This is a genomic window from Pantanalinema rosaneae CENA516, from assembly GCF_050753385.1.
GTDB classification, from domain to species: domain Bacteria; phylum Cyanobacteriota; class Cyanobacteriia; order Leptolyngbyales; family Leptolyngbyaceae; genus Pantanalinema; species Pantanalinema rosaneae.
Genome location: NZ_JBLZFZ010000031.1, coordinates 1 through 57,671, shown reverse-complemented (window position 1 = coordinate 57,671; position 57,671 = coordinate 1). Strand labels below are relative to the sequence as shown.

At 50.9% G+C, this 57,671-nt stretch carries 37 protein-coding genes (1 of these 37 running past the window's edge); 20 read left to right on the top strand and 17 right to left on the bottom strand.

Annotation, left to right across the window (positions count from 1 at the left end; translation table 11 throughout):
- The 3 genes from rpoB to rpsT form a co-directional block, all read right to left on the bottom strand.
- On the bottom strand, positions 1-2,827 hold the 5' portion of the coding sequence (rpoB, locus tag ACN4EK_RS18150) for a DNA-directed RNA polymerase subunit beta (protein ID WP_431659505.1). Its footprint begins 473 nt before the window's first position; the window shows 2,827 of its 3,300 coding nt (coding positions 1-2,827); its start codon is at positions 2,825-2,827; its stop codon lies off the left edge, out of view.
- Between the two features lie 421 nt (positions 2,828-3,248).
- A complete protein-coding gene (locus ACN4EK_RS18145; RefSeq protein ID WP_431659504.1) occupies positions 3,249-4,052 on the bottom strand; it encodes a TatD family hydrolase in 804 nt (267 codons plus the stop codon).
- Positions 4,053-4,172: 120 nt separating this feature from the next.
- Positions 4,173-4,478 carry a 30S ribosomal protein S20 gene (rpsT, locus tag ACN4EK_RS18140; RefSeq protein WP_431659503.1) on the bottom strand — a complete coding sequence of 102 codons (306 nt, stop codon included), beginning with the start codon at positions 4,476-4,478 and terminating at the stop codon, positions 4,173-4,175.
- A 222-nt stretch (positions 4,479-4,700) separates the two neighbouring features.
- Here rpsT and hisD point away from each other — a divergent pair, with 222 nt between their 5' ends.
- Entirely contained in the window at positions 4,701-6,017 is a 1,317-nt protein-coding gene (hisD, locus tag ACN4EK_RS18135; protein WP_431659501.1) for a histidinol dehydrogenase, read from the top strand.
- Here the strand turns inward: hisD and ACN4EK_RS18130 are convergent.
- On the bottom strand, positions 5,970-6,362 hold the full coding sequence (locus tag ACN4EK_RS18130; protein WP_431659500.1) for a hypothetical protein: 393 nt from the start codon (positions 6,360-6,362) through the stop codon (positions 5,970-5,972). The two genes, hisD and ACN4EK_RS18130, sit on opposite strands and share 48 nt — an antisense overlap.
- 420 nt (positions 6,363-6,782) lie before the next feature.
- Between ACN4EK_RS18130 and glgX the strand changes: the two genes are divergently transcribed.
- Both glgX and ACN4EK_RS18120 read left to right on the top strand, forming a co-directional pair.
- The gene (glgX, locus tag ACN4EK_RS18125; RefSeq protein ID WP_431659498.1) at positions 6,783-8,888 is read left to right on the top strand and encodes a glycogen debranching protein GlgX; all 2,106 of its coding nucleotides are present in this window, start codon (positions 6,783-6,785) and stop codon (positions 8,886-8,888) included.
- Positions 8,889-8,908: 20 nt separating this feature from the next.
- Positions 8,909-10,414 (top strand): glycosyl hydrolase family 57, encoded by a 1,506-nt coding sequence (locus tag ACN4EK_RS18120; RefSeq protein ID WP_431659496.1) that lies wholly within the window; start codon positions 8,909-8,911, stop codon positions 10,412-10,414.
- 37 nt (positions 10,415-10,451) lie between these two features.
- Here the strand turns inward: ACN4EK_RS18120 and ACN4EK_RS18115 are convergent, their stop codons facing one another.
- Entirely contained in the window at positions 10,452-10,781 is a 330-nt protein-coding gene (locus tag ACN4EK_RS18115) for a hypothetical protein (RefSeq protein ID WP_431659495.1), read from the bottom strand.
- A 679-nt stretch (positions 10,782-11,460) separates the two neighbouring features.
- On the opposite strand from ACN4EK_RS18115, the gene ACN4EK_RS18110 reads away from it, so the two are divergent.
- The 5 genes from ACN4EK_RS18110 to ACN4EK_RS18090 all read left to right on the top strand — a co-directional run bounded on the left by ACN4EK_RS18110 (position 11,461) and on the right by ACN4EK_RS18090 (position 25,176).
- Entirely contained in the window at positions 11,461-18,123 is a 6,663-nt protein-coding gene (locus ACN4EK_RS18110) for a HAMP domain-containing protein (protein ID WP_431659493.1), read from the top strand.
- An 85-nt stretch (positions 18,124-18,208) separates the two neighbouring features.
- Positions 18,209-19,945, top strand: a complete 1,737-nt coding sequence (locus ACN4EK_RS18105; protein WP_431659491.1) for a sensor histidine kinase — start codon at positions 18,209-18,211, stop codon at positions 19,943-19,945.
- 158 nt (positions 19,946-20,103) lie between these two features.
- Entirely contained in the window at positions 20,104-22,461 is a 2,358-nt protein-coding gene (locus ACN4EK_RS18100) for a PP2C family protein-serine/threonine phosphatase (RefSeq protein ID WP_431659490.1), read from the top strand.
- A gap of 114 nt (positions 22,462-22,575) precedes the next feature.
- Positions 22,576-24,270 (top strand): CHAT domain-containing protein, encoded by a 1,695-nt coding sequence (locus ACN4EK_RS18095; RefSeq protein ID WP_431659489.1) that lies wholly within the window; start codon positions 22,576-22,578, stop codon positions 24,268-24,270.
- A 225-nt stretch (positions 24,271-24,495) separates the two neighbouring features.
- Positions 24,496-25,176 (top strand): hypothetical protein, encoded by a 681-nt coding sequence (locus ACN4EK_RS18090; protein WP_431659488.1) that lies wholly within the window; start codon positions 24,496-24,498, stop codon positions 25,174-25,176.
- Positions 25,177-25,246: 70 nt separating this feature from the next.
- Here the strand turns inward: ACN4EK_RS18090 and ACN4EK_RS18085 are convergent, their stop codons facing one another.
- The 4 genes from ACN4EK_RS18085 to ACN4EK_RS18070 form a co-directional block, all read right to left on the bottom strand.
- The gene (locus ACN4EK_RS18085) at positions 25,247-26,644 is read right to left on the bottom strand and encodes a PrsW family glutamic-type intramembrane protease (RefSeq protein ID WP_431659487.1); all 1,398 of its coding nucleotides are present in this window, start codon (positions 26,642-26,644) and stop codon (positions 25,247-25,249) included.
- A gap of 118 nt (positions 26,645-26,762) precedes the next feature.
- Entirely contained in the window at positions 26,763-26,960 is a 198-nt protein-coding gene (locus ACN4EK_RS18080; protein WP_431659486.1) for a hypothetical protein, read from the bottom strand.
- A gap of 18 nt (positions 26,961-26,978) precedes the next feature.
- Positions 26,979-27,542, bottom strand: a complete 564-nt coding sequence (gene def / locus ACN4EK_RS18075; protein ID WP_431659485.1) for a peptide deformylase — start codon at positions 27,540-27,542, stop codon at positions 26,979-26,981.
- Between the two features lie 116 nt (positions 27,543-27,658).
- The gene (locus tag ACN4EK_RS18070) at positions 27,659-28,462 is read right to left on the bottom strand and encodes a hypothetical protein (RefSeq protein ID WP_431659484.1); all 804 of its coding nucleotides are present in this window, start codon (positions 28,460-28,462) and stop codon (positions 27,659-27,661) included.
- A gap of 507 nt (positions 28,463-28,969) precedes the next feature.
- Between ACN4EK_RS18070 and ACN4EK_RS18065 the strand changes: the two genes are divergently transcribed.
- Positions 28,970-29,320 carry an MliC family protein gene (locus tag ACN4EK_RS18065; protein ID WP_431659483.1) on the top strand — a complete coding sequence of 117 codons (351 nt, stop codon included), beginning with the start codon at positions 28,970-28,972 and terminating at the stop codon, positions 29,318-29,320.
- Positions 29,321-29,366: 46 nt separating this feature from the next.
- Here the strand turns inward: ACN4EK_RS18065 and ACN4EK_RS18060 are convergent, their stop codons facing one another.
- On the bottom strand, positions 29,367-30,578 hold the full coding sequence (locus ACN4EK_RS18060; RefSeq protein WP_431659481.1) for a glycosyltransferase: 1,212 nt from the start codon (positions 30,576-30,578) through the stop codon (positions 29,367-29,369).
- A 104-nt stretch (positions 30,579-30,682) separates the two neighbouring features.
- Here ACN4EK_RS18060 and shc point away from each other — a divergent pair, with 104 nt between their 5' ends.
- Both shc and ACN4EK_RS18050 read left to right on the top strand, forming a co-directional pair.
- The gene (gene shc, locus ACN4EK_RS18055) at positions 30,683-32,632 is read left to right on the top strand and encodes a squalene--hopene cyclase (RefSeq protein ID WP_431659480.1); all 1,950 of its coding nucleotides are present in this window, start codon (positions 30,683-30,685) and stop codon (positions 32,630-32,632) included.
- Between the two features lie 44 nt (positions 32,633-32,676).
- Positions 32,677-33,240, top strand: coding sequence for a Uma2 family endonuclease (locus tag ACN4EK_RS18050; protein WP_431659478.1), 564 nt, complete (start codon positions 32,677-32,679; stop codon positions 33,238-33,240).
- Positions 33,241-33,477: 237 nt separating this feature from the next.
- On the opposite strand, the gene bioD is transcribed toward ACN4EK_RS18050, so the two are convergent.
- The 3 genes from bioD to ACN4EK_RS18035 all read right to left on the bottom strand — a co-directional run bounded on the left by bioD (position 33,478) and on the right by ACN4EK_RS18035 (position 36,885).
- Positions 33,478-34,167 carry a dethiobiotin synthase gene (bioD, locus tag ACN4EK_RS18045; protein WP_431659477.1) on the bottom strand — a complete coding sequence of 230 codons (690 nt, stop codon included), beginning with the start codon at positions 34,165-34,167 and terminating at the stop codon, positions 33,478-33,480.
- Between the two features lie 229 nt (positions 34,168-34,396).
- On the bottom strand, positions 34,397-36,355 hold the full coding sequence (locus ACN4EK_RS18040; protein WP_431659476.1) for a protein kinase domain-containing protein: 1,959 nt from the start codon (positions 36,353-36,355) through the stop codon (positions 34,397-34,399).
- A gap of 71 nt (positions 36,356-36,426) precedes the next feature.
- Complete coding sequence (locus tag ACN4EK_RS18035; protein ID WP_431659475.1) at positions 36,427-36,885, bottom strand: GatB/YqeY domain-containing protein; 459 nt, start codon at positions 36,883-36,885, stop codon at positions 36,427-36,429.
- A 160-nt stretch (positions 36,886-37,045) separates the two neighbouring features.
- On the opposite strand from ACN4EK_RS18035, the gene ACN4EK_RS18030 reads away from it, so the two are divergent.
- Positions 37,046-38,038, top strand: coding sequence for a ribose-phosphate pyrophosphokinase (locus tag ACN4EK_RS18030; protein WP_431659474.1), 993 nt, complete (start codon positions 37,046-37,048; stop codon positions 38,036-38,038).
- A gap of 115 nt (positions 38,039-38,153) precedes the next feature.
- Here the strand turns inward: ACN4EK_RS18030 and ACN4EK_RS18025 are convergent, their stop codons facing one another.
- The 3 genes from ACN4EK_RS18025 to ACN4EK_RS18015 form a co-directional block, all read right to left on the bottom strand.
- Positions 38,154-38,591 (bottom strand): NUDIX hydrolase, encoded by a 438-nt coding sequence (locus ACN4EK_RS18025; protein ID WP_431659473.1) that lies wholly within the window; start codon positions 38,589-38,591, stop codon positions 38,154-38,156.
- Between the two features lie 71 nt (positions 38,592-38,662).
- Entirely contained in the window at positions 38,663-39,124 is a 462-nt protein-coding gene (locus tag ACN4EK_RS18020; RefSeq protein ID WP_431659472.1) for a DUF3531 family protein, read from the bottom strand.
- 88 nt (positions 39,125-39,212) lie between these two features.
- The gene (locus ACN4EK_RS18015; protein WP_431659471.1) at positions 39,213-40,160 is read right to left on the bottom strand and encodes a Sll0314/Alr1548 family TPR repeat-containing protein; all 948 of its coding nucleotides are present in this window, start codon (positions 40,158-40,160) and stop codon (positions 39,213-39,215) included.
- Positions 40,161-40,388: 228 nt separating this feature from the next.
- Here ACN4EK_RS18015 and ACN4EK_RS18010 point away from each other — a divergent pair, with 228 nt between their 5' ends.
- Positions 40,389-41,066 carry an ABC transporter ATP-binding protein gene (locus tag ACN4EK_RS18010; protein WP_431659470.1) on the top strand — a complete coding sequence of 226 codons (678 nt, stop codon included), beginning with the start codon at positions 40,389-40,391 and terminating at the stop codon, positions 41,064-41,066.
- On the opposite strand, the gene ACN4EK_RS18005 is transcribed toward ACN4EK_RS18010, so the two are convergent.
- A complete protein-coding gene (locus ACN4EK_RS18005; protein ID WP_431659469.1) occupies positions 41,033-42,313 on the bottom strand; it encodes a Zn-dependent hydrolase in 1,281 nt (426 codons plus the stop codon). The genes ACN4EK_RS18010 and ACN4EK_RS18005 overlap by 34 nt on opposite strands.
- A gap of 136 nt (positions 42,314-42,449) precedes the next feature.
- On the opposite strand from ACN4EK_RS18005, the gene ACN4EK_RS18000 reads away from it, so the two are divergent.
- From ACN4EK_RS18000 to ACN4EK_RS17970, 7 genes are all read left to right on the top strand, one after another.
- Positions 42,450-42,854, top strand: coding sequence for an allophanate hydrolase-related protein (locus ACN4EK_RS18000; protein ID WP_431659467.1), 405 nt, complete (start codon positions 42,450-42,452; stop codon positions 42,852-42,854).
- A 317-nt stretch (positions 42,855-43,171) separates the two neighbouring features.
- A complete protein-coding gene (locus ACN4EK_RS17995) occupies positions 43,172-46,819 on the top strand; it encodes a PAS domain S-box protein (RefSeq protein ID WP_431659466.1) in 3,648 nt (1,215 codons plus the stop codon).
- A gap of 23 nt (positions 46,820-46,842) precedes the next feature.
- Entirely contained in the window at positions 46,843-51,954 is a 5,112-nt protein-coding gene (locus ACN4EK_RS17990; RefSeq protein WP_431659465.1) for a PAS domain S-box protein, read from the top strand.
- Between the two features lie 121 nt (positions 51,955-52,075).
- A complete protein-coding gene (locus ACN4EK_RS17985; protein ID WP_431659464.1) occupies positions 52,076-53,764 on the top strand; it encodes a sensor histidine kinase in 1,689 nt (562 codons plus the stop codon).
- Between the two features lie 78 nt (positions 53,765-53,842).
- A complete protein-coding gene (locus tag ACN4EK_RS17980) occupies positions 53,843-56,221 on the top strand; it encodes a response regulator (protein WP_431659462.1) in 2,379 nt (792 codons plus the stop codon).
- A 232-nt stretch (positions 56,222-56,453) separates the two neighbouring features.
- Entirely contained in the window at positions 56,454-56,837 is a 384-nt protein-coding gene (locus tag ACN4EK_RS17975; RefSeq protein ID WP_431659461.1) for a response regulator, read from the top strand.
- Between the two features lie 250 nt (positions 56,838-57,087).
- Entirely contained in the window at positions 57,088-57,456 is a 369-nt protein-coding gene (locus ACN4EK_RS17970) for a hypothetical protein (RefSeq protein WP_431659460.1), read from the top strand.
- The last annotated feature ends 215 nt before the right edge of the window (positions 57,457-57,671 follow it).

Genomic DNA, 57,671 nt, shown 5'->3' with positions numbered 1-57,671 from the left:
TGCCGATCGTCACTGGGCGATCGAAGGGTTCTCCAGTTCGTCCGTCAAATACCTGAATCTTGCCCGGATCGGTATGGTCAAACAGCCAGTCTTTCTCGTTTTCTTCCCGCGACTCTAGCAGCTTGCCATGTACCGTTTCCCGCGATTTTTCTTCCCCATGCATTTCATCAAAGGGAATCACTTTGAACCGGACATTCAGGTTTTCCGCTGCCCAACCTAGCAGGCATTCATAAACTTGACCCACATTCATCCGGGAAGGCACACCCAATGGATTCAAGACAATGTCAACCGGAGTGCCGTCGGGCAGATAGGGCATGTCTTCCACGGGCAGAATCCGGGAAATAATCCCCTTATTGCCGTGACGACCCGCCATCTTGTCGCCCACCTGGATCTTGCGTTTTTGAGCCACGTAGACCCGCACGACCATGTTGGCACCAGGAGGGAGTTCATCACCCTGCTCCCGAGTGAACACCCGCACGTCTACCACCCGACCTTTTTCGCCGTTAGGGACACGCAGGGAGTTATCCCGCACATCTCTGGCTTTTTCACCAAAGATGGCTCGCAACAGTTTTTCTTCCGGGGGTTGGTCAGATTCCCCTTTCGGCGTGACTTTACCTACCAGGATGTCGCCCTGTTCCACCCAGGCTCCAATTCGGATAATCCCGGTTTCATCCAGTTGCCGCAGGGCATCTTCCCCCACGTTAGGAATTTCCCGCGTGATCTCTTCGGGCCCGAGCTTGGTTTGACGGGCTTCGATCTCGTACTTCTCAATGTGAATGGACGTATAGACATCGTCAAACACCAATCGCTCACTAATCAGGATGGCATCCTCGTAGTTGTAGCCTTCCCAGGGCATGTAAGCGACCAGGATATTCTGTCCCAGAGCTAATTCGCCCTGTTCAGTGGCTGAACCATCTGCCATCACCTGTCCGGCGCGTACCCGTTCTCCTAGCACCACGATCGGGCGTTGGTTCAAACAGGTGTCCTGGTTAGACCGTTGATACTTCTGTAACTGGTATTCATGTTCCTTGCCGTTCGGATCCTTCACCCGGATGCGATCGGCAGAGACATAGGTGACTTCCCCATCGGTGCGGGTGACAATCACCATCCCAGAGTCACGGGCGGCTTGAGCCTCTAGACCTGTACCAACCAGGGGACGCTCTGGACGCAGTAACGGCACCGCCTGCCGTTGCATGTTTGATCCCATCAGTGCCCGGTTGGCATCATCATGCTCCAGGAACGGAATTAATGAGGTCGCTACAGAAATAATCTGGACTGGGGAAACCGCAACATAGTCTACTTCCGTTGGCGTGGTGGTAGTGAAGTCCTGACGATAGCGTACAGGCACTTGTTCACCCTGAATGTAACCGTTTTCATCCATCGGGATATCACCCGGAGCCACCCGCAGATCATCCTCTTCATCAGCCGTCATATAGAGGGGAGCCTGTTCTTTCAGCACCCGCCCATTTTCGACCCGATAAAACGGAGTTTCGATAAATCCATAGGCATTCACCCGGGCATGGGTAGCCAGGGAACCGATCAGACCCGCGTTGGGACCTTCAGGCGTTTCGATCGGGCAAATCCGTCCATAGTGGGAGGGGTGAATATCCCGCACCGCAAAGCCAGCCCGTTCCCGCGTTAGACCACCCGGACCCAGGGCACTTAACCGCCGTTTGTGGGTCAGTTCCGCCAGTGGATTGGTTTGATCCATGAACTGGGAGAGCTGGGAGGAACCGAAGAATTCCTTAATAGCGGCAACCAGGGGTTTGGGGTTCACCAGCGAAGCCGGAGTCAGGGCATCGGCATCCGAGACGGTCATCCGTTCCCGAATAATCCGTTCCAGACGGTTCAGACCGACCCGCACCTGGTTTTGCAACAGTTCACCCACCGATCGCACCCGGCGATTTCCTAAGTGGTCAATGTCATCGATCGAGCCGATGTCAAATTCCAGGTTAATCAGATAGTCGATCGCCGCCAGAATGTCTTGTGGGGTGAGAACACGCACACTATCAGGCACATTCAACCGCAATTTCCGGTTCAGTTTATAGCGTCCGACTTTACCCAAGTCATAGCGTTTGGGATCAAAGAAGCGCGAATCCAGGAGTTGTTGACCCCCAGAGACGGTAGGAGGTTCACCGGGACGCAACTTCCGGTACAGTTCCATTAGGGCTTCTTCTTCACCATACTGCCCTTCTTTCTCGATCGTTTTCTGGAAGTACTCCGGATGACGCAACGCATCAAAGATTTCCCCGTCCGTCAGACCCAGCGCTTTCAGCAAGACCTGAGCCGAGAGTTTGCGGGTTTTATCAATCCGTACCCAGACCAAGTCATTCTTGTCAGTTTCAAACTTTAACCAGGCACCTCGGTTCGGAATCAGACTGGCATTATAAGTCCGTCGTCCGTTTTTGTCGGTTTCTGACTTGTAGTAAACCCCAGGACTGCGGACGATCTGATTCACGATCACCCGTTCCGCCCCATTAATAATGAACGTACCGCGATCGGTCATCAACGGCAGATCGCCAATAAACACCTCTTGTTCCTTAATTTCCCCGGTTTCTTTATTGATCAATCGGGTCGGAACATACATCTGAACTGCATAGGTACTATCACGCCGCTTCGCTTCGTCCACGTCATATTTCGGGCGTTTTAGCTTGTAGTCTTTACCAATAAAGTGAAGTTCTAGCTTGCCCGTATAGTCAGTGATTGGCGAAAAGCTATCCAGTTCCTCGATCAGACCTTCTTCGAGAAACCAGCGGAAGCTTGCCCGCTGAATCTCAACCAGGTCTGGTAAAGTGAAAGCGGGTGTGGAATAGATTTGCTCAGTCATGCGTCTCCTTCGGAAGGGTTACGCCCAGCGCAAGCAGGGGATTGTACAAAATTTATGGGCACAAGTCAACACAAGGCTGCGTAGATTCTAGGTTGAATCTAGGCAGCCCAACTAACGATTTACCAGAATAAACACTTCAACGACGTAGGACACTCTCCCGTTACTAGAAATCAACCTTGGAGCTACTTAAGCCAACTGACGGCTTATCGTTTGATCTATTAGAACCCAGCCAGACCTATCATCCCGGCTAGTCTACGGCGTGTAACAAAAAATCACCTTCGTAGAGTGAGAGCCCAACTATAGTTGATCGTGAAACTGGACATTCCGGTTACTTTTAAAGTTTGCTCTATCCATTATGACCTAAGGATGCGCTTATGGTGGCTTAATTGCTAGCAAAGATCTAAGAATCAGTCAAGCGTACTTAGGCAGCGACCTCCTGAGGAATGGCTAAACTAAACAGCCGACAGGCATTTTCAGTGGTTTGAGCCGCTAAATCTGCGATCGCAACTTGCCGCAACTTTGCCACCTGTTCTGCGACATAACGCACGTAGGACGGCTCATTCCGCTTCTCACCCCGTTTAGGAACGGGAGATAAAAAGGGACAATCCGTTTCAATCAGTAGGCGATCGCTGGGAACAATCCGGGCAGACTCTTGAACTGAAACAGCACTCTTAAAAGTAACAATGCCACTAAAGCTAATATAGAACCCTAAATCGAGAAACCACTGAGTTTCCTCGGGGGTACCGCTCCAGCAATGCATCACCCCTTTTACAGCCCCATGTTGTTGCCAGAAGTCGCGTAGCAAGACCGCCATTGGTGCCGCTGCCTCCCGACAGTGAATAATCACAGGTCGATTGAGCTGACGAGCGATCGTCAGTTGGGCAGTGAAGGCGGCGATTTGCTGGGATTGATTCGTCGCTTTAAAGAAGTCCAAGCCCGTTTCGCCAATAGCGACGACCCGTGGATCAGACTGAGCTAGAGCCAAAATTTCCGACGCAGAAGTGGATGTCCATCGATTATGAACATCCAGGGGATGCAGTCCAACCGCAAAGGACAATTCTGGGAATCGATCTGCAAGCGATCGAATACCCTGAAATTCAGCAGGCTCAACACAAGAGTGAACTAGCCGGACGACTCCAGCTTCACGCCAACGCTGAGCAACTGCCTCCAGATCAGGTTGAAAGGCATCAAAGTTGATATGAACGTGGGTGTCTATCAACTGCATGAGAATTGATTACTTCAGGTTAGGAGTTTAGAGAACTGAGGAGGGAATTTGGCAGAAAGCCGTCGATAAGAATCGTGCATCTGCTTCATCCATCCCGAATTACTGGACTACTAACCGTCGCTACGAGGCTACTGCTTGAGGAGCGTCGTGTTGTTTCAATGCTCTTGCTAGCCGAGACTTTTTGCGAGCGCCATTATTGGGATGTAATACACCCTTCTTGACAGCTTTGTCGATCTTGCTATATGCACTTGCCATTGCACTCTGAACAGCTTGCATTTGCTCAGAGGTGGGATTGGCGGCATAGGAACTAACGGCTGCGAAATACCGCTTCATCAGCGTTCTCACAGCGGACTTGTAACTCTTATTACGAAGACGGTTGCGCTCAGCGATTTTGACACGCTTGATGGCAGACTTGATGTTAGCCACAGGAAATCTCGAAACTCTACCTATTGAACTCTATCGGACAAATGCACTAAATGCTAGATAAATTACTATAGCACCTATTTTCCCGAACAACGCGATCCCGCTTGAATCCAGGTTAAGCTAGAGTAAACCGAGAACGGGCGCATCTGAATATTAGCTATTGTCAGAACCCCCCTGAGAATTGTTCTCGACTGAGCAACTCCGTAAGATTGGCATTCCGACTCCATGCTGCGAATTATCACTCAGCGGGCTGAGGCACGAACTGAACTGCGACGCATTTGCGATCGCACCCATGACGATCAAGTGATTCATAAAGAAGCGACCGTGCGGGAAGTGCTTCAGGCAGTCAAGCGTCAAGGGGATCATGCTCTCCTGCATTACACATCTGAATTTGATCATCTTGACCTGAAGGCAGAAGAGTTGCGAGTTAGCGGCTCTGAAATGGATGCGGCCTATCAGCAGGTTCCGAAGGAACTCCTGAATGCGATCCAACTTGCCTGCCGCCAGATCGAAGCCTTCCATCGCCAGCGCATTCCCAAAAGTTGGGTACAGTTTGGGGATGATGAGGTGGTTTTAGGCAAACGCTACACTCCGGTCGATCGCGCCGGTATCTATGTTCCTGGTGGGCAAGCGGCTTACCCGAGTACCGTCCTGATGAATGCCATTCCCGCAAAGGTGGCAGGGGTACCTCGCATTGTCATGATGACTCCACCCAGTGCGGATAAGGGGGTGACTCCTGCCGTACTCGTGGCGGCACAGGAAGCTGGCATTGAAGAGATTTACCGGATTGGTGGGGCACAGGCGATCGGGGCATTAGCCTATGGAACCGAAACGGTACCTAAGGTTGATGTGATCACGGGTCCTGGCAATATCTATGTGACGCTGGCGAAGAAACTTGTCTACGGCACCGTGGGGATTGATTCCTTAGCGGGACCATCCGAAGTGCTGATTATTGCCGATAAGTCTGCCAACCCCACCTATGTCGCTGCCGATATGCTGGCGCAGGCAGAACACGATCAGATGGCAGCCTCGATTTTGCTGACCGATGATTCAGTGCTGGCGCGTAAGGTAGTGGATGAGGTGGAACGGCAATTGGTCGATCATCCCCGCCGGATCCTGACCGAGAAGGCGATCGCTCACTATGGTCTGGTCGTGGTTGTGGAATCTCTGGATGAGGCGGCGGAACTCTCGAATGAGTTTGCCCCAGAACACTTAGAGCTAGAGATTACTGAACCCTGGGATCTGCTCGATAAAATTCGCCATGCGGGAGCGATCTTCCTGGGTTCCTCAACTCCGGAAGCCGTCGGTGATTATCTGGCAGGTCCGAATCACACGTTACCGACTTCGGGAGCCGCTCGGTATGCGTCGGCGTTGGGGGTGGAAACCTTCTTGAAACACTCCAGCTTGATCCAATACTCCCATACAGCCCTGCAAAAGGTGGCTTCGGCGATCGAAACGCTGGCGACCGCCGAAGGCTTACCGTCCCATGCGGCATCAGTTCGCTTCCGAGTGCGGGGTAGTCAGGAATTGCCGGAGACGTAACAGGCTGAAGGTCTGTCCTAAATTGAGTGGCAGGAGGGAAACTCCTTCCAGGCGAGACTGAATCCAGCCCTCGCCCCAATGCCACTCATGAAAGCCATCGATTCCCTGACTTAACAGAAACCGCAGGCAGGTCGAGTCTACTCGATCGACCTGATGCTGGACGGCGATCGGGCCAAGCCAACTGGTAAAGGTTGTTCCTACGTGTAGTTCTTCCGGTAAGCCATCGGACAGTTTTTGGGGTAGCCATTGGCGGAGTTGGTGAGGGCGTAGCAGGCTGTCGCGTAGTGCCTGTTCCGTGGCATTGATCTCAATCCGGAGGCTGCTTTGCTGAAATGTACCAAGCATACGGTCAAAAATTTCCGAGAGTGCTATTCCAGTGTAGAAGCGCGATGATACTTGAGTGGGAAAGTAGTCGTAAAGTTTGGTACTGGTTGTTTGCTGGTAAGAATTTAACTTTCAAAAATAATCTGGTAGGTTTTGCTCCAACGATCGCTGGAGTCTTGTTAAGGATTGTAGATTTATTAAGGTGTAGTTTTGCGTAGGGGCGTGGCATTCGGTAAAAAGTCCTTGCCGTTGCCCCAGAAATCTCTGCCGAATGCCGCGCCCGTACTGAAAGATGCAGATTTATTTAATTCCTATTTCTAAGAGCGATCGCCTAATCCTATCTCGACCGGAAAAAGCATCATCGACTTGGATGGAAGTGTTATAAGGAACTGAGTCGCTGAACAGTAGAGTTCAGAGTTACAGTGCGCGAGGTGGGACAGGATGCATGAAGAGATTTTGCCCGGTTTCAGTTTTCCGATCGGGGCAACGGTGCGATCGGGAGGGGTAAATTTTTGCATTTATGCCAAATATGCGACGGCAATGGAGTTGTTGCTGTTTGATGAACCCACGGCTCCCAAACCCGCGCGAGTGATTCAACTCGATCCAAAAGTTCACCGGACGTTTTACTACTGGCATGTGTTTGTGGGTGGGATTGGTTCCGGGCAGGTGTATGCCTATCGGGCGCATGGGCCGTTTATTCCCGAAGAAGGGATGCGGTTTGATGGCAGCAAGGTACTCCTGGATCCCTATACCCGCGCGGTGGTGAATTGGGAGAACTACGATCGGGAAGCTGCCATCTATCCCGGCGATAACTGTGCCCATGCCCTACGGGGAGTGGTGTTTGCCTCCAGTATTTATAACTGGGAGGCTGATGTGCCCCGCCATTTACAAAGCACGACCTATGACTGGGAGAGTGATTTACCGATTCGGAACCCGTATGCCAAAACGGTAATTTATGAAATGCATGTGGGTGGGTTTACCCGCGATCCGAGTTCGGGGGTCGCTGCCGACAAACGCGGCACGTATGCCGGATTGGTGGAAAAAATTCCCTATTTGAAAGAATTGGGTGTAACTGCCGTTGAATTATTACCAGTACATCAGTTCGATGAACAGGATGTCAAACCGGGACTAACAAACTATTGGGGCTATAGCACGATCGCATTCTTTGCGCCCCATGCTCAGTATAGTTCCCGCCGTGATCCCCTTGGGCCAGTGATCGAATTTCGGGATATGGTCAAGGCTCTCCATAAAGCGGGCATTGAAGTGATCCTGGATGTGGTGTTTAACCATACGGCGGAAGGCGATCACACCGGCCCCACTCTGTCGTTTAAAGGGTTAGCGAACCGCGCCTATTACATTCTGGAACCGGATCAGATTCACTACAGTAACTATAGTGGCTGTGGCAATACCCTCAAAGCCAATCATCATGTGGTGGGACGGATGATTCTGGATTCGCTGCGCTATTGGGTTGCCGAAATGCACGTCGATGGGTTTCGGTTTGATCTGGCATCGGTGCTGTCCCGTAGCCAAACCGGACATCCTCTAGAGGATCCACCGATTTTATGGATGATTGAGGCGGATCCAGTTTTAGTCAATGCCAAGATTATTGCCGAAGCCTGGGATGCGGCGGGGCTGTATCAGGTGGGGTCATTTCCGGTGGCCGATCGCTTTGCGGAATGGAATGGGCCGTTTCGGGATGATGTGCGGCGGTTCGTCAAAGGCGATCCCGGCATGGTGAAAACCTTAGCCGCCCGAATTATGGGCAGTCCCGATATTTATCCCCAACCCGATCGCGAACCGAATCGCAGTATTAATTTTGTTACTTGCCATGATGGCTTCACGCTGAATGATTTAGTCTCCTACAACGAGAAGCACAATGAGGCGAATAACGAAAATAGTCGGGATGGCGGCAACGATAATCATAGTTGGAACTGCGGGGTAGAAGGGGCAACCAATGATCCCGCGATCGATGCCTTACGGTTACGGCAAATTAAAAACTTCTACACGATTCTGCTGTTTTCTCAAGGCACACCGATGCTACTAATGGGCGATGAGGTGCGCCGGACTCAACAGGGCAATAACAATGCCTATTGTCAAGACAGTGAAATTAGTTGGTTTCACTGGCATAGTGTAGACAACCAGACAGATCTCCTACGGTTTGTCAAAGCGTTGATCTGGTTTACTCAAGGGCTGGAATTGTTTCAACATGAGAAGATTCTCACCGTCACCTATGCCAGCCAGGAACCGCATATCGTTTGGCATGGGGTGAAATTAGGACAGCCGGACTGGAGTGACCATTCCCATAGTCTGGCCTTTACCCTGCGGCATCCTAAAGCTGAGGAACAACTGCATATTATTTTGAATGCCTATTGGGAACCCCTCACGTTTGAATTGCCACCACTAGGGCATGGTGAGGTCTGGTGTCGGATTGTGGATACCGCCCGATCGTCCCCCGATGATTTCTGTAGTCCAGAAGCAGCACCCGTTGTTCATCAAGGCTATTACACAGTGGGGTCGCGATCGTCTGTAGTGTTAATGGTTCGGTAAATATCGAAGAGGACAAATCTGTGTTGATAGCTGCCATGCATGATTTACCGACAATTCCAGAATTAATCGACGGACTGCCGAATTTGTCCGGTTGGGAGGTGGAACTGGCTCGTGTGAGACAAACCCAGTCCCCCGTATTCCTGCCTAGAACAAACCTGCGATTAGATGAGATTTCGGCGGCGTTTGCGATCGCCTTACACATGCATCAACCGACGATTCCAGCGGGGATAAACCAAGGCTTGATCAGCCACTTACAGTATATGTTCGAGCATTCCCAGGAAGGGGATAATCACAATGCTGCACCCTTTGCCTGGTGCTATTCCCGTATGGGAGATTTAATTCCGGAGTTGGTGGCTCAGGGCTGCAATCCGCGCATCATGTTGGATTATTCCGGCAACTTGCTGTGGGGGCTGCGGCAAATGGGACGGCATGACATTTTGGATAATTTGCAGCGAATTACCTGTGATCCGACCTATCAACCCTACGTGGAATGGTTAGGAACGATGTGGGGGCACGCCGTCGTCCCGTCCACCCCGATTCCCGATATCAAGCTGCATATTCAGGCCTGGCAACACCACTTTGCGGCAATCTTTGGTTGGGAAGCATTGGCGCGGGTACGGGGATTTTCGCCACCGGAAATGCATTTACCTAACCATCCGGATACCTTATATGAATTTGTCAAAGCTTTAACGGACTGTGGATATCACTGGGTACTAGTCCAGGAACATTCGGTTGAAACTCTCACCGGAGAATCATTACAGGAAAAATATTTGCCCCATCAGTTAGTGGCTCGGAACTCCTATGGGGAAACAGCAACGATCGTCGCCTTGATCAAAACTCAAGGATCAGACACGAAATTAGTCGGGCAAATGCAGCCTTACTATGAGGCCAAAACTCGCGATCGTCAGACATTCGGAGACATCTCGATTCCGTCTCTGGTGACACAAATCGGGGATGGCGAAAACGGTGGTGTGATGATGAATGAGTTTCCCGATGCCTTTAGACGTGCCTGCTACGACATGCGCGATCAGGGGAATGGTGGAGCTAAAACTGTTGCCATGACCGGGACAGAATATCTAGAACTGATTGCGGCGGCTGGAGTTACACCCGATCGGTTCCCGACCTGCCAAGCCATCCATCAACATCAGATCTGGCAACGAGTTCCTGCCGATCGTGTCACTCCCGAAGCTGTCGCAACAGCGATCGCGGAACTGCAACACACTCACTCCCAGATTCATTTTGACGGGGCTTCCTGGACAAATCATTTAAGTTGGGTCAGGGGCTATGAGAATGTGCTCACGCCGATGAACCAACTGAGTGCCAACTTTCACCAACAGTTTGATCCACTTCTGGCAGCAGCCGACGATCGCTCAGCTATCACTCAATCTGACCACTATCGCCGCTCACTGCTTTATAACCTGTTACTGCAAACCAGTTGTTTTCGGTATTGGGGACAAGGTGTTTGGACAGACTATGCCCGACAAATCTATGACCAGGGACAAGCCACGATCGCGGGTCACGGTTGAGGGGATGAAGGGCGGCGATCGCTAGCTTCGATTCAGCTTAATGGGATTGCAGATCCGCAAACAAAAGATTCAGCCGCTCGGCAACATCCGCTTTGCCTTCCGGATCGGCGTTGTGTAAAAACACATCCAAAATAAACCAGCGACAGATATCCGGATCAATTTTCACCAATGCCAGCATCACCTGATTGAGAATTTCCGTGGTTAATTCATCCGGTAGCCGCCGTAATTCATCGCGAATCATCAAAGCTTCTTCCACCGATCGCGTTTGACTGACTGTGACCACAGCTTTAACCACCATTTCGACCAGATGATCGAGGTCAGGGGTTAGAGGCGGGTTCGGGCGATCGTCGGATGGTTGCTCTGACAAGAAAAACCTACTCTGTGCAATTTTTTTCTATGTTTGAATCAATCATTGATTCGTGAATCCAGTTCGGATTGTGGATTAAATAAATTCGCCAACTGTACGGGCAGGTTCAGCAGACCAATCTGCGCTCTGCAATGGATTTGACGGCAAAACCCGCTCCTACCCAATCTCAAACTGATTTAATTCCCATTCCTTACTCAATCATTAGTCCAGTGATTAGATTGATAACTGTCTAATTCTGCCGCTATTACGCATAACTTGGCAAGCAATGTTATTTACCTAACAATTTGCCAGTTGGCCTCGAATGATCCTGAACGGCTTGCTATTGTGCGATTAATTCCTGTTCTTGAGCTAAGGTGGTTTGTCTAGTTCCCATTAACTAGATTTAAATCTCACAAAAGAGAATCAACCTATAAAACTTCTATCCTTTGATAGAAGACAGAGAACACTATCCGTGGCGGACAATAGCTAAAGTATAAACTCACATGAATTGTGGCTATTTCGGGAGGGCTTTTCCTCTACCTGTAAGTAGAAATACTGCATCAATTGCTTATTACTGCTGACTATAAATTTTTTTACAGTGTTCGCCGGAACGTAATTAAGGTGAACACTGTTTCTCACACGAAGACAGGGCTAAATGGTTAATCGTCGTCGCGCATCGGCTTCCCAAAGGAACGAAACTATGCCTCCAGCTACCTCCGCTACACCTGATACTGACGATCTCGATCTGAAACAATTATTAAAAATTTTGACTGAGGTAAAAAAAGGTAATTTCGCGGTGCGAATGCCGATCGATCAAACGGGGATGGCTGGTAAGGTTGCGGATGCCTTTAACGACATTATTGAAATGAATGAGCGGATGGCAAATGAGCTAGAACGCATCAGTACGGTGGTCGGGAAAGAAGGGAAAATTAATGAGCGGGCTTCCTTAGGCAGTGCTAGAGGTTCCTGGCGAGATTGTGTGGAATCGGTGAATACGTTAATCACCGATCTGGTACAGCCAACTGCCGAAACCGCGCGTGTGATCCGGGCAGTGGCGAACGGGGATTTGTCCCAGGCGATCGCGACGGAGATCGAAGGCAGACCCTTACAAGGGGAATTCCTCCAGACTGCCCATATCGTTAATACGATGGTGGATCAGCTCAACTCCTTTGCTTCGGAAGTGACGCGGGTGGCGCGGGAAGTGGGGACGGAAGGTAAGCTGGGGGTGCAAGCGCAAGTGCCTGGGGTCGCCGGAACCTGGAAGGACTTGACTGACTCCGTTAACTCAATGGCAGGCAACCTGACCGCCCAGGTACGGAATATTGCGGAAGTGACAACGGCGGTAGCGAACGGCGACCTGTCGAAGAAGATCACCGTAGACGTAAAAGGCGAGATTCTGGAGCTGAAAAACACGATCAACGTCATGGTGGATCAGCTCAACTCCTTTGCCTCGGAGGTAACGCGGGTGGCGCGGGAAGTGGGGACGGAAGGCAAGCTCGGTGTACAGGCGTTAGTCCCCGGAGTGGCGGGAACCTGGAAAGACCTGACCGATTCCGTCAACTCGATGGCAGGCAACCTGACGGCTCAGGTACGGAATATCGCGGAAGTGACGACGGCAGTGGCGAATGGCGACCTGTCGAAGAAGATCACCGTCGATGTCAAAGGCGAGATTCTGGAACTGAAGAATACCGTGAACACGATGGTGGATCAGTTGAATTCCTTCGCTTCGGAAGTAACGCGGGTGGCGCGGGAAGTGGGAGCCGAAGGCAAGTTAGGCGGACAGGCGGAAGTGCGAGGGGTGGCGGGAACCTGGAAAGACCTGACCGACTCTGTGAACTTCATGGCAGGGTCATTAACCGCTCAAGTCCGAAATATCGCGGAAGTGACGACAGCAGTAGCAAATGGCGACCTGTCGAAGAAGATTACCGTCGATGTCAAAGGGGAAATTCTCGATCTCAAGAGCACCATCAACACGATGGTGGATCAGTTGAACTCCTTTGCCTCAGAGGTAACGCGGGTAGCCCGAGAGGTAGGAACCGAAGGCAAGTTAGGGGTACAGGCGGAAGTCCAGGGAGTGGCGGGAACCTGGAAAGACCTGACCGATTCCGTGAACCTGATGGCAGGGAATCTGACCGGGCAGGTACGGAACATTGCCGAAGTAGCCACCGCGATCGCCAGTGGTGACCTGTCCAAGAAAATCACGGTCGATGTCAAAGGCGAGATTCTGGAACTGAAGAATACCATCAACATCATGGTGGATCAGTTGAACTCCTTTGCTTCGGAAGTAACGCGGGTAGCGCGGGAAGTGGGTGCCGAAGGCAAACTGGGAGGACAGGCGGAAGTGCGAGGGGTGGCGGGAACCTGGAAGGATTTGACCGACTCTGTAAACTTCATGGCAGGGTCGCTGACCGCCCAGGTACGGAATATTGCCGAAGTGACAACGGCGGTGGCGAATGGCGACCTGTCGAAGAAAATCACCGTCGATGTGAAAGGGGAAATTCTGGAACTGAAAAACACCATCAACATCATGGTGGATCAGCTCAACTCCTTTGCCTCGGAAGTAACGCGGGTGGCTCGTGAGGTGGGAACGGAAGGGAAACTGGGGGTACAGGCGGAAGTCCGAGGGGTGGCTGGCACCTGGAAAGACTTGACCGACTCCGTCAACTCGATGGCAGGTAATCTGACCGCCCAGGTACGGAACATCGCGGAAGTGACGACGGCGGTGGCGAATGGCGACCTGTCCAAGAAAATCACGGTCGATGTGAAAGGCGAGATTCTGGAACTGAAAAACACCATTAATACGATGGTGGATCAACTCAGTTCCTTTGCCTCTGAAGTAACCCGCGTGGCTCGTGAGGTGGGAACGGAAGGCAAACTGGGGGTACAGGCGGAAGTCCGAGGGGTGGCTGGCACCTGGAAAGACCTGACCGACAATGTCAACTCGATGGCTGGCAATCTAACGGCGCAGGTACGGAACATTGCCGAGGTGGCAACCGCGATCGCGAATGGCGACCTCTCGAAGAAGATTACGGTGCAGGTGAAGGGTGAAATTCTGGAGCTGAAAAACACGATCAACATCATGGTGGATCAGCTCAGTGCCTTTGCCTCTGAGGTCACGAAGGTGGCAAGGGAAGTGGGTTCGGAAGGCAAACTGGGGGTACAAGCGGATGTCCGGGGGGTGGCGGGCACCTGGAAAGACCTGACCGACTCCGTGAACTTCATGGCAGGGTCGCTGACTGCCCAAGTACGCAACATCGCGGCGGTGACGACGGCGGTGGCGAATGGCGACCTATCAAAGAAAATTACCGTTGATGTCAAAGGCGAGATTCTAGAACTGAAGAACACCGTTAATACAATGGTGGATCAGTTAAACTCCTTTGCCTCTGAGGTAACACGGGTGGCGCGGGAGGTGGGAACGGAAGGCAAACTGGGGGTGCAGGCGGAAGTCCGAGGGGTGGCTGGCACCTGGAAAGACCTGACCGATAATGTCAACTTGATGGCGAGTAGCTTGACGGCGCAGGTACGAAATATTGCCGAAGTGACGACGGCGGTAGCGAATGGCGACCTGTCCAAGAAGATCACGGTCGATGTGAAAGGCGAGATTCTGGAGCTAAAGAACACCATCAACATCATGGTGGATCAGCTCAGTTCCTTTGCTTCGGAAGTGACACGGGTGGCGCGGGAGGTGGGAACCGAAGGCAAACTGGGGGTACAAGCCTACGTCCGGGGCGTGGCGGGTACGTGGAAAGACCTGACCGACAATGTCAACTCGATGGCAGGCAATCTAACGGCGCAGGTGCGGAACATTGCCGAAGTGACGAAGGCGGTGGCAAACGGCGACCTCTCGAAGCAAATCACCGTGGATGTGAAGGGCGAAATTCTGGACTTGAAGAACACCATCAACGTCATGGTGGATCAGCTTAACTCCTTCGCCTCTGAGGTGACGCGGGTGGCGCGGGAAGTAGGAACGGAAGGCAAACTGGGCGGTCAAGCCAACGTCATGGGGGTAGCCGGAGTCTGGAAAGACCTGACCGATAATGTGAACTCGATGGCAGGCAACCTGACCGCCCAAGTCCGAGGCATCGCCAAAGTGGTGACGGCGGTGGCAAATGGGGATCTGAAACGGAAGTTAATGCTGGAGGCGAAGGGGGAAATCGAAACCCTGGCCGACACGATCAACGAAATGATCGATACCCTGGCGACCTTTGCCGATCAGGTCACTACCGTGGCGCGGGAAGTGGGGATTGAAGGGAAACTGGGCGGTCAGGCGAAAGTGCCTGGGGCGGCTGGAACCTGGCGACACTTGACCGATAACGTCAACGAGCTAGCCGCGACCCTGACTACGCAGTTGCGAGCGATCGCAGAAGTGGCAACCGCCGTGACGAAGGGCGACCTGACCCGATCGATCGCGGTAGAGGCTCAAGGCGAGGTGGCCGTCCTGAAGGACAACATCAACCAGATGATTGCCAACCTGCGGGAAACCACCCAGAAGAACACCGAGCAAGACTGGCTCAAGACCAACCTGGCGAAGTTTACCCGCATGTTACAAGGTCAGCGCGACCTGGAAACGGTGTCGAAGCTAATCCTGTCTGAACTGGCTCCGTTGGTATCGGCACAGCATGGGGTGTTCTACTTAATGGAAGCCAGCGAAATGTCGCCGTCGATCCTGAAGCTACTCAGTACCTACGCCTATCGGGAGCGCAAGCATCTGGCGAACCGCTTCCATTTAGGGGAAGGGCTAGTCGGTCAGTGTGCCTTAGAGAAAGAACGGATTCTGATTACCGATGTGCCCAACGACTACATCAAGATCAGTTCCGGCTTGGGCGAATCGACACCCATGAATGTGGTGGTGCTACCGGTGCTGTTTGAAGGACAGGTGACAGCCGTGATTGAACTGGCTTCTTTCCGCCGCTTCAGCGAAATTCACCTGATGTTCTTCGACCAACTGACGGAAAGTATCGCGATCGTCCTGAACACGATCGCCGCCAGTATGCGTACCGAGGAACTGCTGAAGCAATCGCAATCTCTAGCCGAAGAACTGCAAACCCAGCAGAAGGAACTGACCGAAACCAACAAGCGACTGGAGCAACAAGCCCAATCCCTGAAGGCATCGGAAGAACTGCTGAAAAACCAGCAAGAACAGCTACAACAAACCAACGAAGAGTTGGAAGAAAAAGCCGAACTGCTGGCATTACAAAACCGTGAAGTGGAGCGCAAAAACCAGGAGATCGAGCAAGCGCGGCAATCGCTGGAAGAAAAAGCCAAACAGTTGGCACTCACCTCCAAGTACAAATCGCAGTTTCTGGCGAATATGTCCCATGAACTGCGAACGCCCCTCAATAGTCTGCTGATTCTGGCGCGGTTACTGAGTGAAAACAACGAAGGGAATCTCACCCTACGCCAGGTGGAACATGCCCGCACCATTCACTCGGCTGGCAATGATCTGCTGGAACTGATTAACGACATTCTGGATCTGGCGAAGATCGAGTCGGGTACCATGTCGGTCGAGATTGACCAAACCCTGTTCACCGATCTGCGGAATTACATGGAGCGTACCTTCCGGCAGGTGGCTCAAGACAAGAAGCTGGACTTTACGGTGCAGTTTGATGAACGCCTACCTCGATCCATCTATACTGACTCCAAACGCCTCCAACAGGTACTGAAGAATCTCCTGGCGAATGCCTTTAAGTTCACAGAACAGGGTCAGGTGAGTTTGAATGTCAGTGTGGCAACGACAGGTTGGAGTCCCAATCATGAGGTATTGAATCGAGTAGATACCGTGATCGCTTTTGCAGTCAACGATACAGGCATTGGGATTGCGCCGGATAAACAACAGGTGATTTTTGAAGCTTTCCAACAGGCAGATGGCACGACCTCCCGGAAATATGGGGGGACTGGCTTGGGGTTATCCATTAGCCGGGAAATTGCTCAACTCCTCGGAGGCGAAATTCAGCTCAGTAGCGAACTCGATCGCGGCAGCACCTTTACGTTGTACCTGCCCCAGGCGTATGTCTCCTTCGAGAATGCTCGAGTCCGGGAAACCCTGCTATTCCGACCCGCCCTCGAAGCCACCTCACTCCAGCAAGCCCAAATTGTTTACTCACCGCAATCTCATACGGCGGTATTAATGGAGAATGAGCTAGAAGACGATCGCGAGTCCATTCAACCGGACGATCGTGCCCTGCTGATTATTGAGGATGATATTAACTTTGCCCGGATTTTATTAGATCTGATCCGGCAACAGGGATTTAAAGGGTTGATTGCCACCCGAGGTGATATTGGTCTGGCAATGGCACGCGAGTTTAACCCCAGTGCGATCGTCCTCGATATTCGCCTACCGATTCTGGATGGCTGGATGGTGCTGGATCGGCTGAAGCATGATCCGAGTACCCGGCATATCCCGGTGCATATTATGTCGGTGGAAGATGGGCTACACCGGAGTTTGCAACAGGGCGCGATCGCCTATCAGCAAAAACCGATTAGTAAAGAAGTGTTGTCAGATGCCCTCACCACCATTCAGCAATTTGTTGAACGATCGGTCAAAAACCTGCTGGTGGTAGAAGATGACGCGGCTCAACGCCAGCAGATTCTGGATCTGGTGAATAACAGTGATATTGTCAGTACCGCCGTGGCTACGGGGGCAGAGGCATTACAAGCCCTGCAATCTGAGCAATTTGATTGTGTGGTGTTAGATCTGGGATTACCCGATATGAGCGGATTTGAGTTGATTGAGCAAATTCGAGAGCAGGGTAGCCAATCGGGACAGTCACCCGTCTGCCCACCGCCGATCGTGGTGTACGTGCAACATGAGTTAACCTGCCAGCAGGAAACCGATCTCCAGCGCATTGCCGCGACCCTGACGATCAAAGATGTGCGATCGCCGGAAAGTTTGCTGGATGCCACGACTTTATTCCTGCATCGCGTCCAGGCGAATTTGCCCGAATCTCAGCGGCGTATGCTGGAACAACTGCAACAACATGACCCGGTGTTAGCCGGAAGAAAAGTGCTGATCGTAGACGACGATGTGCGGAATATCTTTGCCCTGACCAGCATGTTGGAACGGTATCAGATGCAAGTGCTTTATGCTGAGAATGGTCGTGATGGTATCGCTACTTTACAAAACAACCCAGACATTGACATTGTGTTAATGGATGTGATGATGCCAGAAATGGATGGCTACGAAACCATGCGGGCAATTCGGCAGATCACTCAATTTGCGACCCTCCCAATGATTGCCCTGACGGCAAAGGCCATGAAGGGCGATCGCGAAAAATGCTTGGAAGCCGGAGCCTCCAGTTACATCACCAAGCCGGTTGATGTGGAGCAACTGCTCTCGCTACTGCGAGTCTGGCTATACAAGTAGGGACTTGGACATCAGGGGCTATAGTGCCATACCATACCCCCTACCGTTAACTTCCTACCCTGCCGCTCTTTCGCTTAGTACATATATGGAATCTGACTCGAAAGCCAACATTCTCTTAGTGGATGACCATCCAGAAAACCTATTGGTGCTGGAGGCACTTCTGGAAAAGCTGGGTCAAAATCTGGTCAAGGCGAATTCTGGAGAGGAAGCCTTACGGTGTCTACTCAATCAGGATTTCGCTGTGATCCTGCTAGATGTGCAGATGCCGGAGATGGATGGGTTTGAGACAGCTACCTTGATTCGGCAACGAGAGCGATCGCGCAATACTCCGATCATCTTTTTGACGGCGTTTAGTACCAACGATGCCTTCGTGTTCAAAGGGTACGGCGTGGGGGCAGTGGATTATCTGCTGAAGCCGATCGATCCGGTAATCTTGACCTCGAAAGTGTCGGTATTTGTTGATCTTTATCAACGAACGGCGGAAGTCAAACGGCAGGCGGCTCAACTGGCAGCAATAAATAGCGAGTTGCGGCAAAGTGAAGAACGCTTTCGTTCCCTGGGGGCCTGCTCTCCAGTTGGCATTTTTCTCCTGGATATGGCGGGTCAGTGTACCTATGCCAACCCCCGGTGTCAGGCCATCTGTGGATTTACGCTGACCGAGAGTTTAGGCGAAGGATGGATGCGGTTTCTGCATGCCGACGATCGCGATCGTGCCATTGCCGACTGGAAGGGGGTAATCTATGACCACCAGGAATTTTCCACCGAATATCGGTTTCAAGATGCCAAAGGCGAGGTGCGGTGGACTTCGGTGCGCTCAGCCCCCATGTTCTCCAACGATCGGGAGTTGATTGGACATGTCGGCACGATCGAGGACATTACGGCGCGGAAAGAAGCGGAGGCAATGCGGGAGCGGTTGATTCGGGAGCAGGCGGCGCGGCAACAGGCGGAAACTATTAACCAGATGAAGGATGAGTTTCTGGCGATCGTGTCCCATGAACTCCGAACGCCGCTGAATGCGATTTTAGGCTGGTCGAAAGTCTTGCTCACCAATCGGGTCGATGAGGCAACCAGAGCTAGAGCCCTGGAAACGATCGAGCGCAATGCCCGATCGCAGGCAAAACTGATTGAAGATATTTTGGATGTGTCACGGATTATTCGCGGTAAGCTCCGGCTCAGTCTGCAAGCGATCGATCTGACAGAACTGATTGAGGGGGTGCTGGAAACCACCCGTCCGCTCGCGAGTTCTAAAGACATTCAACTCCAGGTTGACCTCGCCCCGAATATTCCTATGATCTGTGGCGATCCTGAACGACTTCAGCAGGTCGTCTGGAATTTGCTCTCCAATGCGATTAAGTTCACCCCCGCCGGAGGTAAAGTCGAGATTTGCTTACAACAGGTGACGATAGGTGAGCCAGAAATAGCTAGGGACGTTGATCGGCATAGCAGAGAAGGAACCGTCGATCGAGATCACCAGGCGGCTCCGATGCTCAGACTGCAAACCCTGCCAACGGATAAATTGCCGATCGCCGTCATGGCGCATACGTCCGAATATGCTCAGATCCAGGTGACGGATACGGGAGTGGGCATTCCGGCTGATTTTTTGCCCCATGTGTTCGAGCATTTCCGGCAAGCCGATAGCACGACGACCCGCTCCCATGGTGGCTTGGGTTTAGGGTTAGCGATCGTGCGGCATCTGGTGGAATTACATCACGGGATGATTATGGCAGAGAGTGAAGGAGAGGGAAGAGGTGCCAGATTCACGGTGAATTTGCCCCTGGCTAAATCGACGATCGAACCCACAATGCCCTCCTGCCTGGGCTGAAACCGCTTAGAACCAGGGAGTGGGAATTCTCCTAAAAATTCCTGTTTTTACCTCAGAGAGATGCAAGGCTAACATAGATGGAATATTGACATGCCATTGACTGAATTACCATCTATTGACATCAGCCTAAAATTAACGGCTGAAGATTCCAATTCTCCATGCAAAGCCCAGAGGCAATTATTTTCTGCCCTAACCCCCTGTGTCAGGCTCCCAATCTAGAGAGCCATCATTTTTGCCAGCAGTGCCGAACGCCTCTCCCCAAACGGTATCTTTGGGCAGTTGGCAAAGGTCTGGAAGGGTTTCGTCCGGATGATTTGCTGGACGATCGCTACCTGTTTAAGCACAGTCAGGTCGTGTTGGATACCAAACCGGGTAGCTTGCCAACGTCTCCAGAAGCGATCACTGAGGTGATCACCCCCTACCTCCGGCTGTCTACCTATTCTTTACATATCCCCCAGGTTTATACCTGGCTCTCGGCTGAGGCGGTAAGTGAGCGATCGTCCAGTCCATTGAAAAGTGATCTCCTCCTATTAGAGCAAGTTCCCATCTATCCCGATGGCGTGAGTGGGTCGGGGGAATCGCTAGCGGGACTGCTGATGCCGGAGTTAGCCACGGTCTGGCAGCAGGGGACAGGAATGCAGCAGTTAAACTGGCTGTGGCAAATTGCCCAACTCTGGCAACCCCTCGTCAATGAAGGGGTGGCAACCAGTTTACTCAGTCTCCAGGGACTACGAGCTGAGGGATCACTGGTGCGATTGTTAGAACTACAACCCGATCGCTCGCCAGTCACCCTAAAGACCTTGGGGCAACTGTGGCAACAGTGGCAAGCTAGAGCCAATCCCGCGATCGCCGAGTTTCTAGCCGCCCTATGTCAGCAATTAGTCCAGGGACAGGTAAAAACGGCAGAACATCTAGTCATATTGCTCGATCGGGCACTGAATGCGTATAGTCCCGCCCAATCCCGCCACCTGCAAATTGCCACCTTAACCGATCAGGGCCCTACGCGGCAGCGCAATGAGGATGCTTGCTACCCACCGAGTGGCACTGCCCCTGGAGTGGTTCACCTGTCTGCCCCTCCCGCCGTTAAGAGTGACCTGCCTCTGGTGATTGTCTGTGATGGCATTGGTGGGCATGAGGGGGGAAATGTGGCTTCCAATTTAGCCATTTCCACGGTTCAGGAACGCCTCCAGACCCTTACCCTTCAGTCGCCACTAGAGTCTGAGCAAATCATGACCGCATTGGAGCAGGCAACTCTGATCGCCAATGATGTGATCAGTCGGCGAAACGATAGCGAACAGCGCTATGAGCGGCAACGGATGGGGACAACGCTGGTGATGGCATTGGGATGTGGGCATCATCTGTATCTCACCCATGTGGGCGACAGCCGCGCCTATCGGATTACCCAAACTGGTTGCCATCAGGTGACGTTAGATGATGATCTGGCTTCTCGGGAAGTGCGGTTAGGCTATGCGCTCTACCGAGAAGCTTTGCAACAACCCGGATCTGGCTCTTTAATCCAGGCGTTGGGAATGGCATCGTCAGCGCTATTACATCCCACGGTGCAACGGTTGATTCTGGATGAAGATTGTCTGTTTCTCCTGTGTTCGGATGGCTTAAGTGATAACGATCGTGTGGAGGAATGCTGGCAAACCCATCTCTTACCTGTGTTGGATGGCAGCGTGGACGTGGCAACGGCTGTCCAACAACTGGTGACACTGGCAAACCAGCAAAATGGTCACGATAACGTTACCGTTGGCTTGGTCTATTGCCGGGTTAGCGCCCCACCCTCTGACCCGACGATCGTTGTACCGGCAACACTGGCAACTCAACCGATGGAGGGAGCGGGGGCTGAGGCGGCGACCCAATTACTCAACTCACCCACCGCGAAAACTCAGAAGGTCTCACGCTCACGATCGCAGTTCAGCCCCTGGTCTAGTCTGGTCGGGATTGTGTTGCTATTAGGCATCGCTGGCTTACTGTTGTACCTGCTTGTGCCAGATGTGCGATCGCAGTTGTTGTCCTGGCTGGGGATGGAGCCGATTTCTACACCTCCTGTGGCTTCTGTACCTCCCCCCACTGCGCCTCCCATCAGTTCACCCAGTCCGGCTTCTAGCCCGGAGTTGCGACCCAATTCCTTAATTCAAGTCACTCGTTCTAGTGTGGATGGGATCGGACAGTCGCCCTTAATATTGCAAGCGAGCCTGCCTGCCCCAGCCACATCGGTGTCACCAGAATCTAGTGCTGCCGGTTTAATCGTACCCGTCGGCAGCGTCTTAGAAATTACTAGCCGTCGGGCATCCCCCAGCCAAGCCTTCTGGGTACAGGTTAAAGTCTGTTCCATCCCCGATCGTCCGGCACCAGCCCAACCGACCGCCCAAGCCGGAGATACAGGGTGGATTCCCGAAGCCACGATCGCACCTTTGGTGACCAGTGATCTGAGCCTGACGGAGATGCAGCGCGGGAAATGTGCCACTGGTTCCCCGCCCGTGTCTAGGAGTAAGATTCTCAAGAGATAATGGATCAAACGGGAGAGATGAAGACCAACCCCAGGCAAACCCTGATTCATCCTGCCTCTTTATCCTCTCAATACCGATTACTGACAACTGACTCCCTATCGATGTAACTGCTCAATGCCCTTGTCTGAGACTCCTTGCTTTAGTCTGGCGATCGCCCCCCTCACTCGGGCGGGTAGCGCGTATTTTGCCATCCATGTGATTAAGGCACCGCTGCCCAATGCCTATGTGTTACATGATTGTGTGTGGACAGAAACGCTGACCAATCTGTGGCAATCCTGGCAAGACATGTTCTCAACCCGACGGTTACCGAACGTACCGCATGTCTCAGAGGTTAACACGCCACCTCCAGAACCGATGATTCCGGCGGTTAATATGCTGGCACCACCGAACCAGCCGATCGGTCTATCGGGTCGGTTAATGCAGGATTTGGGCATTAGTCTCTGGCGCTGGCTATTTGATGGGCAGATTTTAGTCAGCTTTAAAGAGAGCTATGGCATTGCCAGAGGGCAGGACAAACCCTTACGGTTACGCTTGGAAATTCGCGATCCCGATTTGATTGCCCTCCCCTGGGAAATCATGCAGGATGGGGCAGGCAGACAGGCAATTTCCCTTAGTCAGCAACTATTATTCAGCCGCACGACGAGTGATGTCTCTACCCTGCCCACCTTGCGAACGGATCACATTCTGAAAATTTTGTTGGTCTTGGGGCAGGATACGGAACCCGGCAGTGAACCCGATGGGGCGGCTGTGCTGCGAACGCTCAAGTTGCAACAGGAAGCAACAGCATTAGCTCAAGTGCTACAAACCTCTGGCAATTCGGGGATTGGTGGTTCTCACCAAACTCCCTGCCAGGTCGATACCTTAGTGCAACCCACCTCTGCCGAACTAATTCAGTCTTTGGAAACACGAACCTACAATGTTCTGTTTTATGCCGGACATGGAGCCCCTGCCCCCGATGGCGGTTTATTGTTCCTGCGACCCGATATGGTATTGAATGGGACGGAATTAGCCCAGGTGTTAACGCGTTGCCAGGTTAAATTAGCGGTTTTTAATGCCTGTTGGGGGGCACAACCCGATCACTATGGTGTGGCGGGAGCGGAGCCTGGGTCAGATGAGCCAGTGGCACAGTTAATTCCCCGCAGCAGTTTGGCAGAGGTGCTGATCCATCATGGGGTGCCTGCCGTTCTGGCAATGCGAGACTCGATTACCGATAAAGAAGCGCTGAGTTTTATTCAAGCTTTTGCCAAGGCCTTAGCCGAACGCATGCCGATCGATCAGGCGGTTGCCGTTGCCCGTCAGCATTTATTGACACTGTATAAGTTCAACCAACAAGCCTGGACATTACCCGTTCTCTACATGCATCCCGAGTTTGAGGGGGAATTGCTGAAATCGTTGGAAATGAGCCCGACCCTGATGCCAACTGGGACAGTCACCCGGATTGGTAATCAAGACAACCATCGTGCCTGTTTACGATCGCTGAAAACGGCAAGAGTCTGGCAAATTCGGGGGGGATTAATGCGGGTTGGTCGCGATCGCACCAAGAATGATCTGGTGTTAGAAGAGGATGAAGGCGGTGTGTCGCGAGAACATGCGGTCATTTTCCGCCGGGACTCTAGCCACGAAAGTCCGGGAGAGGCAACCTATTATTTAGAAGACATTTCTCGCTTTGGCACCTGGGTATTGCTGGCGGGTAACTGGCAAAAAGTGCATCGTCAGGAAGTGCAACTGTACTCGGGCTCCCAGTTGAAATTTGGCAGTTCTCAGAATGAAACTTTAGAATTTATTTTGGATCAAAAGCCCTCTAATTAATTTGGCTTTAGCATCAGCAAGTCGCTCTGAAGTTAATGTTCTATCCTGAGACTTGGATAATTCTTCGGTTTCCTCTCTTAAGATTATGACAATATGGCAACCCCTTACGCCATTTGATGGAAATGCTGGGATTTTGTCGGGCAGTTACGGAACTGACCATCCCTACTATGTAGCTATTCCCAGCAAAAGCTAGTTGGCTAAATCAGTGCATGCAGGAGTCCGGTTATGGATAATGAAGTGATGTGTTCCGATCATGTTAAACAGTCTGCGGCTAACGTTGAACGTGATCTATGGGTAGCTCTGTTACAGGCAGAAAGTGTGAGTTATTCCTGGCAGTCGGGTGAACCATTGACCGAAGATGCCTTCGTCGTTGCCGAAGATCCCACTGCGAAAATTGCCTACCCCTGGAATCCCCTATCCCTTGAGGCAGAGTCATTCTTCGCTGAAGTAGACGAGGACTTGCTGTTTGACGGGTTCTCGGCGGAAGAAATTTCAGCACGATCGACCACCTTTTTTGAGCAAATGGATACGCTGTGGGTAAATGCGACACTGCAATCTAGCCTGATGCAACAGTTTGCCGTCCGCGTTCCACAAGCGATTCTGTCCGCGATCGTGGAGCGAGTGCAAAAAGTGGCAACGACAGCGGAATCGATGGCAGATCGGTTGATTGGGTCAGTGCAGGATTTGTTACCCAATCTGGCGCTGGAAGATTTGGAAGTGTTGGCGCGTCCCCTTGCCTATGAGTTGCGTGATTCCTATACAGGGGATCCAGTAAAATCCATGTTGGCAAAAGTGCCCCAGGCTAACTGGCAAGACCAATCAGAACTCAATCAAGCGCGGTTAAGTCTGGCAGTGGCGCACTATGCGATCGCGGCATTGCAAAAAAGCGAACAATCACCGCAATAAAGGATGAAGGCGAATGGATGAAGGCTATGCTCTACACTCTTCTAGCCTTCATCTCAGCTTTTGAGCCAAGCTACTGATAAAACCGGGTGGCAAAATTCTGAGAGCGAGTGGGGGATACCTCGCGGGCTTTGAGAATCGCTGATCCCAGAAAGGCATAGGAGAGAATGCCCACAACGGCTAGTAAAACGGGACTAATCATCCCAGCCGCGTTCCAGAGAGCATGGAGTCCAGAAGCGCTCAAATAGCCGATGCCCTGAATCAAATAGCTACGGCGCGATCGCAGGACACTCAACCCAACGAAGTAGCCGAGATAGCCACTGTAGGCAATGTGACCGGCGACCGAACCCAGAACTCTGGGAATCAGCAGTTGCAGGCTAGCGAGTTGGGCGGCCCCCTCTCCGGCTGCCAGGGTGGATTGATAAATGCCAGGGATATACTGCCCCAAGGTTTCTGCCAGGGTAAAGCCGACTGCCGAAGCGGCTCCGAGTAAAATGCCGTCCAAGGGTTCCCACACGCCGATCTCCTCTCGTTTGGGCGATCGTAAGCACTTGCCTAAAAAACATGCCAGGAGTACCGGGAGCGCTTTCAGCAGTTCTTCCATTAGTCCTGCCCCAAAAAACATGCGGATCAGTAGGGTCAATGGATCAAGCCCTGTAATATCTGTCGGTAGATTGCCGGGTAAAACCTGCCGAAAGATATACAAAAACAGGTTCAGTAATGGGCTGGTCAGAAGCAACACCATCAGTAGGGCAGTGCCAAAAAGTACCCACCAGGGTTTATGTTTGCCACAAAGCTGATAGACGAAGTAATAGACAGCTCCAGCCAGATAGGCGGCCAGGAGGAAATTGAATACACTAGCCTGCCCCACTGCCAAAAATAAGGACACGACCACCCCGATCGTGATTCCGGCGGGTAGGAGGTAGGCTTTCCGAATCAAATGCTGTCCAGTGGAAAGAATCGGAAATAACTGGGTCAGGCTGGCCTGCTCCGGTTCAATTGCGGGTAACGGATGCAGCACTAAGCGATCGGTGGGGTCAATCGCTCCCGGTAGAGAAAAATCTGTGCTATCTTCTAGCCCTTGAATTTTGAAGGGATCCGTAACCGCGTGGTATTCAAAGGCAAATTCGGGCCCCTGTTGTCCCAGCATGAAGCGATCGCCACCCTGGAGTACCTGACAACCCTGGAGGCGCTTGCCATTCAGAAAGGTGCCATTGGCACTATTCAGGTCACAGACTTGCCAAAAGCTGCTGCCATCACTGGACTCGAATCCTACAACTGGACTGATCTCGACATGGCGACGGGAAACTGACCGATACCGATCCGAACTCAGGGCAATTTGGCAGCGAGGATCCCGCCCGATCGTCACAATACTTGATCCCGATAGCGGCAAGCAAGTTGATTGCTGCTGGCTTGTTCCATCAGGCAGAAGCTGGCGGAGAAATGCAGTATAGCGAGGTTTACCCGTCACCGAACGTTGGCACTACGATTCAATCAAGATGTCGAGGAGGGAAACTCTCAAACCGATTGACCGACGACTCTCCTCAGTGGGTCAATCCTACATGGCTCAACGACTTTGTTCAACCGTTCTATGGCTGATTAGCTCTGGCATCGCGAACCGCCGCAAAAAAGCAAACGACCCCTAAGGGCAACGCCGTCACCAGAATAATGGTTGTGGGTACGGTGCCTAAATCGGGCGTACCAGAGGTTAATTCAAAAATAGAACCGATCGCCGCAATCCCGGCAATACAGGCTCCGGCTAACAATACACCACTTTTGGGAGTCACAGATGATTTGCCTCAACACTACACCATTGGTTTGACGGTCTGGGTAGAAAAGCCGTGTTTAGCAAGCTCCTGGTGCAGCAGCAAGGCATTTTCTACGCGATCGACAAACATCACCCCATTCAGATGATCAATTTCATGCTGAATACAGCAGGCTAAAAGACCAGATGCCGAGAGCTTTTGGGGACGACCCGACTCATCTTTGTATGCCACCTCGATCGCCGAGGGACGTTTGACATCCAGATACACACCGGGAATACTGAGGCAACCTTCCTGGGTGACGGAGAAATCTTGACTAGCTTTGGTAATACTGGGGTTGATTAAAATCAAGGGCGGGGTAGCGGCTTCGTCAGGTTGACAGTCGATCACAATCACCTGTTTATTCACGGCGATTTGCGGGGCTGCCAAACCAATGCCATCAGCGCTATACATCGTTTGTAGCATTTCCCGAATCAGGCGCTTGATATCTCCATCAATCTTGGCAACGCGCTTGCTGCCTTGACGCAAGACCCGATCGCCCAAATGATGAATCTCTAACGGTGGCTTCGTTAGCTTCTTTTTCTCAACCAAAACCCCAACTGTCATGGATTATATTACTCGCTGCTTCGTAGAGGATAGGGATAAATGTCGGAATCATTCCGCCTTACCTCTATCTTAGAACATTGCCTTGGGAACAAGAAACACCGAACCAGGATGATTGATCAGGATGGTTTTTGCGGAATCGCGATCGGGCGATCGACGCTAGCCGCTTGATATTGGTTAGGTGGGTACTGGTCAATATGCTGGAAGATTGCGACCGGAGCCGTGACTCGGCAGGTAAAGAACTCGATCGCCACTTTGTTGTCCGGATAAATCACCACCTTGGGCGCTAAATCTTTAGGGGGATTGGCAACCCGCCACTGCCACTTTGCCTGAGTTGGGACAGTATCAATCAAGCGATGGTGCAGCCAATTACAGGATTTACCTAACGCACCAAATTCACGAAATTCTCGTCGCAGCATTGAAGCGACAATCCACGAGGCTGGAGAGCGATCGCCGTGGATCGCTGCCATGACATCGGCAAATGCCCCCTCCGGCTGGGGGGGATGCTGCTGATCCCCACTGCTTGCCAGGGCTTTTTCGAGTTGCGCCGTGGTACTGAGGTCTTCGGGCACTGCCCAAATTACACCCACTCCGTCCTCGGCGGTGCGGTGCAAGTAGCCGACTAAACGAACGGCGGCTTTCAGCTTCAGTCCGGGTAACTTGGTTAATACGGCACCGGGATTCGTGGTGCTAATAAACCATTTGCCGTTGGTGTTGGGAACGTGGGTTTCTTCCTCGGGTACTCCCCCAAAGCTAAATAAATCACCTAGATCGCTGAGGGAATCGGGTTCCGGCAATTCATCGACTTCATCCAGCGACGACCACGATCGGGGATGGTTTTCCGAATCAGGTAGCTCTAACGCATTTTTGATTTGCTGACGAATTTTTTGCAGCGCTTCGAGGGGAATTTTCTGAATCGGCATAAATCAACATCTGCCTAAGGGAACGAGATCAATGCAGCATACAGGTTGCTCTACGCTAGTATGCCCAATCTATTCGCTCTGAATAGAGTTCCTTGATGTTTGCACACAATCCAAATTCTTAAGGATCGAAAAAAAGTAGTGCCAAATCGAAATACAGGCATAAAATGAGCGCCAAACCTGCGCTTAACGTCATGTCGATCGCTCTGCCTGAACTTATACCAATTTAATTTCGACACGCTACAGATTGAGATCCCCCTGCCTTCGGCATCCCCCTATTAAGGGGGACTGAGGGGGATCAGTGCAAGACCTGTGTCGCAAGGTTTATTTAATTTGGTATCACTATCTCTGATTAAAGAGCGGATTGCAGCGGTCAAAAGTTTGTCAAGGATTCCAGACTACAGGATGAATGGTGATCCTGATAATGGCAGACCGCAGCATTCCAGAGTGTGGCTAGGAAGGCAGTAAACCAAACGCAACTACAGCGAAATCATTGGAGGAAAAACTATCATGCATAAACTGATTTCATCGGTTCTGGGTGTCTTAACCGTATCAGTTGGCTTAACGGTTTTCAGTGCGCCTGTCTCATCCCAAAATACAACCCGAGTTTGGTATCGTTGTGATGCGAATAAAGGGTTTTATGCGGTCTACCGTCCTGATGGTTCCGACAGTGTGCGGCTGACCTTTGGCAGTAAAGTGATTACTCTACCCCAAGTTGAGTCTGCCTCCGGTGCTAGATACAGCAATGGCAGTGTGACCTTAAATACCAAAGGTGACGAAGCCTTTGTCGAAGTTGGGGATAAGGTGTTGTTTGACAATTGTGTGGCTCAACAGGGCGGTGGCGTATCGGGACTCTGGTAGTCCATGACATCAGGCATGGGTAATCCCAGCTTTACCCATGTCTGCCCTAACCTGGATATACCCGCCCTTTCCAGGCTCCCCCCTGACCCTGCCAGTGTCGCCAAGCCGAGTCGATCGTCATGAAGGTATAGAGCAGGGCGATCGCCGGTAGACTAACGGCAAATAGCGGCGAACACCGATAAAACCGAACGGTGGGGTAGTATGCCAGTGTCATCAGTAACCAGCCCGTTAATCCAGTTAAGGCGATCGTCGTATTCCCAGCCATCACTCCTATCCCAACTGCGATCGGTGGGATCAGATAAATGATTGTCATTCCCACCAATGTTCCCAGGAGCAATAACGGGGAATAATTGAGTTGCGTATAGGCTGTCCGCGCCACCATATCCCAAATGGTTTGCAGGGATGGATAGGGACGCAAACTACAGGTTAAATCACTCAGACCCAACCAGATCTTTCTAGACAGTCGCAACCCAGCGATCGCGGAATTATCTCCCTCATCCTCTCGCTGCTTCACGACCTGAGCTAAGGCACAATCATCAATTAACGCCTGCCGAATCGTTTGCAGTCCGCCAATCTGTTCCAGAACATCGCCCCGAATTAAAATACACCCGCCCGCCGCCGCCGCCGTCGATCGCTGAGAATCATTCACCCAGCGAAATGGATAAAGTTTTTGAAAAAAGAACACAAAGGCTGGAATCAATAGCTGTTCCCAACTACTCTCACAGCGCAACCGCACCATCACCGAAGCCATCGCCAGATTATGTTGCTCTGCCTGGGTGACTAATCGCCGCACATTCCAGCGATCGTGGTAAATATCCGCATCCGTCAACAAAATATAGTCCGGTGATGCTGTGAGGGCTTTTTGCACCCCCTGATCCATCGCCCACAATTTACCTGACCAACCTGTTGGTAAGGGTGCTGCTGCTAGTATCGTTAACCGTTCTGCCTGCCCCAAGGATGCCGCCGTAGCTTGAGCTACCGTCCCCGTTCCATCCGTACTATGGTCATCCACTAAAATTACCCGCAGTTCACCAGGATAGTCCTGTTGCAGCAACGATCGCAGCGTCACTGGCAGCAACTCCGCCTCATTCCGGGCTGGAATCACCGCCCACACCGTCGGATGCTCTCCCCCACCTTCCTCATCTTCCCCACCTCCCTCCAACACCTGATCACACTGCCAAAACCCTCCCCTCAAGCCAAGCAGTACCAGCCAGATCACCACCGATAATCCTGATAGTGCCGAAATCAGAAAATTCATGCGATCGTTGTCCGATATAGATAGTTGCCAATGTGAAGCATTACGAAGCACAATACATTGTTTGTAGTTTTGTGACCAAGTGTTGGGACAGGAGTGGGGCTACCGTGACGCAGACGCAGGATCGAGGAATCGGTTTAGGACAGCCGGATCAGTTGCAGTCGTTGGATGCTGCGATCGCCGCTAGCCAGAACTATCTGTTGTCTACGCAATATTCGGAGGGTTATTGGTGGGTCGAACTGGAGTCGAATGTCACAATTACGGCAGAAGTCATTCTGCTGCACAAAATTTGGGGCACTGATAAAACCCGACCCTTGCATAAAGCCGAGGCTTACCTGCGATCGCAACAACGGGAACATGGCGGTTGGGAACTATTTTACGGTGATGGCGGCGACCTCAGTACCTCGGTAGAAGCCTATATGGCGCTGCGGTTATCAGGAGTGCCAGCCACTGATCCAGCCATGCAACGGGCGAAGCAATTCATTCTGGCGCGAGGCGGCATCAGCAAAACTCGCATTTTCACCAAGCTGCATCTCGCCTTGATTGGTTGCTATGACTGGCGCGGCATTCCATCGATTCCACCCTGGATCATGCTGTTGCCGGAACAGTTTCCTTTCACGATCTATGAAATGTCCAGTTGGGCAAGGGGTAGCACAGTACCGTTACTGATTGTGTTTGATCAGAAGCCTGTGTATATGGTGGAACCCGCGATCGCCCTGGATGAACTCTACAGTGAAGGAGCGGCAAATGTTCAGTATGAGTTACCGCGTAGTGGGGATTGGACAGATGTATTTCTGGTACTGGATGATGCGTTTAAACTGGCGGAAAATTTGAACCTGGTGCCATTCCGGCAGGAAGGGCTGAAGGCGGCTGAGCGCTGGGTATTGGAGCGGCAGGAAGCTACGGGAGACTGGGGCGGCATTATTCCCGCTATGTTGAATTCCCTCCTGGCATTACGCTGTCTGGGTTATGATGCTGCCGATCCGATCGTCGATCGCGGGTTACAAGCGATTGATCGGTTTGCGATTGAAACAGAGGATAGCTACCGCGTTCAGCCCTGTGTGTCTCCGGTTTGGGATACCGCTTTGGTGATGCGATCGTTAGTGGATTCTGGCTTGCCTGCCGACCATCCTGCCCTGGTGAAGGGGGGGGAATGGCTGCTACAAAAGCAAATTCTAGATTATGGCGATTGGGCGGTAAAAAACCGGGTCGGTAAGCCGGGAGCCTGGGCGTTTGAGTTTGACAACTGTTTTTATCCCGATGTGGATGACACGGCAGTTGTAGTGATGGCGCTGCAAGCCATCCAATTGCCGAATGAGGCTCTGAAACAACAGGCGATCGCGCGATCGGTGCAGTGGATTGCCACGATGCAGTGTCGTCCGGGTGGTTGGGCAGCCTTTGATCTAAATAACGATCAGGATTGGCTGAATCTCCTGCCTTATGCCGATCTGAAAGCCATGATTGATCCGAATACTGCTGATGTCACCGCCCGAGTTTTGGAAATGTTGGGACGGTTAGCTCAGTCACCCAGCGATCGCCTGATGGAGCCTGATCGGATTGTGCGGGCATTAGATTATCTCCGGCAGGAACAGGAACCAGAAGGCTGTTGGTTTGGGCGCTGGGGCGTGAATTATATCTACGGCACCAGTGGAGTGCTGGCAGCGTTATCGGTATTGGCTCCGCAAGCGTTCCGATCGGAAATTGAACGGGGGGCTGCCTGGTTAGTCCAGTGTCAGAATGCCGATGGCGGTTGGGGCGAAACCTGCCGCAGTTACAATGATCCCTCCTTGAAGGGGCAGGGTGTGAGTACGGCTTCTCAAACCGCCTGGGCGTTGATTGGGTTGTTAGCGGCGGGAGAAGCCACCGAAGTATTTGCCAGGGAAGCGATCGATCGCGGTGTGGCGTATCTACTCAATACTCAGCGATCGGATGGCACCTGGGACGAATCGGAATTTACTGGCACTGGGTTCCCCTGCCATTTCTACTTGAAATATCACCTCTATCAGCAGCACTTTCCCCTCACCGCCTTAGGACGCTACCGCCAATTATGCTTTTAGAATAGAGACAACGTCGATCGCTAGTCTGGCTTCAGTAGGTGTTGATGCTACACATTCCAGCTAAATCGCTCACCTTAGAAGAATTTCTGACCCTGCCAGAAACAAAACCTGCGAGTGAGTATATTGACGGGCAAGTCATTCAGAAACCGATGCCGCAAGGGAAGCACAGTACGATTCAGACGGAGTTATCCACGATCGTCAATGTCACTCTCAAACTGCAACACAAAGCCCGAGCATTTTCAGAGTTGCGTTGCACCTTTGGCGGACGATCGACGGTTCCCGATGTGGCGGTGTTTAGCTGGGCAAGCATTCCTCGGGATGCAAATGGCGAGATTGCCAATACATTTTTGATGGCACCAGATTGGACGATCGAGATTCTGTCACCGGATCAGAGCCAGACGAAAGTCACCAAAAATATCTTGCATTGTTTGAATCATGGAACTCAGATGGGTTGGCTAATTGATCCCGATGAGCAAACTATTTTTGTTTACTTACCGAAACACCAGCCGCAGGTATTTGACGAATCAGCACAACTCCTGCCAGTTCCCACCTTTGCCAGTGACCTGATCCTGACAGTAGAAACAGTATTTGGTTGGCTATTAGAATAATTATTTTTAAAAATTTTATTCAATTCAACTAAGCCCATTTCCAGAAGAATTTATCTCCACAGATTGTAGGGGTTTGGCATTCGGTCAATAGCCCTTCTGCATCAGTCAGAGATGATCTGCCGAATGCTAAACCCGTACAGGGTAATATTTTTCTCACAAAGTCTCCTCAGTTCTGGAGATTGGCGCATCCAGTCGCAGATTTTGGGGGTTCGTCAAGCTGAATAAAGCATGGTGTGATTAACTGATTTTACTTGCCAGTGGCAGTAACCGCTCTAGTTCTAAATTGGCAGCGACTTGAGCCAACTTATCTAAATCAGTGCAGTCAGCTAAGTAGGGAATCAAACCAAGAACGGGTACGTTCGTTAAGCGCTGAATTAAATCAGCCGGTGCCCAATCGGCAATCTGCTGTTCAGAACAAGACTGGGCACAATTTAGCACAATGCCCTTGAGGTGGATGCGGGACTGTCGGGCTAATGCCACATTGGCTACGGCTTGACCGATCGCGCCTAATTTCACTGGAACGACTAACACCGCAGGTAATCGCCAATCCCAGGCAAGGTCTGCCACCGTAGTTTCGTGAGTCACCGGAGAACCCAAGCCACCTAACGACTCCACCAGCACAAACTCCTTCTGTTGCCGCAGGGCTTCAAATGCTTGCCAAACCCGCTCTAACTCAATCCGCCGTCCTTCCCGATCGGCGGCTAACGGCGGAGCCAAAGGAGCCTCAAACCATAGAGGATTCACTTCATTCGGATCTAGGTTAAATAAACGGCTATACGTTTCGCGATCGCCGATACCAGACTGAATTGGTTTAAGAATACCAAGTTGCGATAGCGCATGATAGCGACCCCAATAAGCGGCTAACGCCGTCGTCAAAATTGTTTTTCCGGCATCTGTATCCGTTCCAGCAATCAATAGCGCGTTCAAACACAACCTCCCCGTTTCAGTTAACCATCACCAGTGAACAATAAGCCATCAACCATCAACAGAGAGCAATTACTGTAATCTCCCTATCTCCCTATCTCCCTATCTCCCTATCTCCCTATCTCCCTATCTCCCTATCTCCCTATCTCCCTATCTCCCTATCTCCCTATCTCCCTATCTCCCTATCTCCCTATCTCCCTATCTCCCTATCTTCCTCATCTCCCCCATCTCCCTAATCTCTAACACTAATATCCAGCGTAAAGTCCGTCCCTGGAGGAGCCGTGACATCGATCGCGTAAGTTCCCCCGATCGTCAGCTTCGATTGAGACACCACGACCCCCGAAGCACCCTCGACGAAACGACCATCTGGCCCCCGGACACTCAGGGTGACGGGCCCGCCGTTGACCTCAGCCGCTAACACCTGCCCCTCGTTACCATTCACCAGATAGCGCCGAATCACATTCCCCTCAATCCGAGCAGAAATGGTCGTTCTAGTTTGTCCAGGGGGAAAACTTACCCGTTCCTCTTGCACACCCGCCGGAGGGGGAGAGGGGGAAGGAGAGACAGTGGGGGAAGGAGAGGGAATAGTCGGACTGGGGGATGGTTCCGGTGGACTGGCAAGCCTGACCTCAACTTGGTAGTCGCTTTGTCCAATCCCTTTAATCGGACGTAACCGTAAATAGTATGCCCCGGTGTAAGGTAATGTGCCCTGCCAGTAGGACACTCGGTTTGCCCGATCGCCCAGCGGCTCTCTATTCGGCCCTAAAATTGTCATCAGCACCCCTTCCCCATCCAAAACGGCAGTCAATTGATCTTCCTGCTCAGCGGCAATGATGTAGTCGAGGGTTTCATTCTCTTTCAGAGTGCCAGTTTTGACGATCGGTTTCCCATCCGGAGCAATCTCCAGGCGTTGACTGTAGTTCACCGGATCCGGGGTCGGTTTAATCGTCGGAGTTGTGGTTGGCGTTACCGTTGGGCTGGGTGTACTGGGAGTAGGGCTAAAGGTAATCGAAGCCGTTGGGGTGGGGGCTTGAGGATTAAAAATCGTGCGAACAAGAAGCCAGGAGCCAATCCCTGTTAAGGCGATAAAGGCAATCCCTAATACCAGCACTGCCCAAGGATCATCCCAAAGTGAGCTACGGGGGGCTTCGATCGTCGGTCGAGTCGCAGAACGCTGGTTGGCTGGAGCGACGGGGGCTGTAGTGTTCGAGGCAGGACGACGACCAACGGCAACCGTGGGAATCCGGGATAGGTCGGGATTGGTAGGGGGTGGGGGAGTAGGATGCGGTGTCACGATCGGCGGTTGATAGGTTGGCGGCGGAGTTTGGGTTGGAGGATAGCCACCACCCCCCGGAAGTGCTTGTAAGGCTTGGACGACTTCACTCACCGATTGATAGCGATCGCTGGGACGATAGCTCAACATCCGGTTCAAAACTTGGGCAAATCCGGGAGTCACTGTTACCCAGCGTTGCCAGTACCAGGTCATGGTCGAGTCATCGAATAGTTCCTGTGGCTCCCGTCCAGTCAATAACACGACGGCTGTGACTGCCAGGGAATACAGGTCACTACTGGGATAGGCTTTACCCGTTTGGATCTGTTCCCAGGGGGCGTAGCCCAATTTCCCGACCGTGGTATTTTGCGGCATGGTCATGCCCACACCCTGCAAGCGGGTTGCCAGTTCTTTCACTACGCCAAAGTCGATTAAAACGGGTTTGCTATCCTGTTGGCGCAGAATAATGTTGTCGGGGGCAATATCGCGGTGAATGATGCCTTTGCTGTGGATATGCGCCAGCACCGGCAGCAGTTGCCGCAGCAGTTGTAAGATTTCGGTTTCGGAAAAGGCAATTCCCTGCGTCCGTCGCTGATCCAGTAACATGCGGTAGGTTTGCCCATCCACATAATCCTGCACTAGAAACAGCCGCTGGTCTTGCTCAAAGTTGGCGCGGAACTCCGGGATTTGGGGATGCTGAATTTTGTAGAGAATTTCGGCTTCACGCTGGAAGAGTTCTTTTGATTTATCGAGGGCGTAAGTTCCCCCTTGAGCTGGGGTGAGTTCTTTCAACGCACAGAGTTCGTTAAATCGCCCCTGATCCTGAGCTAAATAGGTGCGACCAAAGCCTCCCTGACCTAGTACATTCAGGATGCGGTAGCGGTTCTGCAAGACGGTATCGGTGGGCAGAGGGGGGAGCATGGGGAGTTAGGGAGAAAGATGGGGAAGGTGAGGAGGATAGGGAAGGTGAGGAGGATAGGGAAGGTGAGGGATTAACTGCCAAGTTTGGCTTTGACGATCGCCTGCACTTTTTGACCATCGGCTTTGCCTTTAAGTTTCTGCATGGCGGGTCCCATAACTTTGCCCATATCCTTGGCAGAGGTGGCACCGACTTGGGCGATAATTTCGGCGATCGCCTGCTCCACTTCTTCGTCAGAAAGCTGCTGAGGTAAATACTCCTCCAAAATGGCTAATTCCTGAGATTCCTGAGCGGCTAACTCGGCACGTCCAGCCTGTTCATATTGAGCGATCGAATCTCGCCGTTGTTTGGCCAACTGTACTAAGATTTCGATCTCCTGTGCCTCGGTCAGTTCCTCCTGTCCTGAGGGACGGACGCTGACTTCCTTTTCCAAAATCGCTTTTTTAATGCTGCGAACGGTTTCTAAGCGGACTTTATCTTTGGCTTTCATCGCGGTTTTGATGTCTTCGCCAATCCGGTCTTTCAGGCTCATAGCATTCCCCCTGGTAAAGAAATCATTTTAACTTCTAGGTTGCTAGGTTAACTTCACTCAACTTTTTGGCATAAATCCATACAGTAATCTCAGAAAATTCCTGGGGGATGTTTGCAAATCCCAATGATAAGATTGCGATGAATGCGTTCAAGACCACACCGTGATTCCTTCTGTAACTCTTCCTCTTCCGACAACCCTGCCGTCTTTGAATGACAACAGTCGTCTGCGGTTGCTTTCTGGATCAGCTAACCTCGATCTGTCTCAAGAAGTGGCTCGTTACCTGGGTGTTGACCTGGGGCCGATGGTTCGCAAACGGTTTGCGGACGGTGAATTATATATTCAAATTCAGGAGTCGATTCGCGGATGTGATGTCTACCTGTTGCAACCTACCTGCCGCCCGGTCAATGACAATCTGATGGAACTGTTGACGATGATCGATGCCTGTCGGCGGGCTTCGGCTCGGCAAATCACGGCGGTAATTCCGTATTACGGATATGCCAGAGCCGATCGCAAAACGGCAGGGCGGGAGTCGATTACGGCTAAGTTGGTAGCGAATTTAATTACCCAGGCCGGGGCGAGCCGAATTCTGGCGATGGATTTGCACTCGGCTCAGATTCAGGGCTATTTCGATATCCCGATGGATCATGTCTATGCGTCTCCCGTGTTATTGGATTACTTGAATAGCAAGAAGCTGCATGACCTGGTCGTAGTGTCGCCCGATGTGGGTGGGGTGGCGCGGGCGCGGGCATTTGCCAAGAAGTTAGACGATGCTCCTCTAGCCATCATCGATAAGCGCCGCCAAGCTCATAATGTGGCAGAAGTGTTGAATGTGATTGGGGATGTTAAAGGCAAGACGGCTGTTCTGGTTGATGACATGATCGACACGGCTGGAACTATTACGGAAGGGGCTCGCTTACTGAAACAAGAAGGCGCACGCCAGGTCTATGCCTGTATTACCCATCCGGTCTTCTCGCCGCCCGCGATCGAGCGGTTGTCGAGTGGCATCTTTGAAGAGGTGATTGTGACCAATACGATTCCGATCGCAATGGAAAATCGGTTCCCGCAATTAACGATTCTGTCGGTTGCCAATCTGCTGGGTGAGGCGATTTGGCGAATTCACGAAGATAGCTCGGTCAGCAGCATGTTCCGGTAGCGAACGAGCGGCAATTAGATAGTTAAGCCATTTGTAGGATTTTTTCAGTTAACTTCCCACAAATGGCTTAATTGATTCATATCAATTAATCAACTGATATTTCCCGGTTCACTGCCTATGGCAAATAATCTAAGCAGGCGGGAGGAACGAGCCGGAGTTCACCGGAGCGGAAGCGATCGCAGTCTACCCACAATCCGGTAATTGGGGTGTTGCCGACATCTTCTAAAAAGATTAGTTGTTCCAATTGATAAAATTTAGGGTCAGCAAAATCACAACGATATAGTTGAATGACTTCATGCCCAGGGTTGCCATTGTAGACAAATAAATTTTCCAGACAACCCAAATAGTGAATATTGGTCAGTTCTGCCTGAATTTCCTCCTGAAACTCGCGCTTCAGAGCATCAAGACTGGTTTCACCAAACTCAACTCCGCCACCGAGTGCCCGATAAAATCGATCTTGTTTGACCGAGTCGTAACCTTCAGCCACAAATAAGCGATCGTGGTGTTGAATCAACCCTAAGACCAACACCCGAATGCGATTGGAATTACCCATATTGAGCCGATGTGATCTGCGATGTAGTAACTCATAGAGCTACACCCGATCGCCGAATGACTACGGAACAACTAATTAAACTGATGTTCGGATAAAACATCGGAGCGGCTGCGGCTGTCACCGGTCGGCCAGTCTTCGTTTTCGCCACCAATGATGACCCGTTCTAACGTGACATAATCGCGGCTGAATTGTTTTAAGGCATTGATCAACACATCCAGGGCGATCGCGTCACTGGTACCCAGATCGAACCAACAGCGCCCCCAGTTGCTCTCGTATTCCAGATCACCCATGTTGTGCATTAGTGCCAACATGCTGCTGTCGGCAGTGTCTTCGTCATACTCCATGTAGCTGATCTCCAGTCCGGTGTCTTGCACCTGGAGGTTTTCGGCATTGAACCCACCCAATTTCCCCAGGAAAAACCAGGAGTCAAACACTTCTTCGACGTACTGTTTTTCCATTTCTGAGGGAACAGTGCTGAATTCGATCCAGATCCAGACATTAAAGGGGTCAAATTCCCGAAACTGTACTTGCATGAATTATGAGAACAACCAATAGCTAAACGATCAGGGAATTATTCTAACGTTATCCCCGATCGTTTAGGCTTTCAGGCGTATAGCACTCCTATTTGGTCGTGGCGGCACCGTTAAGCCGTTTTTGTGCCCGGTTAAGGTCGCGCTTCATTTGTTTAACGGTACTGGGAGGGAGTTGCTCTTGTTTAGCCAGGGCTTGATTGATGTAGTTCACGGATTCCTGATAGTTGCCTTTTTTCGCCAGGAGTTGGGCTTTGAGATAGAGAAAATCGGGATTGTTGGGAGCCTGCTGTAAAGCTCGATCGACCGCCGTCATGGCTTGATCATACTGATCGAGTTCCCGATAGCCGATCGCTAATCCCCAATCGGCTAAATAGCGAGGACCGGCATACTTATCGAGTCGTTCCATCGCTTTTTTCGAGTCGGCGAAGGGTAGATTTAACCCGGCATACAGTTCGATAAAGCCTTTAATCAGATTAAGTTCGGGGTCATTGGGGGATTGTGCTTCTGCCGTCTGCAAGTAATTGGTCACGGTTTGCAGCTTACCTAAGGCATGGGGAATCCCCTTAACGGTTCCTTCCTTAGCAAAGACATAGGCTCCATCCAAAAATTCTCCGACAGCCAAATAAAGATTGCCCCGTAACGGATCCCGGCTGAGCAGTTGTTGGGCGGTTTCCCGAGTCTTTGTCGCGTCAGCCTGAATTTGGGTGAGAATCGCCGTTTTTTGATCATCCTTTGCCCCATCCAGTTTGGCGAAGGCAACCAGCGATCGCAGGGCATAGGCTAACGGTTCATTCGGTTCAGCTTGAGCTAGTTGAGTTTCTGCCGCCTTATAATCTCCTTGCTCAAATAATGCCCGGAAGGCGGCTTCAGTTTTGTCGCCAATGGGTCTGGCATTGGTGGTGCGGAAGGGATCCTTAGCAAACGCGGAGCCTGCCCAAAGGTTTGTTGTAATCAGCGCGACACTGGCAACCCGCACTAAGGTTTGCAGGTGGTGCTTCAGGTGGAGTTGTTTGGAAGCGGTAAACCAATCAGCCATAGGTTAATGTTCCGATCGTTGGTGGTTATACTATCCTGTAGCCTATGATAGGCAATCCACAACGAGAGGTGTTTCCCGTGAGGAATTGATCAGGTTGGGCATAATGAAGTAGGCAGCATGGCGCATATTCATGGGAGGATCTGACGCAACTTCCTGCGACAAGTTCCAACCCATTTAAGTTCCCATGCCGCGATCGTGGCTATTGCGTCCTCACTCGACTGATTCTCAATGCTGATTCTGAAAAACCTGACCTACCATCCTGCTGCCAGTCCTACCCCGATTCTGAAAACGATTAATTTACAAGTGGCTCCCCAGCAATTGGGGCTAATTGTCGGTTCCAGTGGGTCGGGAAAAAGTACCTTGCTAGAAATTTTGGCAGGGCTGGCGACCAAAACTCGGGGCGGCATTTTTTGGCGGGAGCAGGAATTAACCCCGTTACATCTTCAACAGTTGTGTGGTCTGGTGTTTCAGTTTCCGGAGCGCCATTTCTGTGGTGGGACGGTGTTAGAAGAGTTGCGTTTGGGACATCCCGAACTCCTGAGCGATCGGATTCAGGAAGCATTGAATGAAGTGGGTTTAGGTCAACTGCCCTGGAGTACCCCCCCGGAAGCCCTGAGTGGAGGGCAACAACGCCGGTTAGCCTTAGCGGTGCAACTGATTCGGCAACCCCATTTACTATTATTGGATGAACCAACGGCGGGCTTGGATTGGTCGATGCGGCGGCAACTGGTGAACTTACTCGCCAAACTCAAACAGCATTGGAGTCTGTTAGTGGTATCCCATGATGCCGGAGATCTGTTAGAAGTGGCGGATCATTGCTGGACATTGCACCACGGGACATTGATGTCGGTGTCACCAGAGGCGTTAAAGGCTCAGTCTGCTAAAGCCGAATTAGTCTCAGGATAAAACTGATCTAAGGCGATGAGGGTATGGAGTAAGACATTGGCTCCCTGCACACAGTGTTCCGGAGCGGTGTATTCTGCTTCCGAGTGACTGATCCCCGATCGACTAGGGACAAAAATCATGCCCATGTCGGTACAGCGTCCCATCTCCAGGGCATCATGTCCGGCACGACTGGGTAAGGCACAATAGCTCAGATCAAGTTGCTGACAGACCTGGGCGATCGTGGTTTGAATATGCTTTGCGGCTAGGCTGGGTTCAACACAGAGTAATGGTGTAGTTGTAATGTTGGTTTGAGTGTGAGTCGCAATGCGATCGATCTCAGTTTGTAACTGTTGCATCATCGCTTGCAAACCGGCAGACGAGAGATCGCGCAAATCAACCGAGAGTTCCACTTGTCCAGGAATAATGTTGACCGCATTCGGGGCTACCTCTAAGTAACCCACTGTTGCCACGGGTTGGCTGGGTTGCTGCTGGGCAATCTGTTGGACCGCTAAGATCAGGTGAGCCGCTGCCACTAAGGCATCCTGCCGTAGATGCATGGGAGTTGTACCCGCATGGTTTGCCTGTCCGGTAATCGTGACTTTATGGCGCTGCATCCCCACCACTCCTTCGACAACCCCGATCGCCGTTTGTTGGTGTTCTAACACAATTCCTTGTTCCACATGTAGTTCCACAAAAGCAGCCATCTGCGATCGCGTTTGTTGGGCAGTGGTGATGGCATCCCAGTTGCCGCCAATGGTGTCTAAACAGGTTTCAATAGAACGACCAATTCTGGGCTGATAGCGTTCTGGTGTATTGGTTAATACAGTGCCTGCGATCGCTTGACAACCGATCATTGAGCTTTCTTCATCGGTGAAGACAATTACTTCTAAAGGATGCTGGAGTTGGATCTCATGTTCACGCAGGGTACGAACTATTTCAATCCCTGCCAGAACTCCTAACACACCATCAAATCGCCCCCCGGAGGGAACGGTGTCAATGTGGGAACCGGTAGCTAACGCCGGAGCCTGAGGAATGCTTCCGGCATATCGACCAATTAAGTTACCCGCCGCATCAATCCGCACCGTCATGCCAGCTTCACTCATCCATTGTTGGACTAGATAACGGGCTTGTAAGTCTTCTGGAGTAAAGGCAAGCCGCCGGATACTGCCAGTGGGTTGTTGCCCAATTTTGGCAAGGCGATCGATGCGATCCATCAGGCGATCGCGATCGAGGCTAAGGCGGGATAGAATACTGGCTGTAGGATCCATAAACGCAGTCTAAGTGGATCAGTTGTGCTAGAAAAACTCGATCAACGTGGCGATAGAGATTAGCAATATGACGAATATTTTAGCTAAAGCGTGACCGCATTGATTTAAGTACAACCTATCAACATCACGAACACCAATGACTCAGGCAGAAATGGCAACAAAGCGGGTTTTTATTTGTGGTTCGGCGTTACGGGGGCAACCAGGACATGGCAACCTGGGCGAGGCGAAATTTATCCGAGAGGCAAAAACGCGATCGCAGTATCGCTTACATTCTGCCCATGATGGTTGGCATCCGGCGATTTATCAAGTGGCGGAACAGGGGATTGCGATTCCTGGAGAAGTGTATGAGTTATCGTTGGAACAATTTGACCAGTTGGTAGCTTCGGAACCGCCCCACATGTATGCCGCTGATGTGGTGTTGGAGGATGGGGAGGTCGTCACGGCATTTCTGTATCCGCAAGAATTAGTTGAGCAGTACAACTGGCTAGATATTTCTGATTACGGGGGTTGGGCAGCTTATAAAGCGAGTCAGCCAGCTTAGAAAGGGGAATGACAGCAATTTTTGCCCCCTGGTAGTCATACGGGGGGCAGTTCGGCAACCATTTTAGGGGATAGGGCTGAGGGCTAAGCAAAGAAGTAGGGTAGATTTCCGCCGTGTACCGGGGTGGTGGGGATGTGAGGCTAGTTTGAAGAGATTTCTGGGTGGGAAACTCAAGCAGCCGTTGGATTAGTCTTCGCTAAAAAGAAAATTTAAGTTTTGTAGTGGCACGATTTAGATCAGGTTGGCTGTTCGTCAAGATGGTAGAGGTTAAACGATCGTCTGAAGTGTTGGTGACTTAATTATTTGCTGTTAGTTTGATGAACTATCCCTATAGTGTGTTGATTGTTGATGCGGCGATCGCGGAACGAGTGACCTACCAACAGGTGCTTGAGTCAGATCAGTCATATACCTATGCAATTCAAGAGTTTAGTTCTGGTAGGGAAGCCTTGCAATGGTGTCAGCGAGGCTTCCCTGATGTGATTCTGCTGGCATGTGGCTTGCCAGATGTTACCGGACTGGATTGGTTAGGGGAATTGCAGCAACAGACTCAACTCAGCCAAATCCCTGTGGTAATGGTAGCAAGCTTGGCTGAGGAAGCGATCGCGGTGCAAGCCGTTCAGCAGGGGGCATTCGATTATGTGATCAAGGAATATTTAACGGCAGATCGGCTCCGATGCACTGTGCAACAAGTGATTCAACATCACACCTTACAGCAACAGATTGACCAACAACAGCAACAACAGCTTCTCCTGGGAGCGGTCATAGTCCGGCAGGCAACATTCAATCAGCACTTACGAACATTGAATCAACAGCTGGAAATGACCTTGAAGGAGCAGGCTAATGGTTTCACCAAAACTCTGGAAGAATTACAGGTGTCTCTGGAAGAACTACGAGTGTCTGCCGACACGTTGCGTCAGCAGAATCATCACCTGGAAGCACTTCACGGGGTAGTGGAAGCTGAACGCGGACGTTATCATGATCTGTTTAACTTGGCTCCAGATGGGTATTTAGTCACTGATACCCATGGCACGATTCAAGAGGCTAATCAGGCGGCAGCCGCTTTACTGGCGCTCCCGTCACAGCATTTAGTTGGGAAGCCCTTGGCTGTTTTTGTGGTTTCTGAGCAAATTCGTAGGTTTCGCGACCAGTTGACAGCATGGCAGCAACAGCCACAGAAACAGACTGGGGAATTTACCTTGCAACCACGGCAAGGACAACCATTAATTGCCGCCGTCACCGTTACGCCGATTTACAATCAATCCAATGCTTTAATGGGTTGGCGCTGGTTAGTGCGGGATATCACCGATCGCAAACGGTTGGAACTGGAGCTACAGGAGAGTGAAGCCCAGAATCGTGCCATGCTAGAGGCGATGCCTGATTTATTACTGCGAATCAGGCGGGATGGAACTTGTTTGGACTGTATTCTGCCGATCGATTTAGAGGCAGATAAATATATTCCAGTCAAGCAGCATATTGCTGAAGTGTTGCCGCCCGAGATTTTGGCATCAACATTAGAAATCATCGAGCAGACATTGGCAACAAACACATTACAAACCCGCGAGCATTGTTTTGCCAAACAGGGACAGATGTCCCATGAAGAAATTCGCACCGCCGCCATTAATGCCGATGAAGTGCTGATGATTGTCCGGGATATTACCGATCGCAAACGGATTGAGGCGGAACGTCGAGAGGCGGAAGCTGCACTACAAAAATCGGAGCAAAAGTATCGATCGCTCGCTGAGAACCTGGTAGATGGCATTTATTTACTCAATCCTGACTATCAGGTACTTTACCTTAACCCATCTGTTGAAACCATCTTTGGTCGTCCTGGCGGCTACTTCTTAATGAATCAACCCCAGGGGTTTCTCGACTGCATTCATCCAGATGATGTAGAGCGAGTTATTCAAACCATGTTCTTAGCAGCCCCCTTACCGCCACGAACGGAGATCACCTATCGCATTGTGCGACCGGATGGCGAAATTCGGTATGTTCGGGATGTCTTTCACTGTATTTATGACCATCAGGGTAAGCTGCATTCCTATCAAGGATTAGTCACCGATGTTACAGAGATGCGACGAGTCGAGGCAGCCTTACGGCAGAGCGAAGCACAACTTCTCCTCACTTTAGAGTTTGCCCAAATTGGTGCCTGGTGGTGGCAGCCGAGTACCGGTGAGTATGCCTGGAGTGGCAAAATGTATGAGCTACTGGAATTGCTGCCCGGATTAGAGAATCTGTATCAAACCTGGAGCGATCGCATTGAGCCGGATGATGTCCAGTCAGTAGACCAAACGATTCAACAGGCACTAGCCACGAAAACAGACTTTACTGCCGAATACCGCTATCGCTTAAACAACGGTAGTGTAGTCTGGCGGTTGACCAAAGGACGAGGAGTTTATACGGAAGCGGGTGACCTGGATTACGTTTTGGGTGTGGTGCTGGATATTGATCAAGCTAAACGCACCGAAGCCCAAGTCCGGCAGAGTGAAATTGTCCTGCTAGAAGCACAACGCATTGCCCACATTGGCAATTGGGAGTTTGATCTGCGGTCTAGAAAGATTACCTGGTCCGATGAACTGTATCGCATGTTTGGGCTAGATCCGGCGCAACCCGAACCGACCTATCCGGAGTATTTGCAGATGATTCATCCTGACGATCGGGAAACATTACAACAGTACGTCACTACCGCGATCGCCCACGGGACTCCCTATACGATCGACTACACTGCCATTCTGCCCGATGGCTCAATTCGTTACCATGAGGGGCGAGGAGAGGTAGGACGGGATGCCCAGGGTCAGGTGATGCGGTTATTTGGAACAGCACTGGATATTACCGATCGCAAACAAACAGAATTGGAATTGCAACGAGCCAAGGAAGCGGCAGAAGTCGCCAACCAAGCCAAAAGCGCGTTTTTAGCCAACATGAGTCATGAATTACGAACTCCGTTAAATGTGATTCTCGGCTTTACCCAACTGATGTATCGAGATACCTCGCTGAAGCCGGAATATCAAGACAATCTCGGCATTATGCATCGTAGCGGTGATCACTTGCTGAGTTTAATTAATGACATTCTGGATTTATCTAAAATTGAAGCGGGTCAATTGACGCTGAAACAGAGAAGCTTTGATCTCCTTGATTTCCTCCAGACTTTAGAGGATATATTTCGGGAGCCAGCCGAACAAAAAGACTTGCTGTTTCAGGTAGAACTTACCACCGACCTACCGCGCTATATTGTCACCGATCCCAGTAAACTCCGCCAAATTTTGATCAATTTGCTCAGTAATGCCATCAAATTTACTCTAACGGGTAGGGTGGTGCTAAGAGTGGGGGTTGGCGTAGGCGGTGAGGCAGGTGAGAGAGGTGAGGCAGTAGTTCCTTTATCTTCCCTATCTTCCCCATCCTCCCTATCTTCCCCATCCCCCCCATCCTCTCTAACGCTCTACTGCGAAGTGGAAGATACCGGAATTGGCATCGCGGCGACAGAACTCCCTACGATCTTTGATGCGTTTGCCCAGGCTCAAGGGGGGAAAGCGGCAATGGAGGGTACAGGATTAGGATTAACGATTAGCCGAAAACTGGTGCGATTACTAGGAGGTGATTTGACGGTTTGTAGCCTTTTAGGTGAGGGGAGTACGTTTAAGTTTCAGATCCCCGTTGGTTGGGCAGATGGGATAGCCGCCACGATCGCTCCGGAATTAACACCAGATTCGTTCCGGTTGGGGTTGGGGTTTGAGGAACGGTCATCCCGGACACGACTGCAACCTACTGCCTTACAAGTGATGTCGCCAGAGTGGATCACGGCTTTATACCAAGCGGCGTTGAATTGTGATGATGAAGCTGTATCACACCTGATCAAGCAAATTCCTCCCGAACAGACTCGATTAATCGAAGGGTTAACCCATTTAACGCGAGCTTACAAATTTGAGGTGATCGTGCAACTCGCTCAAGCCAACTCTCCGTCTGCCTAATCCATCGTTACTCGTGTGGTTCCATGTCTCTCTCTCCTCAACGTCGTTGGTTGCGCTGTTCCTGGATGCAAGCGCCATTGCCTCTGGTTTTGGTCGTGCCATTTGTGGTGCAAACGGTGGGAGCCGTGGGACTGGTGGGTTATCTGTCGTTCCAGAGTGGGCAAAGGGCGGTAGAAGATCTGGCGAACCAAATGATGGCATCCACGGGAGAACGAATTCGCGATCGCCTGGATCGATACTTACACACCTCCCAGGAAGCCCTGATTGTCAATCAGTTTAAGGTGCAGCAAGGCACTCTAAATCTACAAGACTGGAACCAAATTCAGCAACAATTATGGCAACAGATGAGCCTCCATCCTTTGCTGAGTTCGACGGGGTTTTGGCATGAGCAAGGCAAAGCCATGAGTTATGGGCGAATTCTATCAGAGCAGGAGTGGCGGTTTGCAAGCAAACTAACGGGTCAGCCTTTAGCACCGGGTACGATATATCTTTCAGTCAGCGATCGGGGGCAGCGACAGTTTTACGGAGTGGATGCTGAAGGCAAACCTGGGAAACTGTTCTATACCCTCCAGGAAGACTTTCGGCAATTGTCCTGGTATCGTGATGCTAAAAAGATGCAAAAACCAGGCTGGGCAGCTATTTCAGTCAGTCATATTCTGCCGACCCTGCAACTACCTGCCTTAGCGCCAGTCTATAACGCCGGAAAATTTCAAGGCGTATTTAGCTCGAATAATTATTTAGTAGAAATCAGTGCGTTTCTTCATCAATTGGTGATCTCGCCATCGGGGCAGGTGTTTATTGTTGACCGATCGGGTGCGGTGGTTGCCACTTCCACCTTAGAAACCCCCTATATTCAATCCAAGCAGGGACAACCAAAACAATTACTAGCCCAGCAGAGTCAGAACTCCAAAACTCAGAATATTGCTCAAGCCTTAGCCCAGCAATTTGGTCATCTACAGCAGTTGCAAACGCCGCAACAACTTAATGTGACGATCGAGCAGCAACGCCACTTCGTCCAGGTTACTCCCTATCGGGATCCGGCGGGCTTGGATTGGCTGATTGTGACGGCGATCCCGGAGTCGGATTTTTTGGGGCATATTCAGGAAAATACCCGCACGACAATGCTCCTGTGTATTGGGGCATTGGGATTAGCGATCGGGTTAGGGTTGATTACGGCTAAACAGGTGACAGAGCGAATTGCTCAGATCAACCAGGCAAGTCGGGCAATGGCGGCAGGGGAACTGGATCAAGTTCTGACAACCAAAAGTTCAATTCGGGAACTTGCGCAACTTGCCGAATCGTTTAATCTCATGTCAGCCCAGGTGCGGCAGTTGTTTGAGCAAGCTCAGCTAGATTTAGCCGGTTCAACTGAAAAATTTGCCACCATCTTCCGAACTAGCCCTGACCCAATCCTGATTCTGACGCTGGCAGAAGGTCACATTTTGGATGCCAACCAGCGATCGCTGGAGTTTTATGGCTATGCTCAGGCAGAGATGCTGGGGCATACCACGGTGGAATTGGGGCTGTGGCATGATCCGGAGGCACGATCGCAGTGTCGGCAGCAGTTGTTACAACTCGGTAAAGTCTATAACCTGGAAGCGGATACTCGCCTGAAATCGGGGGCAGTGAAAACGGTATTGCTATCGGCAGAACTCTGCACTCTGGAGGGTCAGCCTTGTATTGTCACCATCCTGCGGGATATCAGCGATCGTAAGGCGATCGAACTGGCTCAAGTCCGGGTGCAGAAGGAGTTACAACAAGCACTGCAAGAATTGACCCATCATATTAATAATTCTCCTTTGGCAACGGTACGTTGGGATGAGAATTTTCGGATTCAACAGTGGTCACGACAGGCAGAGACAATATTTGGTTGGACTGCCGCCGAAGTCATGGGTAAAACCATGTATGACTGGCGCTTTATTCATGAGGATGATCTGGCGTATATCAACCAGAATGCCAAGGGTTTACTCAATGGCATTAAATGCGTTTGTCAAAATCGCAATTATCACAAAGATGGGTCAGTGATCTATTGCGAATGGTACAACTCTGTTCTAGTCGATGAATCGGGTCAGTTAGTCTCTATCCTATCGCTGGCGCAGGATGTCACCGATCGCAAACAGTCCGAGCTAGCCCTGCAAGAGAGTGAACAACGGTTACAAGCGATTTTGGATTCTGCCCCCCTAGCAATTTTTATTAAAGATTTACAGGGTCGATATATACGAGTGAATTCTGCTTACGAGCAAATGACCAACTTCAGTCGTACCCAACTGTTAGGCATGACAGACTACGAGCTACTACCGGCTGATTTCGCTGCCGAATGCCATCTCAGTGACCAGGCGGCATTGACCGAAAAACGTACTATCACCTTTGAGGAATCCGTTCCCTTTGCTCAAGGAACGCGTTACCTGTTGGTAACTAAATTTCCCTTGTTTGATACGACGGGGGAACCCTATGCCGTTTGTGGAATTACGGTTGATTTGACCGATCGCAAACACTATGAAGAATCTCTGGAACAGTATCAACAGGTAGTAGCAGCGACCACGGATGCCATTTGTTTACTCGATCGCAACTACACCTATCAACTCGTTAATCCGGCGTATGCTGCCATCCAAAGTCGGGCTCCAGAAGCCCTGATTGGTCGTTCGGTGCCAGAGATCATGGGACGATTGTTCTTTGATACTCCCATCCAGGAACGGATGGCGCTGTGTTTAACAGGTGAGGTGGTCAACTACCAGATGTGGTTCCCCTACCCCAAGATTGGTCGGCGGTTTATTGACATTACCTATGCTCCCCAACTGAATACGGAGGGGATGGTGTCTGGAATCGTCGTCAGTATTCGGGATATCACCTCGCTGAAACAGATCGAAGCAGCATTACGCCAGAGTGAACGTAAATTCAAGGGCGCATTTGATACCCTATCGAGTGGCATGTGTTTAGTCTCTCCGGCGGGAGGCTTACAGGAGGTCAATGCTGCACTCTGTGAATTGTTGGGCTACTCCGAATCAGAACTGCTATCCCTGCGGTTGCAAGATATTGTGCATCCCGATGATCATCGAGTGGGCTTGGAGTTTGCAAAACAACTGTTTGCCGGAGAAGTGACTGGCTATCGGGTAGAACAGCGCTTTATCACCCAAAACCACCGCAGCCTGTGGGGGCTGGTCAGTGTGGGTTTACTCCGTGATCCACAACAACGACCACTGTATCTGATTATTCAAATCACCGATATCAGCGATCGCAGGCGAGCTGAAGAAGCGCTCCGCCAAAGTGAAGCCACCAACCGCGCTTTAATTCACGCCATTCCAGATTTGCTGATTCGGATACACCGGGATGGCACCTATGTCGATGTGCAAAATACTGGCAACATCACGCTGTTGCATCCCAGCCAAATGGTACCTGGCAGCAGCATTTATGATAACTTGCCGCTAGAACGGGCGGAGGAACGCCTGTGGTATGTGCAGCAAGCCTTACAAACTCAGACCCTGCAAATTTATGAATATCAATTAGAGATTGATCACACTATCCACTATGAGGAAGCGCGGGTGATTCCCTGTGCGGATGACGAAGTGTTGTTAATGATTCGGGATATCAGCGATCGTAAATATGCCGAAATTGAACTCCAGCAGGCAAAAGAAGCGGCGGAAGCGGCTAACTATGCCAAGAGTTTGTTTTTGGCAAATATGAGCCACGAGCTGCGGACTCCCTTGAATGTCGTTCTTGGTTTTGCCCAACTGATGCAGCGAGATGCCTCCCTCCGGGCAGAACACCGGGAAAACTTGCGGATTATGCAGCGCAGTGGTGAACATCTGCTGAATTTGATTAACGACATTTTAGATTTATCCAAAATCGAATCCGGACAAATCAATCTGGATGAGAAAACCGTTGATCTAGTGGATTTGTTACGCACTCTACGAGCTATGTTTCGGGAACGGGCAAAGGCGAAAAGGTTACAATTCCATCTGGAACTATCACCCAATCTTCCGGCGGCGATCGTGGTTGATGCTAATAAACTCCGGCAAATCTTAATCAACCTCCTGAATAATGCAATTAAGTTTACTCAGTCGGGGGATGTGACGTTACGAGTCAGTGGCGATCGGGATGTTCAGGATGGGGGAGATAGAAGCAACGCTTTTGCTTCCTCACCGCAGATCACGCTCCTGTTCGAGGTGATCGATACCGGAGTTGGGATTGCAGTGGAGGAACTAACGACCATCTTTGATGCGTTTACACAGGCGCAAGCGGGTCGGGTTTCCTTAGAAGGGACAGGACTAGGGTTAACGATTAGCCAAAGGCTGGTGCGGTTAATGGGTGGGGAGATTACAGTATGTAGTCAGATCAATCAAGGGAGTACGTTTCGGTTTTCGATTCCGGTACGGGTAGCGACGGTAATAGAGACTCCGGCACAGTTGGAGCAACGGCAGGTGATTGGGTTAGCACCAGAGCAACCGGCTTACCGAATTTTGGTGGTTGATGATCAAGCAACAAACCGTCAGATGTTAGTAAAGCTATTAACCGCGATCGGGTTAGAAGTTCAAGCGGCCACCGATGGAGAAACCGCGATCGCGATCTGGCAGCAATGGCAACCGCAGTTGATCTGGATGGATCTACGGATGCCGGGAATGGATGGCTATGCAACAATTCAGGCGATGCGGGCAACTGAACGGCTGCAACCGGATACTGCACCAAAAACGGTAATTATTGCACTGACGGCTCAAGCTTCGACCGTCGATCGCGACAGAGCCCTGGCGATCGGGTGTGACGACTTTATGAGTAAACCGTTGCAAGATACGGAGATCTTTAGCAAAATGGCGACTCATTTAGGATTGGAGTATCTCTATGCGGATATGGATGCTGCCAGTCTAGAATGCCCCAAACTTCCGGGGGGCTTGCTGAGTTCCTCAACTGAGTCATATTTACCGCTTGATGCAACAGCGCTTCAGGTAATGACGACTGAATGGATCACAGCCTTGTATCGAGCCGCATTAAATTGTGATGAAGAGGAAGTGTATCCACTGATTCAGCAAATTCCAGCAGAGCACTCCAGGCTAGTTGAGGGCTTAACGGGGTTAGTGCATGACTATAAATTTGAGGTGATCGTGCAACTAACCGAACCGCGATCGCCCTCTTCGTCGCTGTAGAAGTCTGACTGCCACAAAATTGTCATGTTTGTTGACTAAACTATGAGCGAGTCGTTCTATCCCGATGTTGGGCGGAACTACTACGGCTGTTTCAGTAGCAGTCCAGATAAGGAGCCAGGAGATGGCACAAGCTCAGGTGAGTTCACAGCATAAACTTCTATGGAAAGACTGGTTACAGCGATCGTCGGCAGCCCCCGTTGAGCGATCGCGCAAACCGAAATGGCACTACATCTACTATGTGCTGGCGGCATTTGATGTGTTGGCGATTTCAGCGAGTTTGTATCTCAATCACCAAATTACGCATATTTATACCCAATCCGTTGACATTAACCAATCCTGGGCAACTCGCCTGCATCGGTATGCTGAATTAGGACAACTGGCAGCCGATGTGAATGCTCCCGGCAATGATGTATTTGATTCCCAAAATGTGGCTAGAGAATCCCAACGATTAAATGCTGCCTTATTACAATTTAAGCAACACATTGAGCGACTGCGCCACGAGTTAGAAGCCCATGTCGATCCAGGGCAGGCTGCACCGTTATTGCAGGATTTAGCCGCGATCGATCGGGCGATGGCAGCTATGGTGAGTGAAGCAAACCTGATTTTTACTTATTTCCAACGTCAACAGCCAGAAGCGGCGGGTAAACGCATGGCAACGATGGATCGGAAGTATTACCAGGTTCATCAAATGTTAGCGAAATTACGACAGGATGTGGCGGAGATTCAGCAGCAGGTCTTTGACCAACAGAAACAGGAAACAAATGCTTTAAAACAATATGAATATGGGATTGCGGCATCGATTCTGGTGATTGTGGTGAGTATCGCATTATATGGACATCAACTTGCCCATCAAGTACAAACCAGTGTCAAAGAAAAGGAAGCTTCGATCGACAAACTACAACAGGCAGAGCTATGTTTACGTGAACAAACCTTTCAACTCGAACGATCGTTTACTGAGTTAAAACAAATGCAGTTGCGCTTGGTAGAATCTGAAAAAATGTCGGCGTTGGGGGTGTTGGTGGCTGGGGTTGCCCATGAAATTAATAACCCGATTAATTTTATTCATGGAAATGTCCGTTATGTGGGTGAATACTCCCAGGGATTACTGGAATTAGTGCAGCTTTATCACCAACAGTTTCCCTATGCCTCACCGCAAATTCAAGCTAAAATTGATGCTTTAGATTTAGATTTTCTGCAAGCTGACTTACCAAAATTATTGAATTCCATGCAGGTTGGAACCGATCGAATTCGAGAAATTGTCAGATCGTTGCGTAATTTTTCCCGTCTGGATGAAGCTGAATTTAAACTAGTCAATCTTCATGATGGGATTGATAGCACCTTAATGATTTTGCATAATCGCTTGAAAGCAAACTCTGACCATCCAGAAATTGCTATTGTCAAGGAGTATGGCACATTACCGCATGTTGAATGTTATCCCGGTCAACTCAATCAGGTATTGATGAATTTACTGACTAATGCGATCGATGCCCTGGAGGAAGCGATCCAGCAACCACAGTGGAGCGATCGGCAACCAACAATTCGGATTCGGACTGAAATTGTCTCTCCACACCGAGTAGCAATCCGCATTGCCGATAATGGTTCTGGCATCCCGGAACACTACCGTTCTAAACTATTCGATCCCTTTTTCACGACTAAGCCTGTGGGTAAAGGTACTGGTCTAGGACTCTCGATCAGCTACCAGATTGTAGTCGAAAAACATGGTGGTCAGCTTAATTGCAATTCTCAGATCGATCGGGGCACTGAATTCAGCATCGAAATTCCAATTTCACAATCTTTGGTAAGGTTGTAATCAGTCACCTGTAAAATAATTTGACCGCTCAAGGCATCATGGAAGTAGAGGATACTAAGAGCGGGAATCTGAATTGCTATGAGGATCTTATTGGTCGATGACGACGAGATACTAACGCAAACTTTGGCGAATCAGTTAATCGCTCAACGTTATGCCGTAGATGTGGCAACCGATGGCGAAGTCGGATGGGATTATGCCCAAGCCGCTGCCTATGATTTGATTGTGCTAGATATCAACCTCCCCCGGCTGGATGGCATTCGGCTGTGCCAGCGACTACGGCAACACCAGTATCACAAACCCATTCTGTTACTCACAGCAAAGGGGCAGAGTTCCGATAAAGTGGTTGGCCTGGATGCGGGAGCCGATGATTATGTTGTCAAACCCTGCACGATCGAGGAACTCTGTGCTCGCATCCGAGCGTTATTACGGCGGCAGCAGACGGCGGGTACTCCAGTGCTGGAATGGGGGAATCTGCGCTTAGATCCAGTTACCTGCGAAGTCACCTATCAAGGACAGGTTCTGCCGCTATCTCCGAAGGAATATGGCTTGCTAGAGCTATTTTTGCGGAGCCCGCAACGGGTCTTTAGTAGCAGCATTATTCTGGAGCATTTATGGGGATTTGATGACGCTCCGGGGGAAGAAACCGTTAGAACCCATATTAAACGGTTACGGCGGAAATTGAGGGCGGCCGGGGCAGAGGAAATGATTGATACGGTGTATGGCATGGGTTATCGTCTGAAACCCCCGAGCGAACTGGCTCCAGAGGTGACTGTGCCCGAAGCACCCCAGGAGTCTACGGCGGAACAAGCTCGATTGGCAGCGATCGCCACCTGGGAGCAGTTCAAACCGTCGATGCTGGAGCGGCTGGCAATTCTGAATCAAGCCTTAGTGGCACTACAACAGGGGCAATTGACGGATGAGCTACGACAAATGGCTGAAGGAGTGGCTCACAAACTGGCAGGTTCCTTGGGCATGTTTGGGTTTCCCACCGGGTCAGAATTAGGTCGGCAAGTCGAATATTGGTTCCAGTCTTTTACGGGTCAGCAACCTGCTCCCGAACTGGAAACGCTGGTAATGGCATTACATCGAGAGTTAGAAAAACCTCCACAATCCTCGTTTTGGGATGAACCCGTGTCATCCCCAGTGCAGCCGGAACCTTTGCGATCGCGGGCAGAAATGCGAGTTATCAGCCAGCCGTCACAGGACATTCCCATCCTGTTAGTCGTCGATGATGATCTATCCCTCACCCAACAACTGCAAATGGAAGGCACGAAACAGGGACTTCAGGTGGAAGTTGCCGTGGATGTGGATGAGGCAAGAATTAAGGTGGCTCAACGCTTACCCAGCGTCGTTTTATTAGATTTGAAGTTTCCCGATCCCCTCGATAGTGGGTTAGTGCTGTTAGATGAATTGGCAAGTCAATATCCCAGCCTGCCCGTGTTAGTGTTTACGGTGCGGGATGAGTTTGCCGATCGCTTGGCAGTGGCGCGGCGGGGCAGTCATCGCTTTATCTCCAAATCAACTCCGTTACCGCAGGTACTGGATGCGGTGCATGACACCCTGAAGCAACGGCAATCGCCCGAAATTAAGGTTCTTGCGGTGGATGATGACCAGACCATTCTGGATTTATTACAGCAATTTTTGCCTCGGTGGGGCATTCGTCCCCTGACCCTCAGCGATCCACGCCAGGTGTGGAACCTGCTAGAAACGGAATCCCCCGATTTGCTGATTCTCGATGTTGATATGCCCTACATTAATGGAGTTGAACTCTGTCGGGTCATCCGTAACGATACGGCGTGGGGTGGTTTGCCAATCTTATTTCTTAGCGCTCGTCGAGATACCCAAACCATTCTCAATCTGTATACGGCGGGGGCAGATGATTATGTCGCCAAGCCCTTTACGGAACCGGAGGTTGTTACCCGGATCTTTAATCGCCTGGAGCGCAATCGCCTGCTCCGCAGTTTGGCAGAAACCGATCCGCTTACCGGGGTCGCTAACCGACATCGATCGACCAGAGAACTGAATCGTTATCTCAATCTCGTTCAGCGTTACCATCAATCAATGTGTTTAGCCGTCATTGATCTGGATCACTTTAAGCAGGTGAATGACCAATATGGGCATGATGTGGGGGATGTGGTGCTGAAGCAGTTAGCCAGCATTTTGCAACGGAAGTTCCGGGGAGAAGATGTAGTGGCCCGCTGGGGGGGCGAAGAGTTTCTAGTCGGCATGTATGGCATGAAAAAGGTACAGGCACTAGAACGTCTGAATCAGGTATTACAAATCGTCCGCCAGGAAAGTTTTTCACCGGATTTAATCCAATCGCTTCAGTTAACCTTCAGTGCTGGTGTGGCAGAAGCCCCCGAGGATGGGCTAGATTTGAATAGTCTATACCGATCGGCAGATGCTGCCATGTATCGAGCGAAAGCGGCTGGACGAAACCGAATTTTGTTGGCGTGATAAGTTTCTTGTCTCTGCCTGGGTTTCAGGCGGCGATCGTTTGTATAATATCTGGGTTAAAAAATAAAATTAGAGATCTGTTTCTCAAATCGGTTACGGCTGGATTGGTAGGAGAATTGCCCCGTTCAACTTTGAACTCTCATTGCCCTGGTCGCCGCTAGCAGAGGATAGAGTTCTATCAACCCCCCCCACCTCCTGGTTGCACGAGTCTGATTCATATCAATGGGTAATTATGAGTGCGAAACGAATTCTGGTTATTGATGACGAGGCAGATATTCGCGAAATTGCCAAAATGAGTTTGCAAATTACCAAGCGGTGGGATGTGCTAACGGCGGCTTCGGGGGACGAAGGAGTAGAACTGGCGGAAGCCAAGCAACCGGATGCCATTCTTTTAGATGTGGTCATGCCTGAAGTGGATGGGATGACCACCCTGAAAACGTTGAAGGATAATCCAGCGACTCAATTGATTCCAGTAATTATGCTGACGGCAACCGGCAATATTGCGACGCAGCAACAATATGCGACCTTAGGTGCAAAGGCAGTGTTGATTAAGCCCTTTGATCCGGGCGTGTTGGGTAATCAGATTGCAGAAGTGCTTGATTGGCAACCGGAATAGCGTCAGGCAATGCGTTAATACTCTGATTGCGATCGACCCGAAATCGATCGCATCAGGCTGATCCTGTGGCAAGTCTAAATCGTTGATGAACTGGGTAGAAGAAGGCTAAGCGCAGCGTAAGGCTGGTAGCATTAGCCCTCCACACAAATGTCACATTTAACACCTAACATCTTACCTAGTTGGTCGAACTTCCCAGTGAGTCTGCCAATCAGGTGTGCCCCCATTCATCAATTGTTGCCCCATGCTACTGATGCAACCTCAATCCCAAACACCCTCATGTTTGCCGGAAGATCAGACTGATTCAACCTTACCTTCTGTCATCAGTGAAGGGTTAGTCAATCAGTTTAAGTATTGGCATCAGACAATTCAACGCGGGATGTATTATAACAACGATTTATATACTTACTTTCAGAGTTATCCACTGGCGGAACGTTTGAAAGCGTATGCCATGGCTTGCGAACATACGGAACGGAGGATAGGAGTTTGTATCACGGTATCGAAAACTCATTATTCCGTATGGCTAAATTTACGATCGCTCAGCTCACCGATTTCAGAGAGTAATGCTCCGGATGCGATCGCACAGGAATTAGTAGCAGCGAAATATCTGGAGGAAGCGTAAAGGGACAAACGCTATCCTAACTGGCTACACCGATGCGAATAAGTTGTGTATTGAGTATCTGTTCTATTTGCTTTTGTTCATCTACCCTCGATCGTCGTTATGCCCTTTGATCTCAAACTCTCACCAACGACCAGTTATTACATTCGTAAGCTACTACACCAATCTGAACCAAAGTTTTTACTAGTGGATTTTTCAGAAAAAGATAGTATTACGAC

What these genes read in the sequence shown, in the direction of transcription:
- ACN4EK_RS18145 (WP_431659504.1), bottom strand. Translation starts at nt 4,052, where the DNA reads ATGCAGTTGATAGACACCCACGTTCATATCAACTTTGATGCCTTTCAA.
- hisD (WP_431659501.1), top strand. Translation starts at nt 4,701, where the DNA reads ATGCTGCGAATTATCACTCAGCGGGCTGAGGCACGAACTGAACTGCGA.
- ACN4EK_RS18130 (WP_431659500.1), bottom strand. Translation starts at nt 6,362, where the DNA reads ATGCTTGGTACATTTCAGCAAAGCAGCCTCCGGATTGAGATCAATGCC.
- glgX (WP_431659498.1), top strand. Translation starts at nt 6,783, where the DNA reads ATGCATGAAGAGATTTTGCCCGGTTTCAGTTTTCCGATCGGGGCAACG.
- ACN4EK_RS18110 (WP_431659493.1), top strand. Translation starts at nt 11,461, where the DNA reads ATGCCTCCAGCTACCTCCGCTACACCTGATACTGACGATCTCGATCTG.
- ACN4EK_RS18105 (WP_431659491.1), top strand. Translation starts at nt 18,209, where the DNA reads ATGGAATCTGACTCGAAAGCCAACATTCTCTTAGTGGATGACCATCCA.
- ACN4EK_RS18100 (WP_431659490.1), top strand. Translation starts at nt 20,104, where the DNA reads ATGCAAAGCCCAGAGGCAATTATTTTCTGCCCTAACCCCCTGTGTCAG.
- ACN4EK_RS18095 (WP_431659489.1), top strand. Translation starts at nt 22,576, where the DNA reads ATGCCCTTGTCTGAGACTCCTTGCTTTAGTCTGGCGATCGCCCCCCTC.
- ACN4EK_RS18090 (WP_431659488.1), top strand. Translation starts at nt 24,496, where the DNA reads ATGGATAATGAAGTGATGTGTTCCGATCATGTTAAACAGTCTGCGGCT.
- def (WP_431659485.1), bottom strand. Translation starts at nt 27,542, where the DNA reads ATGACAGTTGGGGTTTTGGTTGAGAAAAAGAAGCTAACGAAGCCACCG.
- ACN4EK_RS18070 (WP_431659484.1), bottom strand. Translation starts at nt 28,462, where the DNA reads ATGCCGATTCAGAAAATTCCCCTCGAAGCGCTGCAAAAAATTCGTCAG.
- ACN4EK_RS18065 (WP_431659483.1), top strand. Translation starts at nt 28,970, where the DNA reads ATGCATAAACTGATTTCATCGGTTCTGGGTGTCTTAACCGTATCAGTT.
- ACN4EK_RS18060 (WP_431659481.1), bottom strand. Translation starts at nt 30,578, where the DNA reads ATGAATTTTCTGATTTCGGCACTATCAGGATTATCGGTGGTGATCTGG.
- ACN4EK_RS18050 (WP_431659478.1), top strand. Translation starts at nt 32,677, where the DNA reads ATGCTACACATTCCAGCTAAATCGCTCACCTTAGAAGAATTTCTGACC.
- ACN4EK_RS18040 (WP_431659476.1), bottom strand. Translation starts at nt 36,355, where the DNA reads ATGCTCCCCCCTCTGCCCACCGATACCGTCTTGCAGAACCGCTACCGC.
- ACN4EK_RS18035 (WP_431659475.1), bottom strand. Translation starts at nt 36,885, where the DNA reads ATGAGCCTGAAAGACCGGATTGGCGAAGACATCAAAACCGCGATGAAA.
- ACN4EK_RS18025 (WP_431659473.1), bottom strand. Translation starts at nt 38,591, where the DNA reads ATGGGTAATTCCAATCGCATTCGGGTGTTGGTCTTAGGGTTGATTCAA.
- ACN4EK_RS18020 (WP_431659472.1), bottom strand. Translation starts at nt 39,124, where the DNA reads ATGCAAGTACAGTTTCGGGAATTTGACCCCTTTAATGTCTGGATCTGG.
- ACN4EK_RS18015 (WP_431659471.1), bottom strand. Translation starts at nt 40,160, where the DNA reads ATGGCTGATTGGTTTACCGCTTCCAAACAACTCCACCTGAAGCACCAC.
- ACN4EK_RS18010 (WP_431659470.1), top strand. Translation starts at nt 40,389, where the DNA reads ATGCTGATTCTGAAAAACCTGACCTACCATCCTGCTGCCAGTCCTACC.
- ACN4EK_RS18005 (WP_431659469.1), bottom strand. Translation starts at nt 42,313, where the DNA reads ATGGATCCTACAGCCAGTATTCTATCCCGCCTTAGCCTCGATCGCGAT.
- ACN4EK_RS18000 (WP_431659467.1), top strand. Translation starts at nt 42,450, where the DNA reads ATGACTCAGGCAGAAATGGCAACAAAGCGGGTTTTTATTTGTGGTTCG.
- ACN4EK_RS17995 (WP_431659466.1), top strand. Translation starts at nt 43,172, where the DNA reads ATGAACTATCCCTATAGTGTGTTGATTGTTGATGCGGCGATCGCGGAA.
- ACN4EK_RS17990 (WP_431659465.1), top strand. Translation starts at nt 46,843, where the DNA reads ATGTCTCTCTCTCCTCAACGTCGTTGGTTGCGCTGTTCCTGGATGCAA.
- ACN4EK_RS17985 (WP_431659464.1), top strand. Translation starts at nt 52,076, where the DNA reads ATGGCACAAGCTCAGGTGAGTTCACAGCATAAACTTCTATGGAAAGAC.
- ACN4EK_RS17980 (WP_431659462.1), top strand. Translation starts at nt 53,843, where the DNA reads ATGAGGATCTTATTGGTCGATGACGACGAGATACTAACGCAAACTTTG.
- ACN4EK_RS17975 (WP_431659461.1), top strand. Translation starts at nt 56,454, where the DNA reads ATGAGTGCGAAACGAATTCTGGTTATTGATGACGAGGCAGATATTCGC.
- ACN4EK_RS17970 (WP_431659460.1), top strand. Translation starts at nt 57,088, where the DNA reads ATGCAACCTCAATCCCAAACACCCTCATGTTTGCCGGAAGATCAGACT.